The following is a 56,606-nucleotide window of genomic DNA, read 5'->3' on the forward strand; positions in this document are numbered from 1 at the left end:
TGCTGCTCCGCCATCGTGCGCAGGAAGCGCGCATAGAGGCCGGAATCGAGCTGATAGGCATAGTTGATCCGATCATCGGGCAGATGCGCGAACTTGCCCTGCATCGCCGCGATCAGCTCCAGGCAATAATCGTCGTACGGCTGCTCGTGCCCCTTCTCGCGCCCGTGCAGCCAGAAATGCTGGAAGCCGGCGGACCAGTGATCCTTGCCGGTCAAGCCGAAGGAATGGAAATAGCGGTCCGTCCCGTCGCGCCAGCCGTCGAACAGGATGCCCAGCTTGAAGGTGGCGTTGGTCGCCGCCATGAACTCGGCCTCGTTGATCCCGAGCAGCCGGTTGTAGCCGACGAGCGGCGGGATCGTGCTTTCGCCGACGCCCACCGTGCCGATCGCCTCCGATTCGACCAGGGTGACCTCGGCCGCCCGGCCGAGCGTGCGCGAGATCGCGGCGGCGGCCATCCAGCCGGCGGTGCCGCCACCGGCGATCACGATTCGGCGCGGGGGCATGTCGGTCATCGGCTCAGCTGTCGCAGGAGGAACGCGCGGATCCGCGCCGCGCTGTCGGGGGTCAGGGGATCGAGCACGCTGCGCGCCCCTTCCGGGATATGCGCCCGCGCCGCGTCGGGATCGCCGAACACATAATGATCGAACATGTCGCGCCAGTGCGCGCGCTCGTCTGCCGGCAAGTCGCGGATCGCCATCAGCGCGTGGTTCAGCGCATCCTGCGGCTGCCCCAGCCAGCGCGGCGTGTCGCGCCACCAATAGTTCACCAGCACGTTGAACGGCGCCAGCCCCTCCACATGGTGCCACCACATCGACGGGATGTAGAGCGCGTCGCCCGGCTCCAGCTCAACGACCTGCGCATGGCGCAGCGCCTCGCGGAACCCGGGATAGCGGGCAAAGTCGGGCGCATGGAAGTCGACCATGCTGACGGCGCGCCCCGCTGGCGTATTGTCGATCGGCCCAAGGTACAGGTTGCGGAACTGCTCGCGCGGGAACAGCGTGAAGCGCCGCCGGCCCACCGCCACACACGCCAGGTTGCGCGGGAAATCGTTATGCGCCGCGATCCGCGTGCGCGTGCCGATCCAGATGCTGGCGAGCGGTTCGCGCGCGCCAAGGTCGACGGTATTCGCCTCGGCCAGCCCCGTGAAATAATCGTGCATGTCGATCGAGGCGAGGTAGATCGGCGGCGCGTCCGGCTGCGCTTCGACCGCGTCGATCTGGCGGAAGATGTCGGGCAGCTTCGCCTTGGCGACGCGGAAGTTCATCCGCATCGCCTCGTCGTAGAACAGCCGCCCGTCGCTGCCCGGCGCGCCGACCGAGACGGTGAAGGGCGCATCGCGCCGCCGCCGCAGCAGATAGTCGCGCGCCGCCAGGCCGGATTCGAGCCCTGCCTGCACCAGCGGCCAGTCCCGCACCAGCCCGCGCACCACGAACGGAGTCTCCGCGCCGGTTAGCGCGGCGTCCAGCGTCGTGCCGGCGACGCTGCGCTCGTCGACCAGCCGCAGGTCCGCGAAGATCCCCGCGTCGCCTTCAGCCATGCGCCCGCTGCCGGTTCTTGCGCGCGACGAGATCATGCAGGTTGCCGAGCGAGGCGAGCGCCATGAAGATCGGCATCAGATGCCCGTCGCGGTGAAGCGCCGCCACCGCCTCGCCATCCAGCGCGCGCAGCTTCTCCTCGTCGATCACATGGAAGCCGACCAGCCGGTTGGTCGAGCCGTCGGCCAGCGTGATCTCCAGCGTCAGCGGCTCGAGCAGGTCGTGGCGGCGCAGCGCGGCGAAGAAGTCAGCGGATTCGCGGTAGCCCGCATCCAGCGCGCCGAGCTTCTCGGCCATCGCTTCAAGGAACAGCGTCGGCCGCCCCTCCGGCTCGAACAGCCGCACGCCCTCGTCGTTCGACAGGCGCGGGCTGGCGAGGTCGACATGCACCTGCCGCTGCCCCTCGCCATCCGCGCCGCCGATCAGGAACGGCTGCACCTCGATCGCCAGCGGCAGATACCCCGCGTCCCACCGATCCCCGTTGAGAAACAGATTCTCCCCCGCCTCGAAGCCGAACATGGCGAGCGCGGTGAAGCCGTCGCGCTCCGCGTTCAGGCGGAACAGGATCGGGTAATGCTGCTGCACGTCGCGAAACTCGCGCGGCATGGCGAGGCTGTTCATCACCGCGTCGCCCAGCTCCGGCCCGCGGTCGGTGCGCACGCGCAGCTCGCGGTGCGCCTCGACGGTGAGGATGGCGTGGCTGGTGGTCATGCGGTCGCCTTATGGCCTGATGGTGCGCGCAGCTGGTCTAGATAGGCGCGGTTGGTGGGAAGGCTGGCGGTGAGCGCGCGGGCGCGCTGCGCGTTCTGCCGCAGCGACGCCGCCGCTGCATCGCGCCCGTCGATGCGCACTGGCCCCGCCGCCGGCGCCGCGCCGCCCATGCCGTAGAGCACGTACTGATAGCTCGCCGCCGGGAAGATCTCGTCCACCATCGCGAAATCGCGCGCGCTCGGCGGCTGGTCGCGCCAGATCGCCAGCAGGTCGCTGAGATGCTGCGGCACCGTCAGGGAATCGCGGTTCGCGCGCCAATATTCCTCGGTCCGCTCGCTCAGCACGTAATGCAGCTTGAGGAAATCGACGATCCGGTCCCAGCGATAGCGGAACAGTTCGTTGAAGCGCCGCGCATGTCGCTCCATCGCGCCGCGCGTCCGCGGGAAATTATCGAGCAGCGCTTCCAGCCCAAGCTCGATCGTCACGATCGCCGATGCTTCCAGCGGCTCGAGGAAACCGGCGGACAGCCCGATCGCCAGGCAATTGCGTTCCCAGAAACGCGCCCGGTGCCCGGATCGGAACGTCAGCCGCCGCGGGCTCAGTGCCGCGATGTCGACGCCGGGCGCCGTGCGCTGCAGATAGGCGCGCAGCGTTTCGGCCGCGGCATCGTCGCTCAAATGCGCGGACGAATAGACGCAGCCGACGCCTCGCCGTGTCGGCAGCCCGATGTCCCAGATCCAGCCCGCCTCGTGCGCCGTCGCATTGGTGGTCGAGGCGATCGCGCTGTCCGGCGCCACCGGCACCTGGATCGCGAGTGCACGATCGTTGAATAGTTCATGCCCCCGATCGAGAAAGGCCGCGCGATAGGTACCGCCGATCAGCAGCGCGGCATGGCCGGTGCAGTCGATGAACAGGTCGCCCGCCACCTCGCCGCTCTCGCGCAGCCGCACGCTGGCAATGTCGCCATCCTCATGCTGCGCCACCGATACGACATGGTCGCGCACATGGCGCACGCCCAGCCGCTGGGTCGCATGGCGCTGCAGCAGCGCGGCGAGCTTCACCGCATCGAGGTGATAGGCGTAGTTCAGCGCGCCGGCGTAATCCGGCATCGCGCGCTGCCGCGGCGCGAGATCGAGCGCGCAGACCCGCGCCTGCGGCGTCACCGCATCGGCGAAGCGCGGCTCCGCCCCCGCCCGCCACGCCGCCACCAGCGCGCGTGGATCACCCTCGGCGGGCATCGAAAAGGGATGGAGATACGCGTCGTCCGGCGCTCCCGTGCGCCAGCCGATGAAGCGCGAGCCTTGCTTGAACGAGGCATCGCAGGCGATGAGGAATTCGGCTTCCGGAATGCCGATGCGCGACAGCGTCCGCCGGATCGTCGGCCAGGTGCCTTCGCCCACCCCGATCGTCGGCACGTCGGGGGATTCGATCAGCGTCACCGACAATGGCACGGCGGCGTCGGGATCGGCGCGGGCCGCGATCGTGGCAGCGGCCAGCCACCCGGCGGTGCCCCCGCCCACGATCACGATATTGGCGACCTGCCTGTCCACTTGCCTGTCCATTTCCCAGCCGCCGCAACTTGCCGCCGCTGGCCGAAAATAGCCACCCTTCCCCGGGGGGAAGGGCGGCCAGTCGGGGGAACGTCAGAAGGTGAAGCGAACGCCTGCCGAGTAGCGGGCGAAGCCCGGCTGCGAGAAGGTCACCATCCGCTCGGAACGGCGATGCCCGCGCCGCGACGATCCGGTCAGGTTGATCGCTTCGCCGAACACCGCCAGGCCCTTGCGAAACTCGTAGCTCACGCTCGCGTCCACCTGACCATAAGCTTCGATGTACGTCGGGTCGAAGCCGTTGCTGGTGTTCTGGAACCCGTCGCGCCAGTTGTACGCGACGCGTGCCTGCAGGCCGTATTTGTCGAAGAACAGCACGGCGTTGGCGCTGTCGCTCAGGCCGACCAGCGCGAACTGCTCGGTGATCGGGTTCAGCGCGTTGTTGAACTTCGCGTCGCCGTTGACGATCGTATAGTTCAGGATCGTGCCGAAGCCGGTGTCCCAGAAGCGATGCTGGAGCGCGAACTCCCAGCCGTCGATCTTTGCCGTGCGATCGTTGTTGAACGGCTGGTCGATCTGGAAGTTGAACAGATCGTCCTCGGGCAGGCCGAAGATGTTGCCGGTCAGATACGTCACGCCGCCCGCTTCCGTCACGCCGGTCACCTGTGAGGAGCCGGGGAAGTTGCGCAGGATATAGTCGCGGATCTGGATCAGGTCGCTCGTGCCGAGCGCCGCTGCCGCCGCGCGGGCACGCGGGCCCGATGCCGGATTGCGCAGGTCGGCGAACGAACGGTCGATCTGCGTGCGGCTGATGAAGTTCTCCACGTTCTTGTGGAAATAGCCGACCGAGAAATAGCTTTCCGGCTGGTAATACCATTCAGCCGACAGATCGATGTTCTTCGACTTGTACGGCAGCAGGTTGGGATTGCCGTTGGTGCCGGTGCCGCCGCCGATGCGCGGGTTGGACGCCAGCTCCAGCCCGCCCTGAAGGCTGGCGTAATCGGCGCGGGTGATGGTGTGGCTGTACGATGCGCGCAGCTTCACATTGTCGATCGGCTCCATGTCGAAGTCGATCGAGGGCAGCCAGTTCTGGTAATTGCCCTTGGAGGTGAGGAACGCCGGATCGGGCGCATAGGTCAGCGCGAACTCGTTGGCCGCGGTCCAGCGCGTGCCGATCGGCACCTGCACCAGCGCCTGCGAGCTGACGTCCGTGTGGTCGTAGCGAACGCCAGCGACGAGGTGCGCCGGACCGGCCAGGAGGTCGAACCGCGTGTTGACCTGGAGGTAGGGCGAGATCGTCTTCTCGCGCAGGCGGCGATCGGTCGTGAAGTTCGCCAGGCACGTGCCCTGCTGCGCCGTGCCCACCTGCGGATTGCCGCAGATGTTGTACCGCGAACGCAGCAGATCGGCCATCTGCTCGAAGTTGAAGCCAAGGATCTGCTGCGGGATCGCCGGATCCTTCGCGCCCGGCACGCCCTTGAACTTGTCCGGCAGGCTGATCAGCTCGAACAAATCGTCCGGCGTCGCTGCCGCGCCCGCTGCCGGGCCGGCCGGATCGATGCCGCCCCAGGTCTCGTTCTGGATGAAGCCGTACGCCGACCGCACCTGGTTATCGACATAGGAGAAGCCGAAGTCGATGCTGTCCAGGAACGCGCCGTCGTGGTCGTACCGGCCCTTGATCTGGAACTGGTTGATCTCGTCACGGAAATACGCGTTGCGGAACGCATTGCCGGTCGGCGTCACGATCGAACGATCGAGCGGGTTGATGCCCGGCAGCATCTCGTAGGAGATGATCGGCAGGTCGTTGCGGAAGTCGATCGTCTGCCGGCCGACGCCGAACACCGCGCTGCCGATGCTCGTGCTGGTGCCGTAATCGTTGGTCGGCTTGGATTCCGCGGTCGAGTGATGCGCGTCGAACGACACGGTCACGCCGCCCGGCGCTTCCCAGTTCAGGTTGAAGCCGAGCGACTTGTTCTCGGAAACGTTCGCCGCCAGCGACGCGCTGTACGACAGGTCCTTACCCGGGCCGAACGCCTCGCTGTAGAACACCGGGCCGGCGACCGGGCCGTCGGTCCACTCGCTCGATACGTCGCCGAAGTTGAACCACACGCCGACGCTGTTGTTGCGCACTTCCACCTTGTTGCGCGAATAGGTGAAGTCGGCGGTCGCGGTCAGCGTGTCGGTCGGCCGGATCTGCAGCACCGCCTGGCCGTTGATTCGCTCGCGATCGATGTCGCGCACGTTGTACGAGGCGTCCTGCGGGATCTCGTAGACGTCGTTGCCCTCGGGGCGGTTGATCTGCTGGCCGTTGGTAGGCAGCGTGCCCCAGTTGTTCTCGGAACCGATGAAGCCGTCGCGGAAGCCGACCAGCGCTTCGTTCGCGCTCGCCTTGCGGCGCTGGTAGATGCCGTTGACCATGATGCCGACGCGGTCGTCGGCAAAGGTGGTCGAGAAGATGCCGGACACTTCCGGCGTGATCTGGTTCTTGCCGTTCTGCGAGGTGTCGAGCACGCCGCGCGCGGAGATGCTGCCGCGCATGCCCGGCCTGTCCAGCGGGCGCGGGGTGCGGATATTGATCGTAGAACCGATGCCGCCCGACGGCACGGCCGCGCGGCCGGTCTTGTACACCTCGACGCCCGCGATGCCTTCGGAGGCGAGGTTGGCGAAGTCGAACGAGCGCGACGCGGGCGCGCTGGCGCCGTCGCCCAGCGACGACGTCGGCATCTGGCGGCCGTTCAGCGTGACGAGGTTATATTCCGGGCCAAAGCCGCGGACGGTGACGAACTGGCCCTCGCCGTTCGACCGGTCGATCGACACGCCGGTGATACGCTGCAGCGATTCGGCGAGGTTCGTGTCCGGGAACTTGCCGATATCCTCGGCCGAGATCGCGTCGACGACGCCCTGCGCGTCGCGCTTGATGTCGATCGTCGCGCGCAGCGAGGCGCGGATACCGGTGACGACGATGTCTTCTTCACCCTCACCCGGCGCGGCAGGGGCTGCCTGCGGGGTTTCGGACGGGCCCGGGTTGCCGACGGTGGCTGCTGCATCCTGTGCCAGCGCGATCCCCGGTGCGGTCGCCAGAGCGACTGCAGAAGCACCGATCACGAATCGCGAAAACGAGCGAGCCTTGAAGCTCCCCATGAAAACCCTCCCCTGTACGTCCCTGTACGTACGCCAATGAGCCCGCTCGAAAGCAGGATGTGAACGTTCACTGCTCCCGCGTCCGGCTCACTGTCAAGCGCTTGTCAAAAAACTTGTGAACGTTCCCAGTTTATGTTGTGGGCGCGCAACATGTGGCCGTGGTGGCAGCAGGGGAGGGGTTCGATGGTCGGCAACAAGCACGCTTTACTGGGGGCGTCGGCACTGATCCTGGGCGCAACTGCGCCGCTCGCCGCGCAGAACGCAGCCGCACCGGCGCCGTCTGTCTCCGCCGCTGCCGCAACTTCGGCCGCCGCCGCACGGGCGCGTGCGGATGCGATCGTCGCGCGCATGACGCTCGATGAGAAGATCGCCCTCCTCCACACCCTCTTCCCGCCGATGGCCGCGGGCAAGACCACGAACGAGCTCATTCCCTCCGCCGGCCATGTCGACGGCATTCCCCGCCTCGGCGTGCCGCTGGTGCGCGAAAGCGACGCGTCGCTCGGCGTCGCCAACCAGGTCGAGCAGCGCAAGGGCGACGTCGCCACCGCGCTTCCTTCCAGCCTCGCCACCGCCGCCAGCTTCTCGCCCCAGATCGCCCGCGCGGGCGGCGCGATGATCGGCTCGGAAGCGCGCGCCAAGCGCTTCAACGTCCTCCTCGCCGGCGGCGTGAACTTGACGCGCGATCCCTGGAACGGCCGCAACTTCGAATATCTCGGCGAGGATCCGCTCCTCTCCGGCGAGCTCGGCGGCGCGCACATCGCCGGCGTCCAGTCGAACCGCATCGTCTCGACGGTGAAGCATTATGCGCTCAATGCGCAGGAAACCGGCCGCAACATCCTCGATGCGCGGATCGACGAGGCGAGCCTGCGGATGAGCGATCTCCTCGCCTTCCAGATCGCGATCGAGAAGGGCCGGCCCGGCTCCGTCATGTGCGCCTACAACAAGGTGAACGGCGACTGGGCGTGCGAAAATGATTTCCTGCTCAACAAGGTGCTGAAGCAGGACTGGGCCTATCCCGGCTGGGTGATGAGCGACTGGGGCGGCGTCCATTCCACCGTCAAGGCGGCCAATGCCGGGCTCGACCAGCAATCGGGCCAGGAGCTTGACCGCGCGATCTATTTCGGCGCCCCGCTGAAGGAAGCGGTGGAGAAGGGCCAGGTTTCGGAGAAGCGCATTGACGACATGGTCGCGCGCTATCTCACCGGCCTCATCGCGACCGGCACGTTCGACACGCCCATGCCCGCCGCCGCGCAGACCCCGCCCTACGCCCGCAACGCCGAGGTGGCGCAGCGCACCGCGGAGGCCGGCATCGTCCTCCTGAAGAACGAGGGCAATCTGCTCCCGATCGCCAAGACCGCGCGCAAGATCGTCGTCATCGGCGGCGCGGCGGATCTCGGCGTCCTGTCGGGCGGCGGCTCCAGCCAGGTGCGCTCGGTCGGCGGCGCGCCGATCGAGATCCCGCTGGCGGACGGCCCGGCGGCCTCGTTCGTGCGCATCACCTATCACGCCTCCTCGCCGCTCGCCGCGCTGCGCAAGGCGCTGCCGAACGCGCAGATCACCTTCCTCGACGGGCGCAACCTCAACGCCACCACCGAAGCCGCCAAGGCTGCGGACCTCGCCATCGTCTTCGCCACGCAATGGACGACCGAGGCGGAGGACGTGCCCAACATCAAGCTGCCCAACCACCAGGACGCGCTGATCGCGGCCGTCGCCGCCGCGCAGCCGAAGACCGTGGCGGTGCTCGAAACCGGCGGCCCGGTGCTGATGCCGTGGCTCGACAAGGTGCCCGCCGTGCTCGAGGCCTGGTATCCCGGCCAGCGCGGCGGCGAGGCGATCGCCGCGATCCTGACCGGCGCGGTCAACCCCTCGGGTCGCCTGCCGATCACCTTCCCCGCCTCCGCCGGACAGCCGCCGCGCATCGCGCCCGTCGGCCTTGACCTCTTCAACGCGGCCGAGCTCGCCGCCGCCGCCAACACCGCGGCCGGCACGCCGCCGCCGGTCAGCTTCCCGGTCGATTACCAGGAGGGCGCCGACGTCGGCTATCGCTGGTACGAGAAGAAGGGGCTGAAGCCGCTGTTCCCGTTCGGCCACGGGCTCAGCTACACCAGCTTCGCCTATCGCAACCCGGTCGTCACCGGCGGCGACCGGCTGAGCGTGACGGTCGAGGTCGCCAATGTCGGCCGCCGCGCCGGGGCGGACGTGCCGCAGCTCTATGTCACGCGCGAAGGCAGCGGCGCCCCGATGCGCCTCGCCGCCTTCCAGCGCGTCGAGCTGAAGCCGGGCGAAACGCGCCGCGTCACGCTGGTCGCGGAGCCGCGCGTCGTCGCCGATTATGACGTGAAGCTCCCCGGCTGGCGCATCGCCGGCGGCACCTATCGCGTCGCGATCGCCCGTGACGCCACGGACCGCAGCCTCACCTTCACGACGCAGCTGGCGCCCCGCACCATGAAGCCCTGACGAGCCGCCCGGAACGGAGGCCCGCGCCGCCTCACATGCGGTAGCGCGCCTCCAGCAGGTCAAGCTCGCGGATGATCTTCTGCGAAACGCTGCTGCCGATCTGCCGCGCGCGCGCCATGGCGAAGATCGCGTCCCGCTCCGCCTTCAGCCCGACGAGGCGGAACTCGCGCTCCAGCCGGTCCTGCAGCCGCGCCTCGGCCGATGCCTTCGCGCCCTGGCTGCGGCTCTCGATCCGGTCGCGGTAAAGGTCCATCACCCGGCTGCCGGCATTGGCGTAGAAGTCGGCGTCGCCGCGCTGCTCCGCCAGCTCGTGCTGCGCCCGCTCGATCTCCCGGATCGCGGCATTGGCGGCGGCGACCCGCGCCACATCCTCCTCCGCCTGGAACGAAGGCTCGGCCGGCATGGTCAGCCCGTTCAGCAGCAGCGGCAACGCGATGCTGGCGATCAGCAGCGATACGATGATCACCCCGGCCGCCAAGAAGATCGCGAGGTCCCGCGCCGGAAAGGGTGATCCGTCCGCCATCGCCAGCGGCAGCGTCAGCACACCCGCCAGCGTGATCGCCCCGCGCACCCCCGCGAAGGACATCGCCGCGATCAGCCGCCAGTCGGTCGATTTCGCGATCGGTCCCGGAGCGCCTTCCTCGCTCCGCCGCTTGCGCAGCAGCGTCAGGCGAAACGACAGCCACACCCAGGCGAAGCGAAGCGCCGCCAGCCCGGCGACGATCGCCAGCACATAGGCGCCCAGCCACAGCGGATCGGAATGGCCGGTCACCTTCACCGTCTCGTGCGCCCGCCCGGCGATCGCCGGCAGCTGCTCGCCCAGCAGCACGAAGATGATGCCGTTCAGCGCGAACTGGATCGTGTCCCACACCGAATTGCGCCGCACCCGCGTGCTCGCCATCGCCTGCCGCGAGATCTCGGCGTAGGTCATCGTCACGCCCGCCGCCACCGCCGCCAGGATGCCGGAGGCGTGGAGATGCTCGGCCAGCAAATACGATCCGAACGGGATCAGCAGGCTGACGAGGATCTGCGAGCCGGCTTCCTCACCGAACCGCCGCGATACCCAGGCCTTGGCCCGCGTCACCGCCAGCGTCAGCGCCACGCCCACGGCAAGGCCCGCGCCCGCCACCCACAGGAAGTTGATCGCTGCGCCAGTCAGCGAGAAGGCGCCGGTCAGCGCCGCGGCGACCGCGAAGCGCAGGCAGACGAGGCCCGACGCATCGTTCAGCAGCGATTCCCCTTCGAGGATGTGCATCATCCGGCGCGGGATCGGCACGCGCGCCGCGATCGCGGACACCGCGATCGGATCGGTCGGGGAAACAACCGCCGCCAGCGCGAAGGCCACTGCCAGCGGCATCGCCGGGATCATCCAGTTGATGAAGAAGCCCATGCCCACGACGGTGAGCAGCACGAGGCCGAGCGCCAGCTCGACCACCGTCGACAGGTCCTTGAGCAGCTCGTCCTTCGGGATGCGCCAGCCATCTAGGAACAACAGCGGCGGCAGGAACAGCAGCAGGAACAGTTCGGGGATCAGCTCCACCCGGTAGGATGTCGAAAGCCCGATGATCGCGCCCAGCATGATCTGCACCAGCGGAGTGGGCAGCGCGAACGGCAGCATTCGCGAAATCGCGCCGCTGACGACCACCGCCAGCAGCAGGATGAGGATGATCGATACTGATTCCAAACAAGAATTCCGCTGCTGGGGTGCGGGGCTCTTGTAGGGAAGCAAAAGGGGCAGGCGCAACCGGCCACGGCCGGCGCCCCGCCCCGGTCGGTCAGATGCGGATCACGCCGCCGCCACCAGCGTCGCGCCGAACTGTTCGCGCAGCTCGCGCCGCAGGAACTTGCCGCTCGCATTGCGCGGCAACGGCTGGTCCAGGAACCAGATGTACCGCGGCACCTTGTGCTTCGCCATGCTGACGGCGCAGTGCGATCGCAGCGCTTCCTCGTCCAGCCGCTCGCCCGCCTTCAGCACGATGGCGACGCCCACTTCCTCGCCCAGCCGGTCGTCGGCCACGCCGAACACGCAGCATTCCGCCACCGCGGCGTGGCGATAGATGGTCGCCTCCACTTCGGCGCAATAGACGTTCTCGCCGCCGCGCAGCACCATGTCCTTCTTGCGATCGACGATGAAGATGAACCCGTCCTCGTCGATCCGCGCCACGTCGCCGGTGTGCAGCCAGCCGTCGGTGATCGTCGCGGCGGTCGCCTCGGGCCGGTTGATGTAGCCCTTGATGACGCACGATCCGCGCACCCACAGCTCGCCCACTTCGCCCGGCGCCACGGTGTTGCCGTCATCGTCGACGCATTTCGCCTCGAAGTTCGGCATCGGCGGCCCGGCGCTTGCCGGCTTGTCGACGAAGAAGTCGCCGCTGATCGACGTGATGATCCCGCACGTCTCGGTCATGCCATAGCCGGTGCTTGGCCGCGCCGTGCTCACCTGGTTCTCGATCTTGTCGACGAGGTCGGGCGGCAATTGCGCGCCGCCGCCGGCCAGCGCCAGCAGGCTCGATGTGTCGGTCCGCTCGAAATCCGGATGGCTGATCAGTTCGCGTGCCATCACCGGCACGCCGCTCATCGATGTCACGCGCTCCTGCGCGATCAGCCGCAGCGCCTCGCCTGCGTCCCAGCGGTACATCAGCACCAGCGTGCCGCCCGCCGCGGTGGTGGCATAGGCACCGCAATTGTTGGCGGTGACGTGGAACAGCGGCGTCGTGATCAGCGTCACCGGCACCGGCGGCGTCTCAGGCGGCGCCACGCCCGTCGCCTGCTGCACGGCAAGCGCGGTCGATGCCCCGGCATACATCAGGTTGAACAGGTTGGAGACGCAGCCGCGGTGCGTCAGCTGCGCGCCCTTCGGATGCCCGGTCGTCCCCGATGTGTAGAAGATGCACGCATCCGCATCGGGATCGATCGAAACGTCCGGCATCGCTCCGCCATGGGCGATCACCTCGGCCCAGGGGATGACGTCCGCCGCACCCGCCGGCGTGCGCACGCCGATCACCTTCATGCCCGCCGCCATCTCGGGCCGTTCGCACAGCCGCTCCAGCCGCTCGCCGTCGACGAACAGCGCCTTGGGCCGCGAATCGTCCAGCGCGTAGGCCATTTCCTCGCTGGTCCACCACGCGTTCATGCCGACCAGCGCGATGCCGGACGACACGCACGCCCAATAGATCAGCATCCATTCGGGATAGTTGCGCATCGACACGGCGACGCGGTCGCCCGGCGCCACGCCCTGTGCCGCCAGCCAGGCGGCGACGGCATTCACCTGCTGATGCGCCTCGGCATAGCTCAGCCGCTCATTCTCATAGACCAGATACGGCCGCTCGGCGAAGACGACGGTGGACAGCCACACGTCGCGCACGCTGCCGGGCGCGTTCTTGTAGGTCCGGATGCGATTGCCCAGAACCTCCGCCTCGACCACTTCGAAGGCGCCGCCGGGGCCCGTCAATTCGGCGCGTGCCGCAACAAGCTGCGCGTAATGCATGCCTCTACCAATCTTTTATTATAAGTTGGTACTGGCATAAGCATTAAAGTCGCCCGGGCAAACCCCCTGGGCTCCCCCGGGCGGCCGGAACGGTCAACTGCGGCCCTTGTTGGTGAAGGCAGCGATCCGGCTCTGCATGTCGGGGCCGACGCCTTCATTCTCCAGCACTTCCCACTGCAGCCCCGCATCCAGCGACCAGCCGTCGCTCACGTCCAGCAGGCGCTTGTTGGCGGCATGGCTGAATGTCGAATTGGCAGCGATCCGGCCCGCGAGCGACGCGATCTCGGCATCGAACTGGGCAAGCGGCACCACCGTCTCGGTGAGGCCAATGCGCAGCGCCTCGGCCGCGTCGATCATGTCCGCGGTGAACATCAGCCGCTTTGCGGTGGCGACGCCCACGCGGCGCGGCAGCCGCTGGCTCATGCCCCAGATCGGCGTCAGCGCCCATTTGGCGTGCGTGTCGCCGAAACGCGCGCTGTCCGCCGCAATGATGAAGTCGCACGCCAGCGCCACTTCCAGCGCGCCGGTGTAGCAATGGCCGTGCACCGCCGCGATCACCGGCATCGGCAGCTTCTCCAGCATCCGCAGCGTCTCGCTGTGCCATCCGCGCGACGGCACTTCCTCGCCGCTCGCGATGTCGGCCAGGTCATGCCCTGCCGAAAAGCACTTTCCCGCGCCGCGCAGCACCACGCAGCCCACGTCCTTCTCGCGCCGCAGGTCCATGACGTGCGCACGAAGCTCGCGGAAAACCCCCACCGTCAGCGCGTTGAGCTTGTCCGGCCGGTTGATCGTCAGCAGCACCCAGCCATCGCGATCCTCGCGCAGTACAAGCTCACCCATCATCCGCTCCTGATCTGTTCTTTGCCCAACCATAGGGGGCGCTGGCCGGGCCGGAAAGCTCAGGCCGCCTTAACCGCCGCGGCGAGCGCCATGTAGCGCACGACATGATCGTCGCTGGTGCCGAACAGCCCCTCGATCACCGTGGCGCGCTTGAAATAGTGCCCCACCGCGAGTTCGTCGGTCATGCCCATGCCGCCGTGCAGCTGCACCCCGTTCTGCCCGACGAAGCGGCACGCCTCGCCCACCAGCGCCTTCGCCCCCGATGCCGCCCGCGCGCGCTCGTCCGCCGGCGCATTAAGCTTCATCGTCGCCAGATAGGTCGCGGATGTCGCCATCTCGATCTTCATGAACATGTCGACCATGCGGTGCTGCAGCGCCTGGAAGCCGGCGATCGACTGGCCGAACTGCCGCCGCTCGCGGGTATAGGCGATCGTGTCGCTCAGGATCCGGCGCATCACGCCAAGCGCCTCCGCGCACAGCGCCGCGATCGTCGCATCCGCCGCCGCCTCGATCGCCGGCAGCGCGCCGCCCTCCTCGCCCAGCAGGTCCGCCGCGCCAACGCGCACGTTCGTCAGCCGAACGTCGCCCGCGCGCCGGCCGTCGATGGTGCGATAGGGATGCAACATCACGCCCGGTGCGTCTGGCGAAACCGCGAACAATGACGTGCCGGACGGTGTCGCCGCGCTGACCAGGAACATCGATGCCCATTGCGCCGCCATCACGGTCGATTTCGCACCATCGATGCGCCAATCATCACCATCACGCACCGCGCGCGTACCGTCTGCGTACGAGAAAAACCGGGTTTTCGGCTCGCTTCCGGCGAAAACCACCGTCTCCCCGCCGCCCTGAATTGCCTTCAGCAGCGCCCCTGCCCGCTCACCTCCAACCTGCCGCAGCAGCGCCGCGGCGGTCACCACCGTCTCCAGGAACGGCTCCGTCACCAGCGCCGCGCCCAGCTCCTCCATCACCACGAGCAGGTCGAACGGGTCCGGCGCCTCGGCCAGTGCAAACAGCCCCAGCCGCTCGCCAAAATCCGCCCAAAGTCCTGCATTCCGGCCACTTTCCGACGCCACCGCCGCCTGGCGCGCCGCGAAATCATGATGGTCGCGCAGGTAGTTGCCGAGCGACGCGCGCAGCTGTTCCTGTTCCGGCGTGAAGGAAAAATCCATCGTGGCGTGATCCCGTGAAGGCGTTATCGGCGCAGCGCAGCCGGTCAGACGATCTGATGTTCCTCGACCCAGAACAGCGGAGAATTGGGGAGGTCGATGAACTTGCCCTCATCCTCCAGAAGCGCTCGCCCCGCGTCCCGCCCCTCCTTCGTCTCGCCCGCCGCGATCACGTCCTCGACGCTGTCGAAGTGGAGCTCCGCCACCCCGTCGTAGGGCGGCACTACCGTGCCGCGGGCATTGACCGGACTGGCGAGGCGCGGATCATCGATGCTGTGGCTCTGCACGTATTTGCGGATACGCAGCACCTCCGCGAACCCGGCTACCAACGGCGCATGATGACCACGCCAATAAGCCTGGAAGTCCTCTCGCGACATCTCAGGGCGGCGGCGCAGGCAGAAGATCAGCTTGATCATCACAGACCTCTCACGACAGCGCTGCATTGGCGCGGTCCAGCGCGCGCCACACGATCGTCTTCTGGATCTCGGTCGCGCCGCCGTAGATCGTCTGCGCGCGCTCGAAGAGATAGGATGCGGTGCGCGGCACGGCGAAGGGCAGAGCCTCCGGCGCCACGTCCTGCCAGCCCGCAAGGCTCCGATCCGCCACCACTGCCCGGTCCCTGCCGGCAAGCTCCACCCACAATTCGGTGATCTCCTGCGCCAGCTCCGTACAGGCGATCTTCAGCGCCGATACGGCCGCTGGCGCCGCGTCACCGCACAGCACGCGCAGCACCGAGATTTCCACTGCGCCAAGCTTCATCTCGGCGAGCGCCATCCGCCGGGCGAACAGCGGCTCCTCTGCCATGGTGGCTGCGAACGCCCCCGGCAGGGTCGCCGCGACACGGCGCAGTTCGGCCAGATCGGCGCGCTTTCGCCCGATATGCGCGTAGGAAACACGCTCCGCCGCAAGCAGCACATTGGCATAATGCCACCCCTTCCCCGCCTCGCCGATCATGTTGCGGGCGGGCACGCGCACCTGATCGAACTCCACCCGGTTCAGCTCGTGCGAGCCGTCAATCGTGATGATCGGATGCACGGTGATCCCCGGCGTGCGCATATCGGCGCAGATCATCGAGATCCCGTCCTGCTTGCGCTCGCATTTCTCGGTGCGCACCAGACAGAAGATCCAGTCCGCCCAATGTGCGCCCGACGTCCAGATCTTCGTGCCGTCGAGGATGTAATCGTCACCATCACGCACCGCGCTCATCCGCAGTGAGGCGAGGTCCGATCCCGATTCCGGCTCGGAATAGCCCTGCGCCCACATCGCGCGCGATTCCAGGATGTCAGGCAGCCAGTGCTTCTGCTGCTCGGGCGTGCCGAAGGCGCAGATGATCGGGCCAATGTAGATCACCGCCATCGGGATGATCGACGGCGCGCCGGCCAGCTCCAGCTCCTGCTCGAACAGATAGCGCTGCACCGGCGTCCAGCCAGGGCCCCCATGTTCCGCCGGCCAGCCGACACCCAGCCAGCCCTTGGCGTTCAGCGCCTGTTGCGAGCGAATATGATCGTCGCGACCAAGCTTCCGCCCGGCGCGCAGCAGGGCGAGGATGTCCTGCGGATATTCTTCGGCGAAGAAACGGCGGACGTCGGCGGCGAAAGCCTCCTCGGCGGGCGAGAGGGAAAGATCCATGCCGTAGCGTCACCTTCATTGGCCGCCGCGTCAACTGACAGCTTGACCGGATCATCCTCCGGTTCAATGTCCGGCCGGAGCCGCAACGCTATGGCATGGCGAAACCGCAGCATAAGCCTGGAGAGAAACATGGCGGAACAAGGCGCAACCGGCCGGTGCAATTGCGGCGCGGTCACGTGGCGGATCGACGGCGCGCCGCTCGCCGTCGCGGCCTGCCACTGCACCAATTGCCGCGCACAATCGGGCGCCGCCTTTTCCGTCAATATCGTCGCTGCGGCACCCGCAGTGGCGATCGAGGGCCCGATCAAGGCTTACGAGGACAAGGCAACGACCAGCGGCAAGCCGGTGCTGCGCGAGTTCTGCGCAGACTGCGGCTCCCCGATCCGCTCGGTCATCACGGCCAACCCGGCGATCGTCGCGATCAAGGCTGGCACCGCCGACAATGCCGGTGCCTTCACCCCGACGATCCACGTCTGGACGGATTCGAAGCTGCCGTGGGTGGAGATCCCGGCCGACGTGCCGAGCTTCGCGCGCGACGTGGGGTGAAGCGCTAGCCTCCTCGCAGCCGGCTCTTTTCGCGCGTTTGCCTGACCCGCGCGTAACACGTACAATCCCCGCTCAACGAAGGGAACGACCAGCCATGAACCTCCTCCTGACCGCAACGCCCCGCCTTGCCGCCAGGAAAGTTCATGCCCGTGCCGATCTCCCTCTCTACTGCCGCACTCTGCTGGTCCACGCCTGACGGGCGACCAGTCCTCCGTGACCTCGATCTAAGCTTCGTCCCCGAACGCACCGGCATCGTCGGGCGAAACGGCACCGGCAAGAGCACGCTGCTGAAGCTGCTTGCCGGCGAGATCGCGCCGGCCGCCGGCCGGGTAATCGCGAATGGCACCATCGCCCGCCTGCGACAGTCGAACGACATCGGCGGCGGCGAGACGATCGCCGACCTCATGGGCATCCGCGACAGCCTCGCCGCGATGAACCGCGGCCTCAGTGGCGCGGCGAGCGCGGACGAGCTTGCCGAGATCGACTGGACGATCGAGGCTCGTGCGGCCGAAGCACTCGCGGAGTGCGGCCTAGAGGCACCGCTCGAAACCCGCCTCGCAAGCCTCTCCGGCGGGCAGCGGACGCGCGCCGCTTTGGCAGGCGCGATATTTGCCGCGCCCGATTTCCTGCTGCTCGACGAGCCGACCAACGATCTCGACGCCGATGGCCGCGCGGCCGTCCGCACCCTGCTCCACAAGTGGCGCGGTGGTGCGATCGTTGTCAGCCACGACCGTGCGCTGCTGGAGGAGATGGACGCGATCGTCGAACTCACCTCGCTTGGCGCCAGCCGCTACGGCGGCAACTGGAGCGCCTATCGCGCGCGCAAGGCGCTCGAGCAGGAAGCAGCAGAGCATGACGCGCTCGTCGCCGAGCGACACCTCGCCGCGGTGAAACGCCAGGCACAGCACAGCGCCGAGCGCCAGCAACGCCGCGATTCAGCAGGCAGCCGCCAGGCGGCGCGCGGCGGCATGCCGCTAATCCTGCTCGGCAAGCGTCGTGATCGCGCGGAGAAAAGCGGCGGCGACACTGCGCGCCTCGCCGAGCGCCAGATCACCGCGGCGCAGCGCGACGCGGCAGATGCTGCCAGCCGCCTGGAGCGCGTGGTGCCGCTGGCCGTCTCGCTGGCCCCGACGGGCCTTGCCCCTTCCCAGCGCGTACTCGATGCGAGCGACCTTGCCTTCAGCTATGAGCCCGGCTCACCGGTGCTGAGCGGTATATCGTTTTCGATCGTCGGGCCGGAGCGCATCGCGCTCACGGGCGCAAACGGCACCGGCAAGTCGACCCTGCTGGCGCTCATCGCTGGCCGATTGCTGCCGACCGCCGGCGAAGTGACCCGGCATGTGCCGTTCGCGATGTTCGACCAACAGGTGAGCCTGCTCGATCCTCAGGCAACGATCGCGGCGAACTTCGCGCGGCTCAATCCGGGCATCGGCAACAACGCCTGCCGCGCCTCCCTCGCACGCTTCGGCTTTCGCGCCGAGGCTGCGGACCAGGAGGTGGGCTCGTTGAGCGGCGGGCAGCGCCTGCGTGCGGGCCTCTCCTGCGTCCTTGGCGGGCCGACGCTGCCCCCGCTGCTGCTGCTCGACGAGCCAACCAACCACCTCGACATGGAATCGATCGCCGCCGTGGAAGGCGGGCTCAACGCGTATGACGGCGCGCTGCTCGTGGTGAGCCATGACGAGGCGTTTCTGGACGCAATCGGGCTGACGCGCCGGATCGCGCTATAGCACCCTGCCGCCACGCCCTTGGGCGGACGTGGCGGTAAGGCGTGGCCGTCAGGCCGGCATGCGGTGCATGGCACAAAGCTTGTTGCCGTCCGGATCGCGCAGATAGGCGAGGTACAGATTGCCTGCCGCGCCCGAGCGCACGCCCGGCGCATCCTCGATCGCGGTGCCGCCAGCCTCGACACCAGCCTTGTGCCACGCATCAGCCTGCTCCGGTCCGTCCATCGCGAAACCGATCGTGCCGCCGTTGGCATGGGTCGCAGGCTGGCCGTCGATCGGCTTGGTGACCAGGAACAGGCCGCCATTGTGCATGTAGATCAACCTGCCGCGATCGTCCTCGATCGCCGGGCGCCCACCGACCGACGCGAACAGCGCGTCATAGAATTTCTTCGATCGGCCGATGTCGTTCGACCCGACCATCATGTGACTGAACATTGATCCTCTCCCCTAGAGCGAATTACCGGGCGTTGCCCGGCCGCGCGCTTTCTGGGGCAGCCGGCTCGCCGCGACAAGCTTCAGGAATTGAGAAAAGGCGCCGCTATCCCGGGCCGTACGCGCAGCAGGCGTCCCGTTGCGCGATCGATCAGCGCCCAGGTCGTAATGCCCTCCACTAGCACGCGTCCGTCGTCAGCGGTGAAGCAGAAATGCCGGTCGAAGCGCGCGCCGCGCGGCGGCTCAGGCACCCAGGTCTCGCCCAGGGCGGTGGCCCCGGCTGGCAGGTTGCCGCGATAGTCGATCTCGTGCCGCGTCACGACCCAGATGTATTCGGCGCGATGCTCCGCCGGCGCCACCGTCTCCCAATGCGCCACCGCCAGTTCCTGCACCCAGCGCACCCAGACGGCGTTGTTGACGTGGCCGAGCTCGTCGATGTCGTCGGGCGCCGCCGTGAAGGTCTTGGTGAAGCTCATCGTCCCTTCCACCAACGCACGAGCTGGAAGATCGCGAAGCCGCCCGCGAGCACCGCCACGCCGGCCAACAACGTCTGGCGGCTGGGTTGGAGCCGTCCCGCCATCTCGGTCACCGCCTCGCCGAACCAATAGCCCAGCGCGGTGAAGACCCCAGCCCAAAGTGCCGCCGCCGCGGCATTCACGGCGACGAAGGTAGCCGTCGGCACCTTGCTGGTGCCGATCGCGATCGGGCTGACGGTGCGAAAACCATAGAGGAAGCGGAAGGCGAAGATGAAGCCGACCGGATAGCGCTCCAGCAGCTGCAACGCCTTGGCAAAGGCGCGCTGCTTCATCCAGCGCTGCACCATCGGCCGATCGCGATACCGGCGGCCCGCGGCGAAGAAGAACTGATCGGCGAGGAAGGAGCCGATGGCGGCGGCCAGGAACACCGCCGGCCAGGAGGCAAGCCCCTGATGCGCGATCAGCCCGCCCGCGATCACCGCGGTTTCCCCTTCCAGCACAACCCCGGCGAACACCGCTGCCACCCCCCAGCGCGCGACGATCGCCTCGATCGTCATGCGCTCGCCGCCCGCATCGACAGTCGGGCGCGAACGACGGCAACGGTACCATCAGGCGTCCGGGGCTGGCCGCTGCTCACTCCTCCACGCCCAGCTGCCACAGCACGAACGCATGTTCCTCTGCGGCCTCGCGCAGGCTCTCGAACCGGCCCGATTTGCCGCCATGGCCAGCGCCCATGTTGGTCTTGAGCAACAGGATATTATCGTCGGTCTTGGTCGCGCGCAGCTTCGCCGCCCATTTTGCCGGCTCCCAATAAGTGACGCGGGGGTCGTTGAGGCCGCCGGAGATGAACAAAGGCGGGTACGCCTGCGGGCGCACATTGTCATAGGGGCTGTAGCTGCGGATCAGCTCGAACGCGGCGGGATCGGTGATCGGATTGCCCCATTCGGGCCATTCACCCGGCGTCAGCGGCAGGCTTTCGTCCATCATCGTGTTGAGCACGTCGACGAACGGCACGTCCGCGATCACCGCGCCCCACAATTCGGGATCGGAATTCACCACCGCCCCCATCAGCTCGCCGCCAGCGGAACGGCCGGCGATCGCGATCTTCCCCTCGCTCGTCCAGCCGCCGGCAATCAGGCCGCGCGCCACGTCGACGAAGTCGTTGAACGTGTTGGTGCGCTTCTCGAGCTTGCCGTCATGATACCATTGCTGGCCGAGATCGTCGCCGCCGCGGATATGCGCGATGGCATAGGCGAAGCCGCGATCGAGCAGCGACAGCCGCCCCGTCGAGAAGCCAGGGGGGATGGCATGGCCGTAGGCGCCATAGGCATAAAGGAACAGCGGCCGGCTGCCGTCCTTCGGAAAGTCCGCCGGATAGACGATCGAAACCGGCACGTCGGTGCCGTCGCGCGCGGTGATATGCAGCCGCTCGGTGCGATACTTGTCCGCATCATAGCCCGACGGGATCTCCTGCACCTTCAGCGTCGTCAGCGTGCCCGTCGCGGTGTCATAGTCATAGACGGTGCCGGGCGTGACCATCGACTCATAGCCGAGACGAAGCACCGTCTGGTCATGCTCGGGATTGTCGCCGAGGCCGGCGGCATAGCTCGCCTCCGGGAAGGTGATCCGCTTTCCCTCGGTCGGCGCGTCGTAGCGGTGGACCGCCACCTGATCGAGCCCGTCCTCGCGCCCTTCCACGACGAAGAAGTCACGGTAGCACTCGACGCCCGTCATGTAGAAATGCTTCGACGGTGCGATCAGCTCGCGCCACTCGCCCGGCGCGCTGATCGGCGCGGTGACGAGCCGCCACATCGGATCCACGTCATTGGTGTGGATGAACAGCGTGTCGCCATGGGTGTCGACGTCATATTCCCGGCCGGGCTTGCGCGGCGCAACCAGGATCGGCGCCGCCAGCGGATCGGCGGCGGGCAGCAGCCGCACCTCGCTCGTCACGTGATCGCCGGTCGCGATCACGATCCAGCGCCGGTCGCTCGTCTCCGCCACCGCGACGCGGTAGCCCTCGTCATCCTCATGGTAGAGCTCGACATCCTCGGACGGGTCAGTGCCCAGCCGGTGCAGCCGCGCATTGTCCGTCCGCCACTCCTTGTTGGCGAGGCCATAAAGGAAGCCGCTGTCATCCGCGGTCCACACGATGTCGGACAGCATCCCGGGGATCGTGTCGGGAAGCAACTCGCCGGTCCCCAGATCCTTGACATGGATGGTGAAGCGTTCCGATCCATTGTCGTCGATCGCATAGGCAAGCTTCATGCCGTCGTTCGACACGGCGAAAGCGCCCAGCCGGAAATATTCCTTGCCCTCGGCCAGCGCCGGCTCGTCGAGCAACAGCTCGTCCGGGCCGCCCGCGACGGGCTTGCGCCACCATTTGCGATACTGGCCGCCGGTTTCGTACGCTGTCCAGTACAGCCAGTCGCCGTCCTTCTGCGGCACCGAGGATTCGTCCTCCTTGATGCGCGCCTTCATCTCTTCGTACAGCCGGTCGACCAGCGGCCGGTGCGGCGCCATCGCGGCCTCGAAATAAGCGTTCTCCGCCTCGAGATAGGCGAGCACGTCCTTGTCACTAACGTCGGGGTAATTTGGATCCTTCAGCCAAGCCCACGGATCGGCGATAGTCGTGCCATGGGTGGTGAACTCGTGCGGGCGGGTAGCGGCGATCGGTGCGGGCGGAAGCGTCATTTCCCCTTTGTGGCGATGACGAGCAGCGATGTCGACCGGCGACGATTGCAGGAATTGCAATTTGGCGGAATCGTTTTGCACTTGCGGAACATCATGCTGCGATGCACAAGGATCGGGCCTTTCAGGCATCCTCTCCTAAAAACTTTCATGGCCGATCCCTCACGGGGTCGGCCCTTTTTTTGCGCTCGGCCGGCCGGAACGAGTCGCTTGCCCGTGCGCTCAACGTCGGCGATGGCGAGTCTGACCATCTTCAGGGGGAAATAAGCGCATGGCCGGTGGCTTGGTCGCGTTGCTTGATGACATTGCGGCGCTCGCGAAGCTGGCGACTGCCAGTCTCGATGACGTCGCTGGCGCTTCCGCCAAGGCCGGGTCCAAAGCAGTTGGCGTGGTGATCGACGATACCGCGGTCACGCCGCGCTACGTCACCGGCCTGTCGCCGGCACGCGAACTGCCGATTATCTGGAAGATCGCGCTCGGCTCGCTGCGCAACAAGCTCATCTTCCTGCTGCCTGCGGCCCTCGTCCTCTCCGCATTTGCGCCCTGGGCGATTACCCCGATCCTGATGGCAGGCGGCGCGTTCCTCTGTTTCGAAGGCGCAGAAAAGATCATCGAAGCGGTGTCGGGCGAGCACCATGGCGAGGAAGCGTGCGAGATCAGCGATCCCAAGCTGCTTGAGGATCGCCAGGTCGCCGGCGCAATCCGTACTGATCTCATTCTCTCCGGCGAGATCATGGCGATCGCGCTTGCGGAGCTTTCCGACCAATCGATCCTCAACCAGGCAATTGCGCTGGCGCTCGTCGGCATCGCCATCACCGTTGGTGTCTATGGCGTCGTCGCGCTGATCGTGAAGATGGACGACATCGGCTTGGCGCTGGCCAAGCGTGACAATGCAGGAACGCAGGCGGTCGGCCGCGGGCTGGTCGCCGCCATGCCCAAGGTGCTGAGCGCGCTCGGCATCATCGGCACCGCCGCCATGCTATGGGTGGGCGGGCAGATCATCGTCCACGGCCTGCACGAATTTCACCTGACGCCGGTGCCCACGTGGATCGAGCACGCCAGCGAATTGGCGTCGCACGCCCTGCCCTCGATCGGCGGCATTGCTTCCTGGATAGTGAATGCCGGCCTGTCCGCGGTCCTCGGCATTATCGTCGGCGGCATCATCGCCGGGCTGATGCACCTCAAGCCGAAGAAGCATTGAGCGCCGGCGGCGCGGCAGCCGTGCGCTGTCGTTACGCCGCGCTGCGGGTCAGACTAAGGAACACGTCCTCCAAGTCCGCCTCGCGAGTCGAAACGTCGACGATCCCAAAGCCGGCGCCCTGCACCGCTGCCAGCACCTCGCCGGCGTTCACCTGATCCTTGGAATAGGTGATCGACAGCGTGCGATCGCCCTTCAGCGCGATCTTCTGGAAGCACGCCGCCTCCGGTAGCGCCGTCACGTCACGCTCGACGGTCACGTCCACCACCTTTTCCTGCGCCCTGCTCAGCAGCTGGCGCGTCGGCTCGTTGGCGACGACCGTGCCGTGATTGATGATCGCGATCCGGTCGCACAGTTCCTCGGCTTCCTCGAGATAGTGCGTCGTCAGCACCACCGTGACGCCGCCCGCGTTCAATTCGCGGACATAGGCCCACAATTGCTGGCGAAGCTCGATGTCGACGCCCGCGGTCGGTTCGTCGAGCACCAGCACCGGCGGCGAATGAACCATCGCCTTCGCCACCATCAGCCGCCGTTTCATGCCGCCCGAGAGCGTCCGGGCATAAGCTTTCGCCTTGTCCTCCAGATGCACGGCACGCAGCAACTCCATCGATCGGCGCTGCGCCTTGGGAATCCCGTAGAGCCCCGCCTGGATCTCCAGCGTTTCGACGGGCGTGAAGAAGGGATCGAACAGGATCTCCTGATTGACGATGCCGATCGACGCCTTGGCATTGCGCGGATGGGCATCGATGTCGAAGCCCCAGATCGAGGCCGATCCGCTGGTCTTGTTCACCAGCCCCGCCAGGATGTTGATCAGCGTCGACTTACCGGCGCCGTTCGGCCCCAGCAGGCCGAATATCGTCCCCTGCGGCACATCGAAGCTGACGCCGTCGAGCGCGCGCTTGCCGCCCTCATAGGTCTTGCACAAGTCACGGATGGCGATCGCGGCGTCGGTCATGCCGGCTGGGTTAGGCCTGCCGGCGCGTGAAATCCATGGGGCGATTGATCGTGATCCGCGGCCTTGCTAACGCGGGCCCATGTTGCCGCCGCCCGAAGTCACCCGCGTCTCGCACCACCGCGTTGCTTGCGACGGCGCTCATGCCGGCTTGCCCGCCGCGCTCGGCCACCCGCGCGTATGGCTGGAGATCGACGAGACCGGCTATGTCGATTGCGGTTACTGCGATCGCCGCTTCGTGCTGATCGGCGGCCCGGCCGACGGCGCGGACCAGTCCCAGCTTCCCGATCACGGCGACGGCGCAGGCCGCTAAGACCGCAGCGCGCGGCGAAGCCAGCGTGCAGCGAACATTTGCCATCGCCGCGCGACGCCCTACATTCCGGGGATGACCGCGACCGATCCCCGCTCGTTTCTTTACCGCGACACGCTGGACCCTGAAGCTGCCAAGGCGCTCACCGCCAGCGCGCTCGGCAAGGCCGATGATGGCGAACTGTACCTCCAGTACCGCAAGTCCGAAGCATTCGGCTTCGACGATGGCCGGCTGAAGACCGCGAGCTACGACACGCATTCCGGCTTCGGCCTGCGTGCCGTGTCGGGCGAGATGACTGCCTTCGCCCACGCCAGCGAATTGTCGGAAGCCGCGATCAAGCGCGCGGCAGAGACGATGCAGCTGATCGATCCTTCGAGCGGCCCCAAGGCTGGCCCGCCGACCGGCACTAATCAGCGGCTCTATACCGACGGCGATCCGCTCGATCTCGTGCCTTTCGCCGACAAGGTAAACCTGTGCCAGACGATCGACGCCGCCGCCCGTGCACGCGATCCGCGCGTGGCGCAGGTTTCGGTCAGCCTCTCGGGCTCGTGGAGCGTGGTCGAGGTCGTCCGCCCCGACGGCTTCGTCGCGACCGACGTTCGCCCGCTGGTGCGCCTTAACGTTTCGATCGTGGTGGAGCAGAACGGCCGCCGCGAAACGGGCACCTTCGGCATCGGTGGCCGCTACCTCTACGAATCGCTGTTTGACGAGGCGACGTGGAATCGCGCGATCGACGAGGCCTTGGCACAGGCGCTGGTCAACCTCGATTCCGTGGCGGCACCCGCCGGCGAGTTCACCGTGCTGCTCGGGCCGGGCTGGCCGGGCGTGTTGCTGCACGAGGCGATCGGCCACGGCCTGGAAGGCGATTTCAACCGCAAGGGCACCAGCGCCTTCTCCGGCCGCATCGGCGAGCAGGTCGCCGCGCGCGGCGTGACGGTGGTGGACGATGGCTCGATCCGCGATCGCCGCGGTTCGCTGACGATCGACGACGAGGGCACGCCGACGCGCGAAACGATCCTCATCGAGGATGGCTTCCTCAAAGGCTACATGCAGGATCGTCTCAACGCCCGCCTGATGGGCGTCGAGCCGACCGGCAACGGGCGCCGCGAGTCGTTCGCCCACGCGCCCATGCCGCGCATGACCAACACCTTCATGAAGGCCGGCAACGACGATCCCGCCGAATTGCTCAGCCGCGTCAAGAACGGCATTTTTGCCAAATCCTTCGGCGGCGGCCAGGTCGATATCGTGTCGGGCAAGTTCGTCTTCTCCTGCACCGAGGCGTACAAGGTGGAGAACGGCAAGATCGGCGCGCCGATCAAGGGCGCGACGCTGATCGGCGACGGCCCGACCGTGCTCACCAAGGTGCTTGGCGTCGGCAACGACTTCGCGCTCGACGAGGGCGTCGGCATGTGTGGCAAGGGCGGGCAGAGCGTGCCCGCCGGCGTTGGCCAGCCCACGCTGCTGGTCGGCGGACTGACGGTGGGCGGCACCGCCGCCTGACGTCAGAAGCCGATGATCAAGAGGTCTAGCGCGCCCTTGACGTCGAATTCACGCTCGGAAACCGAGGCGATGGTTTCAACAATTGCCAGCCGATCGATCGCGCCAGCTAGCTGCGTGATCATCGCATAGTCGCGTCCATTGATCCGGAAGGTCGGGTTCAACCGATCGATTGGCTGTGCGTCCGTATGCCTCAATGGCGCTACGAAACGAGTCGGCAGCGCACTGAGCAAATTCGACTGACAATCCACCACAAGCCCGCCGCCGCGTACGCGATAGACATCGAACTGCGCCATCAGCGAATACGAAGCTCGGTCAGGGGATCTCCCTCACGCGCATACCATTCGGCGAACTCGGCGATCGCCGTCTCATTCTCCTCCTTCCAGCGGCGTTCCCGCTCGGCTTGGATCTCGGCGCGCAACGCAGCCTCGGTAACACGCGAGAGATTGATGCCAGCGGCGCGCGCTGCAGCAACGACGCCCTCGTCCACCGACAAGTTCACCGATTTGCGCTTGCCGGTGACGAGGGGATCATGCTTCATGCGCAAAGTTTATGCGCACTGCGACAGCGCGTCAACGAACGGAGCGTTCCCCATGGCCGAGTTCTTCCCCGCCCTCACTGAAGCGCATCGTACGTTCGTTGAGCGTCAGCCGGTGTTCTTCGTCGCCACTGCGGCGGAAGGAACGCGGATCAACCTCAGCCCCAAGGGCATGGACAGCTTCCGCGTGCTCGACGATCGCACCGTCGCGTACCTCGACGTGGTCGGTTCGGGGAACGAGACCAATGCGCACCTGCTCGCGGACGGGCGTATCACCATCATGTTCTGCGCCTTTGATCAGCCGGCGTTGATCTTCCGCATCTATGGCCGCGGGCGGGCCGTACTGCCGCAGGACCCCGAGTGGGGCGCACTTCACGCGCATTTCACCGCCTTGCCCGGCACGCGCCAGATCTTCGTCGTCGCCATCGATCAGGTGCAAACGTCGTGTGGCTGGGGCGTGCCGCAGATGACGCTCGATCGCCCGCGGGACACGCTCAACAAGTATAATGCGAAGTACAGCGACGAGGAGCGGCTGGATTACTGGCGCTCGGCCGAGGGCAAGAGCATCGACGGCCTGCCGACCCGCCTGCCGGACGCGCTGCCGGGTGCTGCGGTCTAGTCTTCGCTCCCGGCCGGACCAATCGAGCAAGCAATTCGTTCAACAACCATGAGCCTCGTCGAAGTCGGCCGCTACGATCGTAACCTTGCCAATATCATCGTTGGCCGCCTGGAAAGCGAAGGCATAGCCGCACTTGCCTTCGATGGCGGCGCGTCGATTGCCGATGGCAGCTGGCTGCTCATTCCCGTGCGGGTGATGGTCGACGAAGACGATGTCGCTCGTGCGCAGACGGTGATCAATGCTGCCTGATTCTTGAGCAGAACACCGCATCTGCACAAAAACTAACGCGCCTTCATCAACGTTTCGGCTCTGTTACCGTCTGGTTGCACTTGGCACGACGGTTGCGAGGGGTGCCCCCGGGTAACGGGAAAGGGGGCGCGATGAAACTGGTCATAGCCATCATCAAGCCGTTCAAGCTCGACGAGGTGAGGGAAGCGCTCACCACGATCGGGGTGGCGGGGATGACGGTCACCGAGGTCAAGGGGTTCGGCCGGCAGAAGGGCCAGACCGAAATCTACCGCGGGGCCGAATACAGCACCAACATGGTGCCCAAGATCAAGATCGAGGTCGTTTGCGCCGCCAACCTGGCGGACCGGGTCGTGGAGGCGATCCAGTCATCGGCGAATACCGGCGCGATCGGCGACGGCAAGATCTTCGTCCTCGATGTCGGTCAGGCGGTGCGCATCCGCACCGGTGAAACCGACGACACGGCGCTCTGAGGGGGGATGAGCATGAAGCAAGCATTGAAGATTGCCGGCGCCCTGGGCCTCGGCGCCGCGGCGTTGGCCGCGCTGCCCGCCTGGGCTCAGGCGCCCGCCGCCGCGCCCGTTCCGAACAAGGGCGACACTGCCTGGATGATGGTGGCGACCGTCCTCGTCATGACGATGATCGTGCCGGGTCTCGCGCTGTTCTACGGCGGCCTCGTTCGCACCAAGAACATGCTGTCGGTGCTCACTCAGGTCATCGCGGTAGCCAGCTTCGCCATGATCATCTGGGTGATCTACGGCTACACCATGGCCTTTGGTGACGGCGGCAACGCCTTTATCGCCGGGTTCAACAAGCTGTTCCTCGCCGGCGTCACGCCGGATTCGACTGCCGCCACCTTCACCGATGGCGTCGTCATTCCCGAATATGTCTTTATCGCGTTCCAGATGACGTTCGCGGCGATCACCGTCAGCCTGGTCATCGGCGGTCTTGTCGAACGCATGAAGTTCTCCGGCCTCATGGTCTTCGCCCTCGTGTGGCTGACGATCGTCTATTTCCCGATCGCCCATATGGTGTGGGCGGGCAACGGCCTGCTCTTCAACTGGGAGCCGGCCGCGCTCGATTTCGCCGGTGGCACGGTCGTCCACATCAACGCCGGCATCTCGGCTCTGGTGGGCGCGATCATCATCGGGCCGCGCCTCGGGTACAAGAAGGACATCATGGCCCCGCACTCGCTGGTCATGACGCTGATCGGCACGGGCCTCCTCTGGGTGGGCTGGTTCGGCTTTAATGCGGGCTCCGCGCTGGAAGCCAATGGCTCGGCCGCTCTTGCCATGATCAACACCTTCGTCGCGACTGCTGCTGGCGTCCTGTTCTGGATGCTGACCGAGCGGATGCTGGGCCACAAGGCCTCGCTGCTCGGCGCCTGCTCTGGTGCCATCGCGGGCCTGGTGGCGGTGACACCGGCGGCCGGCAATTCCGGCCCGTTCGGCGCGATCCTGCTCGGCGCGATCGCCGCGATCATCTGCGCCTATTTCGTCGTCGCGGTGAAGCCCAAGCTCAACCTCGACGATTCTCTTGACGCTTTCGGCATCCACGGCATCGGCGGCATCGTCGGGTCGATCGGCACCGCCTTCACCATGCTGCCGGGCCTCGGCGGCCCGGGCGCTGCTGACTATGCCCTCGGCCCGCAGCTGGTGACCCAGGTGGTCGCGGTCGCAATCTCGGTTGCCTGGGCAGGTGTTGGCTCGGGGATCGCCTTTACCGTTGCCAAGGCAGTGACCGGGCTGCGCGTCAGCGAAGAGGTGGAGCGCGAAGGCCTCGACCTCGGCGAGCATGGCGAGCGCGCCTACAATTATTGACGAGATTGGGGGCCAGCTGCGGCCGGTTCCCCAAACGATGTTCCTCCTGCGGACGCCACTTGGGCCCGGTACTCGTACCGGGCCTTTTTTTGTCGGCGAGTGCACACGCGCGCAGAATCAGCGCGCGCGGCGACGATCAATCCGTCCGATGAGGATCAGGAAAGCGCCGCCATAACGGCGCGGCGCTTAATGGCCGTAGCGTTTGATGCCCTGCAGCCGCAGCTTGCGGCGCTTCCGCCGGACCAGCGTGACGCCGATCCAGGGAACCAGGGTGACGATCGTCAGCCCGATCAAACCATAGGCAATGAGTTCGCGTGTCGTATCCAAAACGAGCTTCCGTCCTATCGGGGTGCGGTGAAAGAGCTCATCGCACTCATCGAGGTTCCCCGACAATGACGGCTGATCAGCGATTGCGCGCTCCTGCCGTCACTCTCCCCGGGGAGCCATGACACAAAATCTGTTGAGCGCCTAACGCGTTGCAGCCGAGATCATGGTTAACCCTGCAGGCTGACGCGGCCGCCGGCGTGGCGTTCCAGCCGACCGCCTAGCTCCAGTTCCAGAAGCACCATCTGCGCGATCGGTGCCGACACGCCGGATTGGCGGATGACCTCGTCGATCGAGACCGCCACCGGGCCTAAGAGGTTGGTGACCAGGCGCCGGGCGCTGTCGTCCGCATCGGCCGCCGGCTCAGCCTCGAAGAAAGTGGGCGGCGATCGCACCAGCCGCGCATCCAACGGGCGGATCTGTTCGATCACGTCTGCCGCCTTCTGGATCAGGGTGGCGCCCTCCCGGATCAGCAGATTGCATCCTTGCGCGCGCGGATCGAGCGGGCTGCCGGGCACCGCCATCACCTCGCGCCCCGCCTCGTTCGCCAGCCGCGCCGTGATCAGCGAGCCGGACTTGGGCGCCGCCTCCACCACCAGCGTTCCCTGCGCCCATCCGGCGATGATCCGGTTGCGATACGGGAAGTGCCGCGCGCGCGGTTCCGTCCCCGGCGCCATCTCCGCCACGAGCAGCGCCTCCTCGCCAATCCGCCGCTGCAGCTCGGCGTTCTCGGGCGGATAGATGACGTCGATGCCGCCTGCGATCACCGCCACGGTCGCGCTGCCGGCACCGACATGCGCGGCCGTATCGATCCCGCGCGCGAGGCCCGAGACGACCGTCACGCCTTCCGCCGCCAGGTCATAGGCGATGCCGCGCGCAAAGCGGCACGCCGCGGCCGAGGCATTTCGCGCGCCGACGATTGCGACCGGCGGGCGCTCGGCCGGCGGCAGGGTGCCCCTCACCGTCAACACTGCCGGGGCGTCATCGAGCTCGGCCAGCAACCTCGGATATGCCGCATCGTCAAGAAACAGGTGGCGGGCACCCAGCCGCGCGACGGTCTCGACCTCCCGGCTGATCACCGCCGGATCGGCCAGTGCAATCATCCGTCCGCCGCCGCGCCGCGCCAGATCCGGAACCGCCGCGATGGCACGGCGTGCATCGCCGAAGCGGCGCAGCAATTGTCGATAGGTGACCGGGCCAATGCCCGGCGTTCGGATCAGCCGAAGCCGATCGAGGCCATCCTCGGCGCGATCCGCATCAGCCACGCTTCGCGCCAATGCGCGGCTCAGCCCCTTCGATCAGCCGCCCGATATTGGCGCGATGGTTCCAGATCACGAGCAGCGCCAGCGCGAACAGCAGCGGCACGAGATCGAACCGCCCCAGCACCGCGGCGCCCACGGGCGCGCTCGCCGCCGCCGTCATCCCGGCGACCGAGGAGATACGCAGCAGCGCAAGCATCCCGATCCACACCACGGCGAACACCAGGCCCAGCGGCGGATGCAGCGCCAGCACGATGCCCATGAAGGTCGCCACGCCCTTTCCGCCGCGGAAGCGCAGCCAGATCGGATAGCAGTGGCCGATGAACGCGCCAGCCGCCGCCAGCTGCTCGTTGTCCGGCAATATGGCCGATGCGATCACCACCGCCGCCCAGCCCTTGGCCAGATCGAGCAGCAGCGTCGCCGCCGCCAGCCCCTTCCGACCGGTCCGCAGCACGTTGGTCGCGCCGATGTTGCCGGAACCGATCTGGCGCAGGTCTCCCGCGCCGCCGAATCTGGTTAACAGCACGCCGAACGGGATGGAGCCGAGCAGATAGCCAAGCAGAACGGCCGCAACGGGCGGCATCCAGACGATCTCGGTGTTCAGGTACGATCCCTCCCGATGCTCATGACGATAGCTCAACGATCATCACGTTTCTACTGACCTGTATCAAACCGGATGCGGCGGCTAATGCGCGCTTCATGTCCGATCCGCGCCCCATCCTGTTCTTCGATTCGGGCGTCGGCGGCCTGTCGATCGCCGCCCCGGCCCGTTCGGCCGTGCCCGATGCGCGGTTCGTCTATGTCGCTGACAGCGCCGGCTTTCCTTATGGCATCCGCAGCGAAATGGAAATCGCCGGCCGGGTGCCCGCGCTCCTCGGCCGGCTCGCCGAGCGTTATGATCCGCGGCTGATCGTGATCGCGTGCAACACCGCCTCCACCATCGCGCTCGGGGCGGTGCGGGCGGCGCTCGACCTGCCGATTGTCGGCACCGTGCCTGCGATCAAGCCCGCGGCGGAAGCAAGCCGCAGCCGCACCATCGGCGTGCTCGGCACTGCCGCCACCGTCCGCCAGGCCTATGTCGACGATCTCGCGAGTCGCTTCGCCGCCGATTGCCGCGTCATTCGTTACGGCTCGGCGGAACTCGTCACCCTTGCCGAGGCGAAGCTTCGCGGTGACGCCATTTCGCCGGGCGAGGTTCGTACCGCGATCGCGCCGATGCTGGCGGCACCGGGCGCCGACGAGATCGATACGATGGTGCTCGCCTGCACTCACTTCCCGCTCCTCACCGACGAGCTTGCCCGGGCCGTCGACCGCCCGATCACCTTCGTGGACGGCGGCCCCGGCATTGCGCGGCGCATCGCCTATCTGACGCGCGGGCAGACATTCGCACGCTCCCAGCCGGACCTCGCGGTGTTTACCGGAGACATCGCCCCCGGCCTCGAACGCGCGCTCGCCAGCTATGGCTTCGACCGGCTCGAACGGCTCTGATCACCCGCCCGCGCAGCGGGAACCGCAGCCGCGGATCTGAGTTAGCGCCCCGGCCGATCACTCAAAAAGCCCGAATCCGCTGGAAACCGCGGGTCGGGAAGAGTAAGCGCGCCCCATGTCCATCGACGCTCTTTCGGCCAAGCCGGTCGATTACACCCGCGCCTTTTCGCAGGCGATCGACCGTCTCCACGCCGAAGGCCGCTACCGCGTCTTCATCGATATCCTGCGCAACAAGGGTCATTACCCCAGCGCGCGCTGCTTCGCCGGCCACAATGGCCCGAAGCCGATCACCGTCTGGTGCTCGAACGATTATCTCGCGATGGGCCAGCACCCCAAGGTGATCGCGGCGATGGAAGAGGCGCTGCACGACGTCGGCGCCGGCTCCGGCGGCACGCGCAACATCGGCGGCAACACGCATTACCATGTCGACCTGGAGGCTGAACTCGCCGACCTGCACGGCAAGGAAGGCGCACTGCTGTTCACGTCGGGCTATGTCTCGAACGAGGCGACGCTGGCGACGCTCGCCAAGGTGCTGCCGGGATGCATCATCTATTCGGACGAACTGAATCACGCCTCGATGATCGCTGGCATCCGCAACGCGGGCTGCGAGAAGCGCGTGTTCCGCCACAATGATCTGGCGCATCTCGAGGAACTGCTCGCCGCGGACGATCCTGCGACGCCCAAGCTGATCGCGTTTGAGAGCGTCTATTCGATGGAGGGCGACGTCGCCCCGATCGCGGCGATCTGCGACCTTGCCGACAAGTACAATGCGCTGACCTATCTCGACGAGGTTCACGCGGTCGGCATGTACGGCGCGCGCGGCGGCGGCATCTCGGAGCGTGACGAGGTCGCGCACCGGCTGACCATCATCGAAGGCACGCTGGGCAAGGCCTTCGGCGTGATGGGCGGCTATATCGCCGCGGACAAGACGATCATCGACGTCATCCGCAGCTATGCCCCCGGCTTCATCTTCACCACCTCGCTCTCGCCCGTGTTGGTCGCCGGCGTGCTAGCAAGCGTGCGCCACCTCAAGAGCTCCTCGGTCGAGCGCGAGGGCCAGCAGGCTGCTGCCCGCCGGCTGAAGGCGATGATGACCGAGGCCGGGCTGCCGGTGATGGTGGGGGACACGCACATCGTGCCGGTGATGGTCGGCGATCCGGTGAAGGCGAAGAAGATCAGCGACGTGCTGCTCGCCGAATACGGCATCTACGTTCAGCCGATCAATTACCCGACCGTGCCGCGCGGCACTGAACGGCTGCGCTTCACGCCCGGCCCGGCGCACAGCGAAGCGATGATGCAGGAACTGACCGACGCCCTGGTCGAGATCTGGGATCGCCTGGAGCTGCGCAAGGCCGCGTAAGCGCTTTTCCGCGTGCGGAGAGCGCGGCGCTCCCCCATACTCCCAGCATCCACCGTGCCGCGCACTCAGCCGCCGCGGGTCAAGCCCAACCATGGATGCTGAAACGAGTTCAGCATGACGAAAGGGGAGGCGCCGAGCGCCATTCCGCTTCGACAATCCGAACTCGAACCGGCTAGAGCGCTCCGCTCGTGAGTTCGAACAAGGGAAGACAATCATGCAGGCAGTCGGCATCATCGGCGCAGGGCAGATGGGTGCGGGGATCGCACAGGTTTCCGCCCAGGCCGGCTATCGCGTGCTTTTGACCGACGTCGACAAGGCACGCGCGGAAGCGGGCAAGGCCGGCATCGCCCGGCAGCTCGATCGAGCGGTCGAGAAGGGCAAGATCGATCCGCAGGCACGTGATCAGGCGCTGGCGCGGATCGAACCGATCGAGGGCGTCCAGGGCATGTCATCCTGCAGCCTCGTCATCGAAGCGGCGACCGAGCGCGAGGAGGTGAAGCGCGCGATCTTCGCGCAGGCCGGCACGGTGCTCGGCCATCAGGCGATCCTCGCCTCCAACACCTCGTCGATCCCGATCACCCGGCTGGCGCAGGCCTCGCCCGATCCGGCGCGCTTCATCGGCGTGCATTTCTTCAATCCGGTGCCCGTCATGGGCCTGATCGAGGTGATCCGCGGCCTCGCTACCGCCGACGAGACGGTGAAGACGGTCGAGACCTATGCCACCGCCCTCGGCAAGGCGGTGGTCCACGCCAATGACGCGCCGGGTTTCATCGTCAATCGCATCCTGATGCCGATGCTGAACGAGGCCTGCTTCGCACTGGGCGAGGGCGTCGCGACGGTCCGCGACATCGACCTTGCCTGCCAATTGGGCCTCAACCACCCGATGGGGCCGCTGACGCTGGCCGACTTCATCGGGCTCGACACCTGCCTCGAAATCACCCGCGTATTATTCGAGACCACGGGCGATCCCAAGTTCCGCCCCGCCCCGCTGCTGGTGAAATACGTCGAGGCCGGTTGGTACGGGAAGAAAACCAAGCGCGGCTTCTACGACTATAGCGGCGACACGCCCTTCCCGACCCGCTGACATCCACGATAAAGCCCCTCTCCGTCAGGAGAGGGGTTCGGGTGAAGCCTGCCCTCCAATCGAGCCTTCAGCGCCCCTCACAATGTCCTGAGCGCCCGCGCAGGCCGCAGCGCCATCAACGGCAGCGAACCGGCAAGCCCGATCCCCAGCGTCAGCAACGCCCCGCCGCTCAATGTCGCCAGCACCCGGGTCCAATCGGGCGCCCAACCGAAATCGAACACCTGCACGATCACGAACCACGCCGCCGTCATCCCCAGCAGCAACGAAACCAGCGCAAGGATCGCGGCCAGCAGACCATATTCCAGCGCCTGCGTGCCGAGCACCTGCCAGCGCGTCGCCCCGAGCGTCTTCAGGATCACGCTGTCATAAGCGCGTGACTGGCGCGACGCGGCGATCGCGCCCACCAGCACCGCGATCCCCGCCAGGATCGCGATCGAGGCTGCAGCCACGATCGCTTGCGCCATCTGGTCGAGGATCGAGCTCACCTGCCCGATCACCTCACTCACCGCGATCACCGATGCGCCCGGAAAGGCGCCAAGCAGCGCCCGCGTGACCGGCCCCTCGCTCGCCTTGTCCATGGTGATCGTCGCCGTCACGCTGTGCGGCGCCGCGGCCAGCGTGTTGGGGGAGAACACCATGATGTAGTTGAAGCCCATCGTGTCCCAGTTGATCTTGCGCAGCGAAGCGATCCGCGCCTCGATCTCGCGCCCCAGCACGCTCACTGTCAGCGTGTCTCCGACACCGATGTTCAGCACCTTCGCCGCCTCAGCATCCAGCGAGACGAGCGGCGGGCCGGCATAATCCTTCGGCCACCATTGGCCGGCGACCAGATCGCTCCCCTCTGGCAGCACGTCGCTATAGGTCGCCCCGCGCTCACGGCCGAGGAACCACGCGCCTTCGGGCACTTCCTTCAGATCGGCCACCCGCTGCTTGCCATAGGCGACGATCGTTGCGCGCAATGCGGGCACGACATTCAGCGCGGCGCCAGGCGCGGTTTCGTCCACCAAAGCGCGGAAGCGCTGCGCATCCGCAGAGGGCACGTCGAGGACGAACAGGTTCGGCGCCTTCTTCGGCACCGTCCGCTCGATCTCAGCCGCAAGGCTGGTCTGGATGCCCGCCAGCGTTACGAACAGGGTCAGCGCCAGCCCAAGCGCCACCACCAGCGCGCTCGTCTGCGCCCCCGGGCGATGGAGATTGCCGAGCGCAAGGCGGAACAGCGGGCGACGCGGGCGCGGCAAGCGCCGCGCGAGCCGCGAGACACCCCAGCCGAGCGCGAGCAGCAGCAGAAGCACCCCGGCGACTGCGCCGAGCACGGCCGCCGAGAACAACGGCTCGCGCGACGTGCCCAATGCCACCGCGATCAGAGCGGCTGCCGCCCCTGCCACCCACAGGGCCGTCCGCCGGTCGATCGTCAGCCGCGGATCGACCAGCGCCCTGAAGATCGCTGCCGCTGGCTGGGTCCGCGCACGCGCCAGCGGCGGCAGCGTGAAGGCCAGCGCGATCAGCACGCCGTAGATCGCGCTCGTCGCCAGCGGCAGGGGATGGATCGCGAAGCCGGGGCGCACCGGCAGCACGTCCCCCAGCGCCGCGACGATCCCCGGCGGCACCAGCGCACCGACGATCAACCCGAGCGTGATTGCCAGCGCGCCGACCGCCGCGATCTGCAGCAGGTAGATCCGCGCAATATCGCCACCGCTGGCGCCAAGCACCTTCAGCGTCGCGATCGCACTGCGCTTCTGCGCTATATAGGAGGAGACGCCGTTGCTGACGCCGATCCCCGCAATTACCAGCGCGGCAAGCCCGATCAGCGACAGGAACTGCCCCATCCGCTCGAAGAAGCGATTGGCGCCGGGCGCCGCACGCGTGTGATCCTTCAACGACCAGCCAAGCGGCGCATTGGCTTTCTCCAGTTGCTCCCGGAGCGCAGGCGCATCGCTCCCGGCGGGCAGCCGTACGCGATACTTGCTGTCGTAGAGACTGCCGGGCTGGATCAGTCCGGTGCGCCGCAACCCTTCCATCGAAACGATCGCGACTGGCCCGAGCGTGAAGCCTTCACCCACGCGATCGGGCTCGTCGCCGATGATGCCGGAGACCGTGAAATCCGCCTCGCCATAACGCAGGCGCGCGCCCGGCCCGATCGCGAGCCGATCCGCCAGCGCTTCTCCGATCACCACCTTGTCGGGATCTAGCGGCGCATAACGGCCCTGCTTCAGCGTCAGCGTGCCGTACAAGGGATAGGCGCGATCAACGCCCTTCAACTCGGTCAGCACCGCCTCGCGCGCATTGCCGCGCTGCCCGCCCAGCGCGCGCGCCATGGCCCGCAGCCGGATCGTCTCGCTCACGATGCCCAGCCGGCGCAGCTCAGCGATGCGCGGCCCGATCTCGCGCTGCATCATCGCGATCTCGATGTCACCACCCAGCAAGGTGCGGCCGCGCGCCGCCAGCTCCTGCGTGATAGACGCCGTCAGGCTGCCGATGGCGGCCAACGTCGCCACGCCCAGGAACAGGCAGACGAACAGCAGCCTTAGCCCACGGAACCCGGCATGAAGATCGCGCCGCGCGATACGCCATGCCGCGCCCCAGCGTAGCGCGTTCAAGCGCGCCGCTCCCCGATGATCCGCCCGTCACGCATCTCGATCACCCGCTCGCATCGCTCGGCGAGCGCCGGGTCGTGCGTGATGATCAGCAGCGTCGCCCCGGCCGCGCGCTGGCGATCGAACAACAGCTTGATCACCGACGCGCCGGTGCTTGCGTCGAGATTGCCGGTCGGCTCGTCGGCGAACAGGATCGCGGGACGGGGTGCTACGGCGCGTGCAATCGCCACCCGTTGCTGCTCACCGCCGGACAGTTGTGCCGGATAATGATCCATTCGGTGGCCAAGGCCTACCGCTTCCAGCTCGGCTGCAGCACGGGTAAACGGGTCGTCGGCGCCGTCCAGCTCCAGCGGAACGGCGACATTCTCCAGCGCCGTCATCGTCGGCAGCAGGTGAAAAGCCTGCAGCACGATGCCGATCCGCCCCCGTCGGGCCTTCGCCAGCCCGTCCTCGTCGAGGCTGCCGAAATCCACCCCGCCGACGCTCACGCTCCCGCCGCTCGCCCGCTCCAACCCGGAAAGCACCGCCATCAGCGACGATTTGCCCGATCCCGATGCGCCCAGGATCGCGAGGCTCTCGCCCGCAACAATGTCGAGATCGACGCCTTTCAGCACGGAGACTGGCGCCGAGCGGCTCCCCAGCATCAGCGTGACATCGCGCGCGCGGACCGCGATAGAAGCGTCCGGTGAAGACATGAGAGGGGACGCTCCTTGAAGATGGCGACGCAACATGTGGTAGCAGCGCTCGCGCTTGTCCACCTAGGGGCGGGTTGCAGCCAACCCACAGACGACGCGTCCGTCACGCTTAACAGCGCCAATGCGACAGCAAGCGCGCCCGCCACGCGGGCTGCGGAAACGGGCGAGACCAAGCTGGTCGTGGCATTCGGCGACAGCCTCTACGCCGGCTACAATCTGGCGCCCGGTGAAGGCTTTGCACCGGTGCTGGAACGCGCATTGAAGGGCCGCGGCATTGCAGCGCAGGTCGTTAACGCCGGCGTCTCCGGCGACACCAGCGCAGGCGGGCGTGGGCGCTTGGCCTTCGTGCTCGACGGTCTGTCGCGCAAACCGGACCTCGTGATCGTCGGCCTCGGCGCGAACGACATGCTGCGCGGCCTCGAGCCTTCGCGCACGCGCGAGAACCTCGAGGCGATCCTCGCGGAGTTGAAGAAGCGCGGAATACCCGTGATGCTGACCGGCATGGTCGCGGCGCCCAACATGGGCGCGGACTATGCGGCGAGCTTCAACGGCATCTATCCTGATCTGGCGAAGAAATATGGCGCGCCGCTTTATCCCTTCTTCCTCGATGGCGTGATCACCAACCAGTCGTTGCTGCTGGGAGACGGCATCCACCCCAATCCGCAGGGTGTGAAGACAGTCGTGGCCAAGGTCGAACCCATGGTTTCCGCCGCACTCGAATAACGCAGCCGCTCAGGCGGCGGGCGGCTCCCACAATTCGATCGCATTGCCTTCGGGATCGTGGATCCGCGCGAAGCGGCCGGTCTCCACCGAATCCCACTCCGGCCGCGTCTCCACGCCGATCGCGCTTGCCTCAAGCTGCGCGATCATCCCGGCCAGATCCCGCACCCGAAGGTTGATCATGAAGGCCTTGTCGGCGGGGAAGTAATCGGTGCTCGCTTTGAACGGCGCGAACACCATCGGGCCGCCCTGCACCTGCCAATACCATTCGTCAGCCGCGCCTTCCCCGGTCGCGTCACAGCCCGCACCGACGCCCAGATGCTGGCGGTACCATTCTGATAGCGCATCGGGATCCTGCGCGCGGAAGAACAACCCGCCCATTCCCATCACCGGCATCCGGTCCTCCTTCTGGCGTCAGGCAGCCAACTCCAGCGCGCGCCCGGCCGCCGCATCCAGCAGCCGCTTTTCCAGCGCCTTCAGCCGCGGCCCGGCGGCGATCTTATCACCCGTCAGGTCGGTGATGTAGAAGGTATCGACCGCGCGCTCACCGTAGGTCGCGACATGCGCCGAATGGATCGTCACCTTCGACTGGAACAGCGCATGGGCCAGCTGGTTGAGCAGCGCCGGGCGATCGCGCGCATTCACCTCCACCACGGTGAACCGGTTGGACGCCTTGTTGTCGACCAGTACGTTGGGCTCGATCCGGAAGGCGTCGGCGCGGGTGCGCGGCAGCGGTTTCGCCTTCAGCCGCTCGACCAGCTGGCCGCGATTGGCGAGTGCATCCTCGATCGCGGCACGCAGCCGGCCGAGCTGCTCCTCCTCGTCGAACGGGCGCCCATAGGGATCCTGCACGAGGAAGTTGTCCAACGCCATGCCGTCCCGCGTGGTGTGGATCCGCGCATCGATGATGTTGCCGCCGGCAACATGGATGGCGCCGGCGATGCGATAGAAGATGCCGGGATGGTCGGCGGCATAGACGGTTACCAGCGTCGCGCCGCGCTGCGCATAGACCTGCGCATCGATCCGCAGCTGCGCATCGCCAGCGCGCGTGATGAAGCGGGCGTTGTGCGCCAGCACATCATCCGGTTCGGCGATCCAATAGGCTTCCGGGAAACGGCGGACATAGCGGGCGAGCGTCTCCTCATCCCATTCCATCGCAGCGGCGAGGTTCGCCTGCTTGGCCGCGATCCGCTCGCTCCTCCCCTTCTGCTTGTGGCCAAGGCGAAGCACTTCCTCCGCCGCTTCGAACAGATCGCCGAGCAGCTGCCGCTTCCACCCGTTCCATGTGCCCGGCCCCACCGCGCGAATATCGACGATCGTCAGCACCAGCAGCAGGCGGAGCCGCTCGGGCGATTGCACGATGGCGGTGAAATCGAGGACCGTCTTGAAGTCGGAAAGGTCGCGCTTGAACGCCGTCGCCGACATCAGCAGGTGGTACCGGATAAGCCAGGCCACCGTCTCCGTCTCTGCCGGGGTCAGGCCGAACCGCGGGCAAAGCCGCTCCGCTACCGCCGCACCGAGCACCGAATGATCGCCGCCGCGCCCCTTGGCGATGTCGTGCAGCAGCACCGCGACATACAGCACCCGGCGCGACAGGATCTGGCCCAGGATCGCGGTGGCGAGCGGATGGTCCGCCATCAATTCGCCGCGCTCGATACGCGACAACAGGCCGATCGCCCGGATCGTGTGCTCATCGACCGTATAATGGTGGTACATGTCGAACTGCATCTGCGCGACGACGCGGCCGAAATCGGGCACGAAGCGACCGAAAACGCCCGTCTCGTTCATCCAGCGCAGCACCAGCTCCGGATCGCGCGGGCTGGTGAGCACGTCGAGGAACAGCGCGTTGGCGCGCGGGTCGGTGCGCACCTCGTCGACCAGCTTGGCATCACGCGTTGCCGCGCGCGCGGCGAGCGGATGGATCTCGACACAGTGAAGGTCCGCCAGCTGGAAGATCTCGATCAGCCGCACGGGATCTTCCGCGAAGAAATTGTCGTGCGGCAGCGCTAGGCGGCCGCGATCGAGCACGAAGCCGTTGAGCTTGGTCGGCCGCCGCCGCAGTCGCGGCAGGCCGAAGCGGCGCCCGCGGGCTGCAAATTGTTCGTCGAGATGCGCCAGGAAGACGCCGGTCAGCGCGCCGACCGTCTTCGCCTGCAGGAAGTAATATTGCATGAATCGCTCAACCGCCGCCTTCCCGGGACGGTCGGAAAAGCGCATCCGCTCCGCGATCTCGCGCTGCATGTCGAAGGTCAGCCGGTCCTCCGCCCGCCCTGCGGCGAGATGCAGGTGGCAGCGGACCGCCCAAAGAAAGTTGTCGGCGCGGTGGAACAGCCGATACTCGGACGCGGTGAACAGCCCCACGGTGACGAGTTGCCCGGCGCGCTCCACGTCATAAACGTACTTCCCGATCCAGAAGAGCGCGTGGAGATCGCGCAGACCGCCCTTCCCTTCCTTCACGTTGGGCTCGACGACATAGCGCGTGTCGCCCATCTTCAGGTGCCGTGCATTCCGCTCAGCCAATTTGTCGGCGATGAACTGGCGCTCGGTCCCTTGCGTCACCTCCGCCTTGAAGCGGGCCATCGCCTCTTCGTACAGCGCCGCATCTCCCCAGACGAGCCGGCCTTCCAGAAGCGCGGTGCGGATCGTCACGTCTGCCTTCGCCTGGCGCACCATCTCGTCAAGCGAGCGCGATGAATGGCCGACCTTCAGGCCGAGGTCCCACAAGGCGTAAAGCGTCGATTCGATGACCTGCTCGGCCCAGGGCGTCTGCTTCCAGGGAGTCAGGAACCCGATGTCGACGTCCGAGAACGGCGCCATCTCGCCCCGTCCGTATCCGCCCACCGCGACCAGCACGAGCCGCTCGCCGCCGGTCGGGTTGCTGAGCGGGTAAAGCCGCCGGGTCACCAGATCGAGCAGGATGTGCAGCAGCTGATCGACCAGGAAGGCCTGCGCATTCGCTGCCTCCAACCCGCGCGACGGCCGCTCCGCAAGTCGCCGCGCGATCTCATTGCGGCCTGCATCCAGCGCGTCCTTCAGCATCGCGGTCGCGGTGCGGCGGAGCAGTGCCGGATCGTCGATCTCCAGCGCGGCGATGGCCTCGGCAAGAGCGCGCCGATCGACGATCGCGCGGCGGTTCGGCAGGTTTTCGAAACGCGAGCTCATGGCCTTGCGGTACGGCAAAGCGCAGTCACTTGGAATGCGCGGTTTCGTTCCTATATCGGAACGATCGTCAGCAGTTCCGCTCCGTAGGCGCTGGCGGCTGAGAGACTTGCGTGCTCCCGCTTACGCCACGGGAGCCACGATCATCGATCTCAATCAACTTCTCGCGCGGCACCAAGTGTCGCTGATCCGAACGGCGCACGCCGCTACTCCTGAGGCGCGGCGTGTCAACGCCGGGCTGACACGCGGCTACGCCGCACAGATCGCAGGGCTGCAGGCTTCGTCTGGTGCTACCAACCCGCTGCGGGAGATTGCGTTTTGAGCGCCGAAACGACCGACATCGCTACGTCTGCCGAAGCAGCACCGATCGAGCCGACAGAAGACCGGAAGCCGATGCTGCGGCGCCGGCAATTCCGCCCCGCCGCCGTTAAGTCGAAACTGTCCGCCGATGAAGCGGATCGCCAGGGTCGCGCCGTCCGCCTCGCCTTCGAAGTGCTCGGCCGGGATGCGGCGCGCGCTTTTCTCAACGAGCCGCACGATACGCTTGGCGGCCGACCGCTAGACATTGCAACGCAAAGCGCCGACGGCATGCTGGCTGTGGAAGACGCGATCAACCGGCACGCTGCGGCCTGACTGGGCACCGCCGGCAGACCTCGTCAGTACATGTGCTGCCCACCGTTGATCGAGAGCGTCGAGCCCGTGATGAACCCGCCCTCTTCGGAGCATAGGAAGGCTACGCCCCGCGCGATCTCGTGTGCCTGGCCGAGGCGTCCGACGGGGATCTTGGCGACGATCTTGTCGAGCACCTCCGGCGGCACTGCGGCGACCATGTCGGTATCGACGTAGCCCGGCGCGATCGCATTCACCGTCACGCCGGCGCGCGCGCCTTCCTGTGACAGGGCCTTGGTGAAGCCGTGGATGCCGCTCTTGGCTGCCGCGTAGTTCACCTGGCCGTATTGGCCCGCCTGGCCGTTGATCGAACCGATGTTGACGATCCGGCCCCAGCCACGCTCGCGCATGCCGGGGAACACTGCCTTCGCCATGTTGAAACAGCCGCCAAGGTTCGTGTCGATCACGTCCTTCCACATCTGGTACGTCATCTTCATGATCGTGCCGTCACGGGTGATGCCCGCATTGTTCACCAGCACGTCGACGGGGCCAAGCTCGGCCACGACCCGGGCGACCCCCGCCTGGCAGGCGTCGAAATCGGCGACATCCCATTTATAGGCCTTGATTCCGGTGCGGCTGGTGAAATCCGCTGCGCGCTCATCGTTGCCGCAATAATTGGCGGCGACGACCATGCCCATGTCCTCAAGCGCAAGGCTGACGGCCTCGCCGATTCCGCGCGTGCCGCCTGTGACGATCGCCACCCGTGCCATTGTCGCCCTCCCTCGATGAACCCGGCGAGGCTACGGAAGACGCACCCAGCCTTCAAGTTCCCGTGCGATTACCGTGCGCAACAAAGTGATGCCTTCCGGGCTGTCGTTGAGACACGGCAGATAGGCAAAGTCGGTACCGCCCGCCTCGAGGAACGTCTCGCGGCCGCGAATGGCGAGCTCCTCCAGCGTCTCGAGGCAGTCGGCGGAAAAACCAGGCGCGACGATGGCGACCTTGCGCAGGCCCTTCCCCGGCAGGGCGGCAAGAACCGTGTCCGTCGCCGGCTCCAGCCATTTGGCGCGGCCAAAGCGGGACTGGAAGGTGATCGCCACCTCGCGACCCAGCGCTTCGCCGAGCAACCGCGCAGTCTTCTGGCACTGGCAGTGATAGGGATCGCCAAGCTGCAGTGTGCGCAGTGGCATGCCGTGAAAGCTTGCGATCAGCGCGTCGGGGACGAAGTCGAGCGTCGCGATGCCTCCCTCCACCGACGTCTTCAGTGCGTTGATGTAAGCGGGATCGTCGTGATAGGGTGGCAGCGTGCGGATCGCCGGCTGCCAGCGCATCATCGCCAGCTTCGCGAATGCTCGGTCGTTCGCGGTTGCCGTCGTGGCAGCGGAATATTGCGGATAGAGCGGCGCCAACAGGATGCGCTCGCAGCCTGCGTCCTTTAGCGCCTGCACCCGGTCGCCGATCGCCGGGCGTCCATAGCGCATGGCGTAATCCACCATGACGTTCGGCCCGAACGCCCCCTCCAGCGCCTTTGCCTGTGCACGCGTAATCGCCGCCAGCGGGGAGCCGTCCTCGCGCCACACCTGCGAATAGGCGTGGGCGGATTTCTTCGGCCGCGTCGTCAGCACCGCGCCGCGCAGGATCGGCTGCCAGATGAACTTCGGGATCTCCACCACCCGCGGGTCGGACAAGAACTCCGCCAGGTACCGCCGCACCGCCGGCGGATCAGGCGCGTCAGGTGTGCCGAGATTGATCAGCAGCACGCCGATACGGGGCTTCGGGATAACGGGATGATCGGCAGGCTTGGTCATGACGTCCCAAACGGAAGGTGGCGAAGCCGGTTGCCCGTCGCAGCGAACAAGGCGTTGGCGATGGCGGGCGCAACGACGGGCACGGCAAGATCGCTGACGCCGCCAGGGTCCGCCGTGCTGGGGATAAGCTCCACGCTGATCTCCGGCGTGTCGACGAGGCGCGGCAGCCGCAGGTCGCCCAATCGCCGCTGCGCAGCGATTCCGGCGGTGAACTCGGGCGCCGCACCAGTCGCAAGGGCAACGCCGAAGACGATCCCGCCCTCGATCTGCTGGCGAACGATGTCAGGATTGATCGCTCGCCCGCAATCGACAGCGGCGACGATCCGGTCGACCCGCGGCCGTCCGGCACCGTCGAACTGCGCCTCGGCAAGCAGCGCGATCACGCTTCCCGCCATGGCATGGCAGGCCAGCCCCTGCGCGCTTCCCGCTCGGCCGCCGTCCCACCCCCCCAGCGACGCTGCAGTGGTAAGGCAGCGGACAAGCCTCGCATCATGGCCGAGCATACCAATCCGGAACGACATCGGCTCCGCGCCTGCGCGCCGCGCGAGTTCGTCGATGAAGCTTTCGGTGAAGAAGACGTTAGCCCGGTCTGCGCCGCCCCGAAGGTGACCAACCGGAAGACCAATCGTGGCGGGGTGATGATCCACCGCCATTGCGGGCAACCGATACGGCGGCACCGCGCCGGACATGGCATAGTGATCAGCCGCGGTTGGCAGCAGCGAGGCCGCGCTCATCAGCGGGTCCGCGGGCACCAGTCTTGCTGCCAGGGCCGCCCCGGTCGCTGGCGTCGCGACTTTCGCCTGCCAACCAAGGATCCGCCCGTCTCCGGATAGCCGCGCGATCATACGTGCCTTGGCTGGCGCGCCGAATCGATCGTGCACGATCGCCTCCCGCCGGGACCAGGTCAGCTGCACCGGGCGCTTCAGGGTCACGGCTAGGATAGCCGCTTGCTCCCCCGCGTCGACCTCCAGCGCCTGGCCAAACGACCCTCCTGCCAGCATCGGGTGGATCGTCACGTCGCGCTCCCGCACGCCGATCGCGCGCGCGGCGGCCGCGCGCGCCGCGGTCGGCGCCTGCGTCGGGATCCACAATTCCAGTCGGTCGCCATGCCACCAGGCGGTCGCCGTCGGTGGCTCAAGCGCGGCATGAACCCCAAGCCCAACGGCATAATCCGCCTGCCCCAGACTGCCGCGGAGTGCTTCCTCGACGTTCCCCGATGCGGCGTGCCTCAATCCTTCGGCGTTCAAGGCTGCGTCCAGCGCGCTTGTGATGGTACGATCATCGGTCAGCGCGCCGCGCGTCTCGAAGCGCGGTGCTAGCGCCGCGATCGCCTGGTTCGCTGCCCACCAATTGTTGGCCACCGCCGCGATCCAGCGAGGGTTCTCGATCACTGCCACCACGCCGCGAACACGATCGGCTGCCGCCTTGTCAGCACGCACCAACCGGCTCGCGCCGCCAGCCGGTCCCTGCGCGATGCTGGCGAAGACCATGTCGGGCAGCCGCACGTCGGCCGCGAAATTGGCCGAGCCGTCGACCTTGGCCGGCGCGTCGAGACGCGGCAGATCGCGCCCACTCAGCCGCCCCTCGTCGCCAACACGTAGCGGCAGGTCCGTCGGCAAGTCGCCCGCTGCGGCTTCCGACGCCAGCTCACCGAAGCGCAAGCGGCGCTCGCCCGCAACAACGAAGCCGTCGCGCGTTTCGCACTCTTCCCAATCGATTCCCCAGCGCGCCGCCGCTGCCTTCGCGAGCAGCACCCGCGCTGCGGCGCCAGCTTCCCGCAGGCTCGCCTCGAACATGCGGATGGCGGTGGATCCCGCGGTCAGCATCATTGCCGATCGCACCCAATGCTCGCGGCGCATCGCGCCGGGCACCCGGCCGAGGCCGAACAGCGCCTGCGCCGCCAGCGGGTTGGCGTAGATCGGGCTCGGCAGCGCCGCCTCGACGCCAATGGTGCGCCAGTCGGCGCCGAGCTCATCCGCCAGGATCTGCGGCAAGGTGGTATAGACGCCCTGGCCATGCTCTGTCTGCGGCACGGCGACCGTGATCTGTCCGCTGTCCGCGATCTTGAGCCAACCGCCCAGCGGCGTCTCATGCAGCCCAGGGGCCAGGTCGACCACGTAGTGCCGTGGCCATGCCGCCCAGGCCACGGCCAATCCCAGCCCGGCACCCCCGGCCACCAGAAATGAGCGGCGTGAAACCATCGCCGCGGGCTTAGCCATGGATCAGGCCGCCGTCACTTTATTGGTATCGATTACACCAATCGCCCCCGTCGCTCGCCGATTGGCGCCGACGGGAACTGAAAGGCTGCGATCAGATCGCTGCGGCGAGGGCGCGGTACTTCTTGCGCAGCGATACCTTGTCGATCTTCTCGGTGCCAAGGCGCGGCAGCGGATCGTCCGACAGCCAGATCTTCGCCGGCACCTTGAAGGCGGCGATGTGCTGGTGAAGGAAGGCGATCAGATCATCCTCGGCGACGGCGCCGCGCTGGCGCAGATAGACCACCGCGCCCGGCACCTCGCCATATTTCTCGTCCGGCAGGCCGAACACGGCCGCCTCGGCAACATCGGGATGATGGTAGAAAGCGGCTTCCACTTCCTGGCAGCTGATATTCTCGCCGCCACGGATGATGATGTCCTTCTTGCGATCGACGATGAAGAGATAGCCGTCCTCATCGAGATAGCCGATGTCACCGGTGCGGAAGTAACCGTCGGCCGTGAAGCAGTCGGCCGTCGCTTCCGGCTTGCCCCAATATTCCTGGAAGTTCGCGACCGAGCGGATCGCGACTTCGCCGCGCTCGCCCCGGGGCACCGGCTTGCCCGCATCGTCGAGGATCGCGAGATCGACCAGCGGCATCGATGCGCGACCGGCCGAGTTCGGCTTGGCGATATAGTTCGTCCGCCAGTTACCCGTGCCGATGCCGTTCGTCTCGGTCAGGCCATAGCCGATCAGCGGCGCACCCTCCATTTCCTGGTCGATGCGCTTGACGTGCTCCACCGGGCGCGGTGCGCCGCCCGCGGCGATGTCCGCCATGGTGGAGAGGTCGTACTTGGAGCGGTTCGGATGCGTCAGCATCTCGAAGCTCATCAGCGGCACGCCGACGAAATAGGTGATCTTCTCCTTCTCGATGAGGCGCATCGCCTCCTCGGCGTCCCACTTCGGCATCAGCACCAGCTTGCGGCCGATGGCGAAGGACTGGAGCATCACAGGCACTTCGGCAGTGACGTGGAACAGCGGCACGTTGAGCAGCGTCGACGGTTGGAGCCCGCTTGCCTGCCCTTCCTGCGCCGCGATCGCGAGCATCATCATCGCCGACGCGAGATAGTTGAATACGCCCTGCATCACCTGCCGATGGGTCGAAAGCGCGCCCTTCGACTGGCCGGTCGAGCCCGAGGTGAACAGGATCGTCGCGTTGTCGTCAGGGCCCACTTCCGGCAGTTCGGCCTCACCGCCGGAACGCAGGATCGTCTCCAGCGCGGTGTCCAGCGGCTGAAGATCGTCGAACTCCACCACCTTGGCGCGCAGGCCGTCGATCGCGGCCAGCCGCTTGCAGCGCGGCGGATCGGCGAAGACCAGGGTGCAGCCGACGTCCTCGACGCCAGCCTGCAGCTCTTCCGCCTGCCACCAGCCGTTCAGCAGCGTCGCCACGCCGCCTGCCATCAGCACGCCCATGTAGATGACGATCCACGACGGCGAGTTGCGTGCCGCGATGCCGACGCGGTCACCCTTCTTCACGCCGAACCCGCTCACCAGCGCCATCGCGACCTGGGTCGCCTTGGCATGCACGTCGCCGAACGTCAGCCGCTCGTCGCCCGCAACCAGGAACTCGGTGTCCTTAAACTGCGCGCAATAATGCGCGAAATAGGCGTTCAGCGTCGGCGGAGCGGCAGCGATGATCGGCAGCTTCTGCCCGAACCGTTCGACTGATCCGAGCGCAAGCGGGCCGCCTTCCGCCGTCATCGCGGCCATGATTGCGTCCATCTTGAGATCGAGCTCGGTCTTCATTCAGTCTCTCCGCTACGCTTTCGTCTGGGCTTGGTGTTGATCGCCCGCCCCTTTATGGAGGCAGGACGCCAGAGGGGAAAGCCTTGATCCTGCCATTGCTTGCCGCCGCCGGTGGCCACATCCGGTTCGCGGACCTGGGGCTCCACCCAGATGTCTTCTCGATCGGCTTCTTCACGCTTCGCTGGTACAGCCTTGCCTATATCGCGGGCATCGTCGTCGGCTGGTGGTATCTGCTGAAGCTGCTCGATCAGCCCGGCGCACCGATGGCCCGGCGCCATGCCGACGATCTCGTATTCTACGCGACGCTCGGCATCATCCTTGGCGGACGAATCGGCTATGTGCTGTTCTACGCCCCGGAAATGATCCTCCATCCGCTGCGCATCCTGCGTTTGTGGGATGGCGGCATGAGCTTCCACGGCGGGGTGATCGGCACCAGCCTCGCGATCATCCTGTTCGCACGCAAGAATGGGCTGAACTGGCTGCGAATCCACGATTACGTCGCCTGTGTCGTGCCTTTCGGCCTGTTCTTCGGCCGACTGGCGAACTTCGTGAACGGCGAATTGTGGGGGAAGCCAACGGACGTGGCATGGGGCATCGTGTTCGAGCGCACCGTGCCCGCGGGCTTTGCCGAGCCTGCTCGCCATCCCAGTCAGCTGTACGAAGCGGGGCTGGAAGGCATCGTGCTGTTCGCGATCCTCTGGTATTTCTTCTGGCGCACCAAGGCGCGGTACGAGCCGGGCAAGCTCGTCGGCATCTTCCTCGTCGGCTATGGCCTGGCGCGCTTCTTCGTCGAATTCTTCCGCGAACCGGATTCGCAATTCGCCGGCACCTTCTTCGCCACCACGATTCACATGGGGCAGATCCTGTGTCTGCCGATGATCGCTGGCGGACTGTACCTCATCGCGACGGCGAAGGCGCGGCGGCAGCGGGTGGAGCCGATCGCTGGGCCTGAAAGCGTCGCCTGAGCGGCGCCCCGCTTGCGGCGCGCGCGCGGCAGGGGCATGCCGCGCGTGATGACAGAGCAGCCATCACACCCCCCCGCCGACAGCACTGAGGGCAGCCTTCCCGATCGCTTGGCGCGCGCGATCACGCTTGGCGGGCCGATCCCGGTCAGCCAGTATATGGCCGCCGCGAACGCGCATTATTACGCGACCCGCGACCCGCTGGGCGCCGGCGGCGACTTCACCACCGCCCCGGAGATCAGCCAGATGTTTGGCGAGCTGATCGGCCTGTGGGCGGCGGACCTGTGGGATCGCACCGGCCGCCCCGAGATCCATTGGGTGGAACTCGGACCCGGCCGGGGGACACTGACTGCCGACGCGCTCCGTGCCGCCGCCAAGGCGGGGTTGCGTCCGCCGGTCCATTTTGTCGAGACGAGCCCGGTGCTGCGCGGCGAACAGGCCAAGCGGGTGGCGGACGCCACATGGCACGACGATGTCGAGGATCTCCCGACAGATCGCCCGCTGATCGTCATCGCAAACGAATTCTTTGACGCACTCCCTATCCGCCAGCTCATCCGCGGCCGCGCGGGCTGGCACGAACGGATCGTCGCCTGCCAGGACACGCTGTTCCTGCCGATCGCGGGCGCGCAAGTACCAGACAGCATCATCCCTCCCCATCTCGTCGAGGCGCCGATCGGCGCGATCATCGAGACGTCGCCCGCCAGCGTCGGGATCACGCGTGTCCTCGCGGCCCGGATCGTGGCGCAGGGCGGCGCCTTGCTCGCGATCGATTATGGCTACGAGGGTCCAGCGCTCGGAGAGACGTTGCAGGCAGTGCGCCATCATGGCTTTGCCAATCCGTTCGAGGAACCGGGGGAGCGGGATCTCACGGCGCACGTCGATTTCGCAACGCTTGGCCTGGTTGGCACCGCAAGCGGGGCGAAGGTGTCCGGCCCTGTCGGTCAGGGCGCGTTCCTCACCGCGCTTGGGATCGACGCCCGCGCCGCCGCACTCGGGCCGAAGGTGGCGCCCGATCGCGACCGGCTGGTCAATGACATGGGCACGCTATTCAAGGTTCTGGCGACGCGCCACCCGGAATGGCCCGAACCAGCAGGATTCGCATGATCGACTATCGCAATGCGGTCAGCACGGACGGCGCCGCCCTTGACGCCATGGCGCGCCGCGTATGGCTGGCAACCTTCGCCCATTCCGCACCCAAGGCGGACATCGATGCTTATGTTGCGAACGCTTATGGCGAAAAAGGCCTGCTCCGCCGCCACCTCGCCGATCCCGCCTATGACTTTCAGATCGCGTTGAAACAGGGGGCAGTGGTTGGCTATTGCAAGCTTGGCCCGACCTTCTTCGATGGAGAGATCCCGACGGACGAGACGGTCCATCTCCACCAGCTCTATGTCGATCCGGCGGAGCATGGCAGCGGCGTGGCCGCCACGCTGCTCGGATGGGCCGCTGATACGGCCCGCCGCCGAGGTGCCACGGCACTGGTCCTGACGGTGTGGGAGGAGAATCTGCGCGCCCGCGCCTTCTACGAGAAGCATGGCTTCATCCATGTCGGCGACTATGCCTTCAAGACCGGCAGCCAGATCGATCGCGACATGATCATGCGGCTTGCGCTGTGAGCGGCGCGGTTCAACCGATCCGCGCGGCGGCGCTGTCGGGCGTGCCGCATGGCTTCCTGGGGCGGCAGGGCGGCGTGTCACAGGGCGCGATGGCTGGCCTCAACGTCGGCATCGGCTCGGAAGATGATCCCGCCGCCGTCGAAGAAAACCGGCGCCGCGCGACTGAGGCCGTCTTGCCGGGCGGCGCACTCGTCACCTGCTATCAGATCCACTCTGCGGATTGTGTCACCGTGTCCGCCCCGCTGGCGGAGCGCCCACGCGCCGACGCGCTGGTCACCAACCGTCCCGGCCTGGCGCTCGGCGTGCTCACGGCCGATTGTGCGCCGGTGCTTCTGGCGGATGCGGAGGCAGGCGTGGTCGGCGCCGCCCATGCCGGATGGAAGGGCGCGATCGGCGGGGTCACCGACGCGACGATCGCCGCAATGGAGGCGCTGGGGGCGCGGCGCGACCGGATCGCGGCCGCAATCGGCCCATGCATCGCGCGCACCAGCTACGAAGTGGACGCCGCCTTTCGCCGGCGTTTCGAGGAAGACGATCCTTCCAACGAGCGGTTCTTCGCCGATGCGCGCGATGGCCACGCTCAGTTCGATCTCGAAGGATACGTGATGCAGCGCCTGGCGCTCGCCGGGGTGCGCCGGATCGAGGCGCTCGGCTTCGACACCTATGCCGACGAAGCTCGCTTCTACAGCTACCGCCGCGCGACCCACCGCGGCGAGCCGGGATACGGCCGACAGATCGCCATCATCGGCCTCCTCTGAACGGCCTCGCCAGCCCCGCTGAGTTGACCAAGGACTGACAAGAAAACGCCACCCCGAAGCAGCTTCGGGGTGGCGAAGTCGTGTCCCTATTGCTGTGCCACCGGGGGCGCCGCGCGGCACCCCCTTGCGCTGCCGATCAGAAGCGCTTGCGCAGCGTGATGCCGTAAGTACGCGGATCGCCGAGGAACGCCTCGAACAGCTGGTTCGACGGCGAGGTGCCCAGGCGGATCGTCTGCGCGACGCTGCCAGCACCCTGGAACGGCGAGTTGAACGCGACCTGCTGGTAGTTCACGTCGAACAGGTTCTGCACCCAGCCTTCGATCGCCCAGTTCTGGTCCGGCCCGCGCAGGCCGACGCGTGCGTTGGCGAGGAAGAAGCCATCCTGGCGCTTCTCGTAGAACAGGTCCGAACCGGTGTTGTAGTCACTGGTCATGCGGCCATCGACATAGAACAGCGCGGTCAGGCCCGAGCTGCCGATGTCCGGCGTCCAGCTGACCGAGCCCGTCACGACGTTACGCGGCGCGTTCGACATCTGGCTGCCGGCGAGCAGGAAGAGCGCCGGATCCAGCGCCTCACCCGATGCCGAGCCGACGAGGTCGCGTCGGAACTTGGTGTCGGCCAGCGTGTAGCCAAGGTTCACCGCGAAGTTGCGTGCCGGGTAGAAGCCCAGTTCCAGCTCGACGCCCTGGCTGCGCACGCCCGGCTTCACGTCGCCGTTGCAGACGCCGGTCAGTGCCGAACCGTCCTGGTCCGCACCGTTCAGGCTGTTGGCGCACGAACCGATGTTCTGCACGACATAGTTGGTGCCGTTGAACGTGTTCAGCTGGAAGTTCTCGAAGTCCGAACGGAAGACCGTCAGGTTGGCGGTGAACTTGCGGGTCGAATACTTGATACCCGCTTCGTAGCTGTTCACCAGCTCCGGATCGAAGCGCAGGTTGGTCACATCGCTCGAGCGGCGCGGGGTCAGCGCGCTGCCCAGGTCCGAACGATCGAGGTTGTAGCCGCCCGCCTTGTAGCCGCGCGAGTAGCTCGCATAGACCATCAGGTCGCGCGTCGGCTTCCACGACACCACGCCCGTGCCCGTGAACTCGCTCTCGCTGAACCCGTCACGCAGGTCGAGGCCATTCAGCGCCACCGACGAGTTGCCGGTGCAGCCCAGCGTGATGATGCCACCGGCAAGCGCTGCGGTCGCCGGGCTGGCGAGGAGCGGGCCAAGGCTCTGCTGCAGCTGCGGGCAGACCGTGTTGGTGTTGTCGAAATTGGCGTGGAAGTCCTTCGCCTCATGCGTCCAGCGCAGGCCGGCGGTGATCGACAGCGTGTCGGTCAGCTTGAAGATGTTATGCGTGAAGAACGCATAATTCTCGCTGTCTTGGTAGTAACGCGCGTTACGATCGCCCAGGTTGTTCAGCGTCGACAGCGTGCGCAGGCCATTGATCAGCGCCGGGCCAACGCCAGGGGCTGCAGCGAAGGCACCGTTAATCGTCGCCGTGCCGAGCGGGCTGAGGCAGCCCGGCGCGGTCGGATCGCGCAGCGCTGCCGCCGGGCTGACTGAAGCAACGATGCGGCACGATGCGAACGCGCCATACTGCGAACCGAACTGCAGGTTGTCGCCAACCACCAGATCCTCGTTCGAGTAGTAGCCGCCGACGAGCCAGTCGAGGCGATCCTCGAACAGCGAGCCCTGCAGGCGCACTTCCTGGGTGAAGGTGTGGAACTGGCGGAACGCACGGCCGTCGTCGGCGCGATAGCCGATGTCGACATTGCCATAGTCGATATCGGACGCATTGCCCGACTTGTATTCGCGGTAGGCGGTGATCGACGTCAGCGCGACATTGCCGAAGTTATAGTCGATCTGCATCGACCCGCCGTAATCCTTCGTCACGTTGGAATAGGCGCGGCCAAGCGTGTTGGCGATCTTGCGGTTGTACGGATCACCTGCGCTCGGCAGCACGCCGCCCAGGCTGCGCAGGATGTCGACGATACGGTTGCCGTTCGGGTTGGTCGTATAGTCGCCCGGGAAGCCCGGCGTCGGATCCAGCTTCTCGCTGGTGTCGACGTACACGGCGCCGCAGCACTTCTCGTCGCGCCAGGTGTAGTCACCCAGCAGGCGGACGGTCAGGTCGCTGGTCGGTTCGAACAGCAGCTGGCCCCGCACGAACCAGCGATTGCGATCGTTGTAATCCGTGTTGTTGACGACATCGTCGAGGAAGCCGTCACGCTTGTTGAACACGCCGTCGACGCGGAATGACAGCACGTCCTTCACGATCGGGCCGGTCACCGCACCCGCAAGGCGGATATTGTCGTAATTGCCGTACGTGCCCTCGAGATAGCCCCCGAAGTCGTTGGACGGCATCTTGGTGTAGATGTTGATCGCGCCGGCCGAGGCATTGCGGCCTGACAGCGTGCCCTGCGGCCCGCGCAGCACTTCGATCCGGTCGATCTCGCCGATATCGTTCAGGCCCGAACCGGTACGGCTGCGATAGACGCCATCGATGAACACCGCGACCGAGCTTTCGAGGCCGGGGTTGTCGCCCACGGTGCCGATGCCGCGAACGCGGGCCGTGGCGTTCGCCTCGCTGCCGGTGGAGGACACCTGAAGCGACGGGGCAAGCTGCGTCAGGCCGCGAATGTCGTTCGCGCCTGAGTTCTGCAGCGCGGCCTGGCTGACGGCGGAAACCGCGATCGGCACGTCGGCAAGGCGCTCGGCGCGACGGGTTGCGGTGACGACGATGTCGCCGGCACCAAGCTCATTGGCGCCAAGGTCGGTGTCGCTGGCGGGTGCCTGCTGCGGCTGTGCGACCGAGCCTGCTGCGGCGGGGTCCTGGCTCGGCTGCTCCTGGGCAAGCGCGGGCAGGGCGGCGAAGAAAACAGCACTGGACAAAAGCGAGGCTACGCGACGCATCGGGCTCTCCGATTTTCTTTTTTGAAGATTGGGTTTGGAGCCGTGCCTTTAGCGCCACCGAGAGCCGCACATAGATTTTTTTGTTCCAAAAGTTACTTTTCGAATGTGGCTGTCGCCCGGATGCCACGATTGGTCCGCAATGGTCCCTATCCGCTATGTCAGTTGACGCTACGGCAGACACGAAAAAGACCGCCCCTGAGCCAGGAGCGGCCTCGATTTCGCTTGAAGCTACGGAAATTATTTCGGCGCGAGCACCATCAGCATCTGGCGGCCTTCCATGCGCGGGTAGGCTTCCACCTTCGCCACTTCTGCCACCTGCTCGGCAACGCGCTGGAGCACCGCCATGCCAAGCTGGCCATGGCTCAGCTCACGGCCGCGGAAGCGCATCGTCACCTTCACCTTGTCGCCGTCGCCGATGAACTCCTCCACCTTCTTCATCTTGGTGTCGTAGTCGTGATCGTCGATGTTGGGACGCATCTTGATCTCTTTGATCTCCTGCGTCTTCTGGCTCTTGCGGGCGAGGTTCGCCTTCTTCTGCGCCTCGTACTTGAACTTGCCGACATCGAGGAACTTGGCCACCGGCGGATCGGCGTTCGGCGACACCTCGACGAGATCGAGCCCAAGCTCCTTGGCCTGCTCCATCGCTTCGCGGGTGTACATCACGCCGAGATTCTCGCCCTCGTGATCGATCACGCGGACCTTGGGGCTCTGGATCCATTCGTTGAATCGCGGCCCGTTCATCGGCGGCGCCTGCATCGGCCGGCGCATCATTGGCGGACGTATAGTTGATTCTCCTGTTGATATATCAGGCCCAATATAGGGCTTCGGTTCGCATTCCGAAAGATGCGAAACGGCCGCCGCTCCAATGGAGCGACGGCCGTTGCCCAAGAGTGACGGTTCTCAGAAGCTGCCGCGCAGCGTCACCCCGTACATCCGCGGCTCGCCGGGGAAGCCGACGAACAGCTGGTTCGCGGTCGCCGGGAAGCCCGCCGCCACTGGTGCCGTCACTGTGCCAAGGTTCCCGCTGCCCTGCAGCGGCATGTCTGCCCCGATCTGGAAATAGCGCTCGTTGAAGATGTTCTGCGCCCAGAATTCCAAGCCCCAGCGCTTGCCCTCGCCATAGATGCCGACGCGGCCGTTCACCACGACGAAGCCGTCCTGCACCTTTTCCGGATCAAGGTCGGAGCCCGTGTTGGTGTCGCTCTGCAGGCGCGTATCGAGATAGAACAGCGCGGACATGCCGCTGTTGCCGATATCCGGTGTCCAGCTGACACCCGCGGTCGCCGAATATTGCGAGGAGTTCGACACGCGGTCGCCCGGCAGCTGGAACAGCACGGGCGACAGCGGACGTCCGCCGGTGCCGACCAGGTTCCGTCGATAGTAGGAATCGGTGTAGGTCAGCGCCATGTTGACCGAGACGTCGCGGTGCGGCCGCAGGAACGTCTCGAGCTCGAAGCCTTTCGAAACGACACCGGGGCGCAGGCGGTCGGGCGCGCAGCGGCCGCTCGTCGCGGAATTGTCGCGATCGGTCCCGCCCAGTTCGTCCTTGCACGCCTGGATGTTGGTCACCTCGAAGTTCACACCGTTATAGGTGTTGAGCTGGTAGTCGGTGTATTCCTGGTAGAAGGCGGCGAGGTTGATATCGACGCCCGGCCCGTTCCACTTGGCGCCGACTTCATACGCCCACACCTTCTCGCTCTGGAA

51 protein-coding genes (2 of these 51 running past the window's edge) are annotated in these 56,606 nt (G+C 66.7%); 19 read left to right on the forward strand and 32 right to left on the reverse strand.

All coding sequences use genetic code 11. The features are described 5' to 3' along the window. The 5 genes from ACH0AE_RS14305 to ACH0AE_RS14325 all read right to left on the reverse strand — a co-directional run. A protein-coding gene (locus tag ACH0AE_RS14305; protein WP_294441898.1) for a tryptophan halogenase family protein crosses the window boundary here: on the reverse strand, positions 1 to 512 show its 5' portion. 988 nt of this gene lie to the left of the window's left edge; only the first 512 of its 1,500 coding nucleotides appear in the window; the start codon lies at positions 510 to 512; the stop codon falls past the left edge of the window. Continuing rightward, positions 509 to 1,537 (reverse strand): cupin-like domain-containing protein, encoded by a 1,029-nt coding sequence (locus ACH0AE_RS14310; protein WP_406875826.1) that lies wholly within the window; start codon positions 1,535 to 1,537, stop codon positions 509 to 511. The genes ACH0AE_RS14305 and ACH0AE_RS14310 overlap by 4 nt, the downstream gene beginning before the upstream one ends. Further along, the gene (locus tag ACH0AE_RS14315) at positions 1,530 to 2,246 is read right to left on the reverse strand and encodes a SapC family protein (RefSeq protein ID WP_294441900.1); all 717 of its coding nucleotides are present in this window, start codon (positions 2,244 to 2,246) and stop codon (positions 1,530 to 1,532) included. Before ACH0AE_RS14315 ends, ACH0AE_RS14310 begins: the two co-directional genes overlap by 8 nt. Further along, positions 2,243 to 3,808 (reverse strand): tryptophan halogenase family protein, encoded by a 1,566-nt coding sequence (locus ACH0AE_RS14320; protein WP_294441901.1) that lies wholly within the window; start codon positions 3,806 to 3,808, stop codon positions 2,243 to 2,245. The genes ACH0AE_RS14315 and ACH0AE_RS14320 overlap by 4 nt, the downstream gene beginning before the upstream one ends. Positions 3,809 to 3,889: 81 nt before the next feature. Continuing rightward, positions 3,890 to 6,934, reverse strand: a complete 3,045-nt coding sequence (locus ACH0AE_RS14325; RefSeq protein ID WP_294441902.1) for a TonB-dependent receptor — start codon at positions 6,932 to 6,934, stop codon at positions 3,890 to 3,892. A 183-nt stretch (positions 6,935 to 7,117) separates the two neighbouring features. On the opposite strand from ACH0AE_RS14325, the gene ACH0AE_RS14330 reads away from it, so the two are divergent. Next, positions 7,118 to 9,391, forward strand: coding sequence for a beta-glucosidase (locus tag ACH0AE_RS14330; RefSeq protein WP_294441903.1), 2,274 nt, complete (start codon positions 7,118 to 7,120; stop codon positions 9,389 to 9,391). A gap of 31 nt (positions 9,392 to 9,422) precedes the next feature. Here ACH0AE_RS14330 and ACH0AE_RS14335 read toward each other — a convergent pair whose 3' ends face one another. The 6 genes from ACH0AE_RS14335 to ACH0AE_RS14360 form a co-directional block, all read right to left on the reverse strand. Then, positions 9,423 to 11,075, reverse strand: coding sequence for a Na+/H+ antiporter (locus ACH0AE_RS14335; RefSeq protein WP_294441904.1), 1,653 nt, complete (start codon positions 11,073 to 11,075; stop codon positions 9,423 to 9,425). A 102-nt stretch (positions 11,076 to 11,177) separates the two neighbouring features. After that, positions 11,178 to 12,878, reverse strand: a complete 1,701-nt coding sequence (locus tag ACH0AE_RS14340) for a class I adenylate-forming enzyme family protein (RefSeq protein ID WP_294441905.1) — start codon at positions 12,876 to 12,878, stop codon at positions 11,178 to 11,180. A gap of 93 nt (positions 12,879 to 12,971) precedes the next feature. Further along, complete coding sequence (locus tag ACH0AE_RS14345; protein ID WP_294441906.1) at positions 12,972 to 13,718, reverse strand: enoyl-CoA hydratase/isomerase family protein; 747 nt, start codon at positions 13,716 to 13,718, stop codon at positions 12,972 to 12,974. Positions 13,719 to 13,777: 59 nt separating this feature from the next. Beyond that, complete coding sequence (locus ACH0AE_RS14350; RefSeq protein WP_294441907.1) at positions 13,778 to 14,887, reverse strand: acyl-CoA dehydrogenase family protein; 1,110 nt, start codon at positions 14,885 to 14,887, stop codon at positions 13,778 to 13,780. A gap of 44 nt (positions 14,888 to 14,931) precedes the next feature. Next, positions 14,932 to 15,300 (reverse strand): EthD domain-containing protein, encoded by a 369-nt coding sequence (locus ACH0AE_RS14355; RefSeq protein ID WP_294441908.1) that lies wholly within the window; start codon positions 15,298 to 15,300, stop codon positions 14,932 to 14,934. Between the two features lie 10 nt (positions 15,301 to 15,310). Further along, entirely contained in the window at positions 15,311 to 16,513 is a 1,203-nt protein-coding gene (locus tag ACH0AE_RS14360; protein WP_294441909.1) for an acyl-CoA dehydrogenase family protein, read from the reverse strand. 129 nt (positions 16,514 to 16,642) lie between these two features. Between ACH0AE_RS14360 and ACH0AE_RS14365 the strand changes: the two genes are divergently transcribed. Next, positions 16,643 to 17,059 (forward strand): GFA family protein, encoded by a 417-nt coding sequence (locus ACH0AE_RS14365; protein WP_294441910.1) that lies wholly within the window; start codon positions 16,643 to 16,645, stop codon positions 17,057 to 17,059. A gap of 143 nt (positions 17,060 to 17,202) precedes the next feature. Further along, on the forward strand, positions 17,203 to 18,786 hold the full coding sequence (locus tag ACH0AE_RS14370; RefSeq protein ID WP_294441911.1) for an ABC-F family ATP-binding cassette domain-containing protein: 1,584 nt from the start codon (positions 17,203 to 17,205) through the stop codon (positions 18,784 to 18,786). A 48-nt stretch (positions 18,787 to 18,834) separates the two neighbouring features. On the opposite strand, the gene ACH0AE_RS14375 is transcribed toward ACH0AE_RS14370, so the two are convergent. From ACH0AE_RS14375 to ACH0AE_RS14390, 4 genes are all read right to left on the reverse strand, one after another. Further along, on the reverse strand, positions 18,835 to 19,218 hold the full coding sequence (locus ACH0AE_RS14375; RefSeq protein ID WP_294441912.1) for a VOC family protein: 384 nt from the start codon (positions 19,216 to 19,218) through the stop codon (positions 18,835 to 18,837). 80 nt (positions 19,219 to 19,298) lie between these two features. Further along, positions 19,299 to 19,691: a thioesterase family protein gene (locus ACH0AE_RS14380; RefSeq protein WP_294441913.1), complete on the reverse strand. Its 393-nt coding sequence runs from the start codon at positions 19,689 to 19,691 to the stop codon at positions 19,299 to 19,301. Continuing rightward, positions 19,688 to 20,248 (reverse strand): DedA family protein, encoded by a 561-nt coding sequence (locus tag ACH0AE_RS14385; RefSeq protein ID WP_294441914.1) that lies wholly within the window; start codon positions 20,246 to 20,248, stop codon positions 19,688 to 19,690. The genes ACH0AE_RS14380 and ACH0AE_RS14385 overlap by 4 nt, the downstream gene beginning before the upstream one ends. A gap of 76 nt (positions 20,249 to 20,324) precedes the next feature. Continuing rightward, on the reverse strand, positions 20,325 to 22,385 hold the full coding sequence (locus ACH0AE_RS14390) for a S9 family peptidase (RefSeq protein ID WP_406875827.1): 2,061 nt from the start codon (positions 22,383 to 22,385) through the stop codon (positions 20,325 to 20,327). Positions 22,386 to 22,653: 268 nt separating this feature from the next. On the opposite strand from ACH0AE_RS14390, the gene ACH0AE_RS14395 reads away from it, so the two are divergent. Then, entirely contained in the window at positions 22,654 to 23,583 is a 930-nt protein-coding gene (locus tag ACH0AE_RS14395; RefSeq protein ID WP_406875828.1) for a DUF808 domain-containing protein, read from the forward strand. Between the two features lie 31 nt (positions 23,584 to 23,614). Here the strand turns inward: ACH0AE_RS14395 and ACH0AE_RS14400 are convergent, their stop codons facing one another. Next, complete coding sequence (locus tag ACH0AE_RS14400) at positions 23,615 to 24,535, reverse strand: ABC transporter ATP-binding protein (protein ID WP_406875829.1); 921 nt, start codon at positions 24,533 to 24,535, stop codon at positions 23,615 to 23,617. Positions 24,536 to 24,614: 79 nt separating this feature from the next. Here ACH0AE_RS14400 and ACH0AE_RS14405 point away from each other — a divergent pair, with 79 nt between their 5' ends. Continuing rightward, entirely contained in the window at positions 24,615 to 24,845 is a 231-nt protein-coding gene (locus ACH0AE_RS14405) for a zinc-finger domain-containing protein (protein ID WP_294441918.1), read from the forward strand. A 72-nt stretch (positions 24,846 to 24,917) separates the two neighbouring features. Further along, positions 24,918 to 26,342, forward strand: coding sequence for a metalloprotease TldD (gene tldD / locus ACH0AE_RS14410; RefSeq protein ID WP_406875830.1), 1,425 nt, complete (start codon positions 24,918 to 24,920; stop codon positions 26,340 to 26,342). 2 nt (positions 26,343 to 26,344) lie between these two features. On the opposite strand, the gene ACH0AE_RS14415 is transcribed toward tldD, so the two are convergent. Then, complete coding sequence (locus ACH0AE_RS14415; RefSeq protein WP_294441920.1) at positions 26,345 to 26,635, reverse strand: CcdB family protein; 291 nt, start codon at positions 26,633 to 26,635, stop codon at positions 26,345 to 26,347. Continuing rightward, complete coding sequence (locus tag ACH0AE_RS14420; RefSeq protein WP_294441921.1) at positions 26,635 to 26,880, reverse strand: type II toxin-antitoxin system CcdA family antitoxin; 246 nt, start codon at positions 26,878 to 26,880, stop codon at positions 26,635 to 26,637. Before ACH0AE_RS14420 ends, ACH0AE_RS14415 begins: the two co-directional genes overlap by 1 nt. Before the next feature lie 52 nt (positions 26,881 to 26,932). Here ACH0AE_RS14420 and ACH0AE_RS14425 point away from each other — a divergent pair, with 52 nt between their 5' ends. The 4 genes from ACH0AE_RS14425 to ACH0AE_RS14440 all read left to right on the forward strand — a co-directional run bounded on the left by ACH0AE_RS14425 (position 26,933) and on the right by ACH0AE_RS14440 (position 29,562). Beyond that, positions 26,933 to 27,496, forward strand: a complete 564-nt coding sequence (locus tag ACH0AE_RS14425; RefSeq protein ID WP_294441922.1) for a pyridoxamine 5'-phosphate oxidase family protein — start codon at positions 26,933 to 26,935, stop codon at positions 27,494 to 27,496. A 48-nt stretch (positions 27,497 to 27,544) separates the two neighbouring features. Beyond that, positions 27,545 to 27,745: a DUF2007 domain-containing protein gene (locus ACH0AE_RS14430; RefSeq protein WP_294441923.1), complete on the forward strand. Its 201-nt coding sequence runs from the start codon at positions 27,545 to 27,547 to the stop codon at positions 27,743 to 27,745. A 131-nt stretch (positions 27,746 to 27,876) separates the two neighbouring features. After that, the gene (locus ACH0AE_RS14435) at positions 27,877 to 28,215 is read left to right on the forward strand and encodes a P-II family nitrogen regulator (RefSeq protein WP_066781918.1); all 339 of its coding nucleotides are present in this window, start codon (positions 27,877 to 27,879) and stop codon (positions 28,213 to 28,215) included. Between the two features lie 12 nt (positions 28,216 to 28,227). Then, positions 28,228 to 29,562 (forward strand): ammonium transporter, encoded by a 1,335-nt coding sequence (locus ACH0AE_RS14440; protein WP_294441924.1) that lies wholly within the window; start codon positions 28,228 to 28,230, stop codon positions 29,560 to 29,562. Between the two features lie 186 nt (positions 29,563 to 29,748). Here ACH0AE_RS14440 and ACH0AE_RS14445 read toward each other — a convergent pair whose 3' ends face one another. The 3 genes from ACH0AE_RS14445 to plsY all read right to left on the reverse strand — a co-directional run bounded on the left by ACH0AE_RS14445 (position 29,749) and on the right by plsY (position 31,728). After that, positions 29,749 to 29,889, reverse strand: a complete 141-nt coding sequence (locus tag ACH0AE_RS14445) for a hypothetical protein (RefSeq protein WP_294441925.1) — start codon at positions 29,887 to 29,889, stop codon at positions 29,749 to 29,751. Between the two features lie 167 nt (positions 29,890 to 30,056). Next, on the reverse strand, positions 30,057 to 31,151 hold the full coding sequence (dprA, locus tag ACH0AE_RS14450) for a DNA-processing protein DprA (protein ID WP_294441926.1): 1,095 nt from the start codon (positions 31,149 to 31,151) through the stop codon (positions 30,057 to 30,059). Further along, a complete protein-coding gene (gene plsY / locus ACH0AE_RS14455) occupies positions 31,144 to 31,728 on the reverse strand; it encodes a glycerol-3-phosphate 1-O-acyltransferase PlsY (RefSeq protein ID WP_294441935.1) in 585 nt (194 codons plus the stop codon). Before plsY ends, dprA begins: the two co-directional genes overlap by 8 nt. 116 nt (positions 31,729 to 31,844) lie before the next feature. On the opposite strand from plsY, the gene murI reads away from it, so the two are divergent. The 3 genes from murI to ACH0AE_RS14470 all read left to right on the forward strand — a co-directional run bounded on the left by murI (position 31,845) and on the right by ACH0AE_RS14470 (position 35,077). Next, on the forward strand, positions 31,845 to 32,633 hold the full coding sequence (murI, locus tag ACH0AE_RS14460; protein WP_294441927.1) for a glutamate racemase: 789 nt from the start codon (positions 31,845 to 31,847) through the stop codon (positions 32,631 to 32,633). A gap of 115 nt (positions 32,634 to 32,748) precedes the next feature. Further along, complete coding sequence (gene hemA / locus ACH0AE_RS14465; protein WP_294444237.1) at positions 32,749 to 33,993, forward strand: 5-aminolevulinate synthase; 1,245 nt, start codon at positions 32,749 to 32,751, stop codon at positions 33,991 to 33,993. A gap of 214 nt (positions 33,994 to 34,207) precedes the next feature. After that, entirely contained in the window at positions 34,208 to 35,077 is an 870-nt protein-coding gene (locus tag ACH0AE_RS14470; RefSeq protein ID WP_294444220.1) for a 3-hydroxybutyryl-CoA dehydrogenase, read from the forward strand. A 77-nt stretch (positions 35,078 to 35,154) separates the two neighbouring features. Here the strand turns inward: ACH0AE_RS14470 and ACH0AE_RS14475 are convergent, their stop codons facing one another. Both ACH0AE_RS14475 and ACH0AE_RS14480 read right to left on the reverse strand, forming a co-directional pair. After that, positions 35,155 to 37,674, reverse strand: a complete 2,520-nt coding sequence (locus ACH0AE_RS14475; protein WP_294444221.1) for an ABC transporter permease — start codon at positions 37,672 to 37,674, stop codon at positions 35,155 to 35,157. After that, positions 37,671 to 38,366: an ABC transporter ATP-binding protein gene (locus ACH0AE_RS14480; protein WP_294444222.1), complete on the reverse strand. Its 696-nt coding sequence runs from the start codon at positions 38,364 to 38,366 to the stop codon at positions 37,671 to 37,673. The genes ACH0AE_RS14475 and ACH0AE_RS14480 overlap by 4 nt, the downstream gene beginning before the upstream one ends. A gap of 21 nt (positions 38,367 to 38,387) precedes the next feature. On the opposite strand from ACH0AE_RS14480, the gene ACH0AE_RS14485 reads away from it, so the two are divergent. Beyond that, positions 38,388 to 39,089 (forward strand): arylesterase, encoded by a 702-nt coding sequence (locus ACH0AE_RS14485; RefSeq protein ID WP_294444223.1) that lies wholly within the window; start codon positions 38,388 to 38,390, stop codon positions 39,087 to 39,089. 9 nt (positions 39,090 to 39,098) lie between these two features. Here ACH0AE_RS14485 and ACH0AE_RS14490 read toward each other — a convergent pair whose 3' ends face one another. Both ACH0AE_RS14490 and ACH0AE_RS14495 read right to left on the reverse strand, forming a co-directional pair. Next, the gene (locus tag ACH0AE_RS14490) at positions 39,099 to 39,482 is read right to left on the reverse strand and encodes a VOC family protein (RefSeq protein ID WP_294444224.1); all 384 of its coding nucleotides are present in this window, start codon (positions 39,480 to 39,482) and stop codon (positions 39,099 to 39,101) included. 18 nt (positions 39,483 to 39,500) lie between these two features. Further along, on the reverse strand, positions 39,501 to 42,248 hold the full coding sequence (locus ACH0AE_RS14495) for a [protein-PII] uridylyltransferase (protein WP_294444225.1): 2,748 nt from the start codon (positions 42,246 to 42,248) through the stop codon (positions 39,501 to 39,503). Positions 42,249 to 42,563: 315 nt separating this feature from the next. Between ACH0AE_RS14495 and ACH0AE_RS14500 the strand changes: the two genes are divergently transcribed. Further along, the gene (locus tag ACH0AE_RS14500; protein WP_294444226.1) at positions 42,564 to 42,878 is read left to right on the forward strand and encodes an antitoxin Xre/MbcA/ParS toxin-binding domain-containing protein; all 315 of its coding nucleotides are present in this window, start codon (positions 42,564 to 42,566) and stop codon (positions 42,876 to 42,878) included. 23 nt (positions 42,879 to 42,901) lie between these two features. Here the strand turns inward: ACH0AE_RS14500 and phbB are convergent, their stop codons facing one another. From phbB to ACH0AE_RS14520, 4 genes are all read right to left on the reverse strand, one after another. Further along, a complete protein-coding gene (gene phbB / locus ACH0AE_RS14505) occupies positions 42,902 to 43,624 on the reverse strand; it encodes an acetoacetyl-CoA reductase (protein WP_294444227.1) in 723 nt (240 codons plus the stop codon). A gap of 30 nt (positions 43,625 to 43,654) precedes the next feature. Beyond that, the gene (hemH, locus tag ACH0AE_RS14510) at positions 43,655 to 44,662 is read right to left on the reverse strand and encodes a ferrochelatase (RefSeq protein ID WP_294444228.1); all 1,008 of its coding nucleotides are present in this window, start codon (positions 44,660 to 44,662) and stop codon (positions 43,655 to 43,657) included. After that, positions 44,659 to 46,881 carry a xanthine dehydrogenase family protein molybdopterin-binding subunit gene (locus ACH0AE_RS14515; RefSeq protein ID WP_294444229.1) on the reverse strand — a complete coding sequence of 741 codons (2,223 nt, stop codon included), beginning with the start codon at positions 46,879 to 46,881 and terminating at the stop codon, positions 44,659 to 44,661. The genes hemH and ACH0AE_RS14515 overlap by 4 nt, the downstream gene beginning before the upstream one ends. A gap of 91 nt (positions 46,882 to 46,972) precedes the next feature. Continuing rightward, positions 46,973 to 48,664, reverse strand: coding sequence for a class I adenylate-forming enzyme family protein (locus ACH0AE_RS14520; protein WP_294444230.1), 1,692 nt, complete (start codon positions 48,662 to 48,664; stop codon positions 46,973 to 46,975). 83 nt (positions 48,665 to 48,747) lie between these two features. On the opposite strand from ACH0AE_RS14520, the gene lgt reads away from it, so the two are divergent. From lgt to pgeF, 4 genes are read left to right on the forward strand one after another with little or no spacing between them, the layout of a single operon-like run. Continuing rightward, the gene (gene lgt / locus ACH0AE_RS14525; protein ID WP_294444231.1) at positions 48,748 to 49,629 is read left to right on the forward strand and encodes a prolipoprotein diacylglyceryl transferase; all 882 of its coding nucleotides are present in this window, start codon (positions 48,748 to 48,750) and stop codon (positions 49,627 to 49,629) included. A gap of 48 nt (positions 49,630 to 49,677) precedes the next feature. Then, positions 49,678 to 50,730, forward strand: a complete 1,053-nt coding sequence (locus ACH0AE_RS14530; protein WP_294444232.1) for a class I SAM-dependent methyltransferase — start codon at positions 49,678 to 49,680, stop codon at positions 50,728 to 50,730. After that, on the forward strand, positions 50,727 to 51,242 hold the full coding sequence (locus tag ACH0AE_RS14535; RefSeq protein ID WP_294444233.1) for a GNAT family N-acetyltransferase: 516 nt from the start codon (positions 50,727 to 50,729) through the stop codon (positions 51,240 to 51,242). The genes ACH0AE_RS14530 and ACH0AE_RS14535 overlap by 4 nt, the downstream gene beginning before the upstream one ends. Further along, the gene (gene pgeF / locus ACH0AE_RS14540) at positions 51,239 to 52,000 is read left to right on the forward strand and encodes a peptidoglycan editing factor PgeF (RefSeq protein ID WP_294444234.1); all 762 of its coding nucleotides are present in this window, start codon (positions 51,239 to 51,241) and stop codon (positions 51,998 to 52,000) included. The genes ACH0AE_RS14535 and pgeF overlap by 4 nt, the downstream gene beginning before the upstream one ends. A 136-nt stretch (positions 52,001 to 52,136) precedes the next feature. Here pgeF and ACH0AE_RS14545 read toward each other — a convergent pair whose 3' ends face one another. The 3 genes from ACH0AE_RS14545 to ACH0AE_RS14555 form a co-directional block, all read right to left on the reverse strand. After that, entirely contained in the window at positions 52,137 to 54,902 is a 2,766-nt protein-coding gene (locus ACH0AE_RS14545; protein ID WP_294444235.1) for a TonB-dependent receptor, read from the reverse strand. 237 nt (positions 54,903 to 55,139) lie between these two features. Then, positions 55,140 to 55,673 carry a translation initiation factor IF-3 gene (infC, locus tag ACH0AE_RS14550; RefSeq protein ID WP_406875831.1) on the reverse strand — a complete coding sequence of 178 codons (534 nt, stop codon included), beginning with the start codon at positions 55,671 to 55,673 and terminating at the stop codon, positions 55,140 to 55,142. Positions 55,674 to 55,802: 129 nt separating this feature from the next. Further along, positions 55,803 to 56,606, reverse strand: the end of a protein-coding gene (locus ACH0AE_RS14555; RefSeq protein ID WP_294445188.1) for a TonB-dependent receptor. The gene runs 1,938 nt beyond the window's last position; only the last 804 of its 2,742 coding nucleotides appear in the window; its start codon lies beyond the right edge, outside the window; the stop codon is at positions 55,803 to 55,805.

Source organism: Sphingomonas sp. 179-A 2A2 NHS (assembly GCF_045371305.1).
Lineage (GTDB): Bacteria > Pseudomonadota > Alphaproteobacteria > Sphingomonadales > Sphingomonadaceae > Sphingomonas.

Coding starts and splice junctions, on each gene's coding strand:
- ACH0AE_RS14310 (WP_406875826.1), bottom strand. CDS start 1,537: ATGGCTGAAGGCGACGCGGGGATCTTCGCGGACCTGCGGCTGGTCGAC.
- ACH0AE_RS14315 (WP_294441900.1), bottom strand. CDS start 2,246: ATGACCACCAGCCACGCCATCCTCACCGTCGAGGCGCACCGCGAGCTG.
- ACH0AE_RS14320 (WP_294441901.1), bottom strand. CDS start 3,808: ATGGACAGGCAAGTGGACAGGCAGGTCGCCAATATCGTGATCGTGGGC.
- ACH0AE_RS14325 (WP_294441902.1), bottom strand. CDS start 6,934: ATGGGGAGCTTCAAGGCTCGCTCGTTTTCGCGATTCGTGATCGGTGCT.
- ACH0AE_RS14330 (WP_294441903.1), top strand. CDS start 7,118: ATGGTCGGCAACAAGCACGCTTTACTGGGGGCGTCGGCACTGATCCTG.
- ACH0AE_RS14340 (WP_294441905.1), bottom strand. CDS start 12,878: ATGCATTACGCGCAGCTTGTTGCGGCACGCGCCGAATTGACGGGCCCC.
- ACH0AE_RS14345 (WP_294441906.1), bottom strand. CDS start 13,718: ATGGGTGAGCTTGTACTGCGCGAGGATCGCGATGGCTGGGTGCTGCTG.
- ACH0AE_RS14350 (WP_294441907.1), bottom strand. CDS start 14,887: ATGGATTTTTCCTTCACGCCGGAACAGGAACAGCTGCGCGCGTCGCTC.
- ACH0AE_RS14355 (WP_294441908.1), bottom strand. CDS start 15,300: ATGATCAAGCTGATCTTCTGCCTGCGCCGCCGCCCTGAGATGTCGCGA.
- ACH0AE_RS14360 (WP_294441909.1), bottom strand. CDS start 16,513: ATGGATCTTTCCCTCTCGCCCGCCGAGGAGGCTTTCGCCGCCGACGTC.
- ACH0AE_RS14365 (WP_294441910.1), top strand. CDS start 16,643: ATGGCGGAACAAGGCGCAACCGGCCGGTGCAATTGCGGCGCGGTCACG.
- ACH0AE_RS14370 (WP_294441911.1), top strand. CDS start 17,203: ATGCCCGTGCCGATCTCCCTCTCTACTGCCGCACTCTGCTGGTCCACG.
- ACH0AE_RS14375 (WP_294441912.1), bottom strand. CDS start 19,218: ATGTTCAGTCACATGATGGTCGGGTCGAACGACATCGGCCGATCGAAG.
- ACH0AE_RS14380 (WP_294441913.1), bottom strand. CDS start 19,691: ATGAGCTTCACCAAGACCTTCACGGCGGCGCCCGACGACATCGACGAG.
- ACH0AE_RS14385 (WP_294441914.1), bottom strand. CDS start 20,248: ATGACGATCGAGGCGATCGTCGCGCGCTGGGGGGTGGCAGCGGTGTTC.
- ACH0AE_RS14390 (WP_406875827.1), bottom strand. CDS start 22,385: ATGACGCTTCCGCCCGCACCGATCGCCGCTACCCGCCCGCACGAGTTC.
- ACH0AE_RS14395 (WP_406875828.1), top strand. CDS start 22,654: ATGGCCGGTGGCTTGGTCGCGTTGCTTGATGACATTGCGGCGCTCGCG.
- ACH0AE_RS14400 (WP_406875829.1), bottom strand. CDS start 24,535: ATGACCGACGCCGCGATCGCCATCCGTGACTTGTGCAAGACCTATGAG.
- ACH0AE_RS14405 (WP_294441918.1), top strand. CDS start 24,615: ATGTTGCCGCCGCCCGAAGTCACCCGCGTCTCGCACCACCGCGTTGCT.
- tldD (WP_406875830.1), top strand. CDS start 24,918: ATGACCGCGACCGATCCCCGCTCGTTTCTTTACCGCGACACGCTGGAC.
- ACH0AE_RS14415 (WP_294441920.1), bottom strand. CDS start 26,635: ATGGCGCAGTTCGATGTCTATCGCGTACGCGGCGGCGGGCTTGTGGTG.
- ACH0AE_RS14420 (WP_294441921.1), bottom strand. CDS start 26,880: ATGAAGCATGATCCCCTCGTCACCGGCAAGCGCAAATCGGTGAACTTG.
- ACH0AE_RS14425 (WP_294441922.1), top strand. CDS start 26,933: ATGGCCGAGTTCTTCCCCGCCCTCACTGAAGCGCATCGTACGTTCGTT.
- ACH0AE_RS14430 (WP_294441923.1), top strand. CDS start 27,545: ATGAGCCTCGTCGAAGTCGGCCGCTACGATCGTAACCTTGCCAATATC.
- ACH0AE_RS14435 (WP_066781918.1), top strand. CDS start 27,877: ATGAAACTGGTCATAGCCATCATCAAGCCGTTCAAGCTCGACGAGGTG.
- ACH0AE_RS14440 (WP_294441924.1), top strand. CDS start 28,228: ATGAAGCAAGCATTGAAGATTGCCGGCGCCCTGGGCCTCGGCGCCGCG.
- plsY (WP_294441935.1), bottom strand. CDS start 31,728: ATGCCGCCCGTTGCGGCCGTTCTGCTTGGCTATCTGCTCGGCTCCATC.
- murI (WP_294441927.1), top strand. CDS start 31,845: ATGTCCGATCCGCGCCCCATCCTGTTCTTCGATTCGGGCGTCGGCGGC.
- hemA (WP_294444237.1), top strand. CDS start 32,749: ATGTCCATCGACGCTCTTTCGGCCAAGCCGGTCGATTACACCCGCGCC.
- ACH0AE_RS14470 (WP_294444220.1), top strand. CDS start 34,208: ATGCAGGCAGTCGGCATCATCGGCGCAGGGCAGATGGGTGCGGGGATC.
- ACH0AE_RS14480 (WP_294444222.1), bottom strand. CDS start 38,366: ATGTCTTCACCGGACGCTTCTATCGCGGTCCGCGCGCGCGATGTCACG.
- ACH0AE_RS14485 (WP_294444223.1), top strand. CDS start 38,388: ATGGCGACGCAACATGTGGTAGCAGCGCTCGCGCTTGTCCACCTAGGG.
- ACH0AE_RS14490 (WP_294444224.1), bottom strand. CDS start 39,482: ATGCCGGTGATGGGAATGGGCGGGTTGTTCTTCCGCGCGCAGGATCCC.
- ACH0AE_RS14495 (WP_294444225.1), bottom strand. CDS start 42,248: ATGAGCTCGCGTTTCGAAAACCTGCCGAACCGCCGCGCGATCGTCGAT.
- phbB (WP_294444227.1), bottom strand. CDS start 43,624: ATGGCACGGGTGGCGATCGTCACAGGCGGCACGCGCGGAATCGGCGAG.
- hemH (WP_294444228.1), bottom strand. CDS start 44,662: ATGACCAAGCCTGCCGATCATCCCGTTATCCCGAAGCCCCGTATCGGC.
- ACH0AE_RS14515 (WP_294444229.1), bottom strand. CDS start 46,881: ATGGCTAAGCCCGCGGCGATGGTTTCACGCCGCTCATTTCTGGTGGCC.
- ACH0AE_RS14520 (WP_294444230.1), bottom strand. CDS start 48,664: ATGAAGACCGAGCTCGATCTCAAGATGGACGCAATCATGGCCGCGATG.
- ACH0AE_RS14530 (WP_294444232.1), top strand. CDS start 49,678: ATGACAGAGCAGCCATCACACCCCCCCGCCGACAGCACTGAGGGCAGC.
- ACH0AE_RS14535 (WP_294444233.1), top strand. CDS start 50,727: ATGATCGACTATCGCAATGCGGTCAGCACGGACGGCGCCGCCCTTGAC.
- ACH0AE_RS14545 (WP_294444235.1), bottom strand. CDS start 54,902: ATGCGTCGCGTAGCCTCGCTTTTGTCCAGTGCTGTTTTCTTCGCCGCC.
- infC (WP_406875831.1), bottom strand. CDS start 55,673: ATGATGCGCCGGCCGATGCAGGCGCCGCCGATGAACGGGCCGCGATTC.